Source organism: Escherichia sp. KTE31, from assembly GCF_000407925.1.
Classification (GTDB): Bacteria; Pseudomonadota; Gammaproteobacteria; order Enterobacterales; family Enterobacteriaceae; genus Escherichia; species Escherichia ruysiae.
Map to the genome: position 1 here is coordinate 443,646 of NZ_KE136725.1, position 57,671 is coordinate 501,316.

The 57,671-nt window shown below is 51.9% G+C and carries 54 protein-coding genes (2 of these 54 cut by a window edge); 13 read left to right on the forward strand and 41 right to left on the reverse strand.

Features of this window, described 5'->3' with window-relative positions; genetic code table 11:
* Nucleotides 1-2,341: the 5' portion of an alpha2-macroglobulin gene (gene yfhM, locus WES_RS05875; RefSeq protein ID WP_016158783.1), read on the reverse strand. 2,621 nt of this gene lie to the left of the window's left edge; 2,341 of the gene's 4,962 nt are visible here — the first part of the coding sequence; it begins with the start codon at nucleotides 2,339-2,341; its stop codon lies beyond the left edge, outside the window.
* Between the two features lie 205 nt (nucleotides 2,342-2,546).
* On the opposite strand from yfhM, the gene sseA reads away from it, so the two are divergent.
* Together sseA and timP are read left to right on the forward strand one after the other, a co-directional pair.
* Entirely contained in the window at nucleotides 2,547-3,392 is an 846-nt protein-coding gene (sseA, locus tag WES_RS05870) for a 3-mercaptopyruvate sulfurtransferase (protein ID WP_016158784.1), read from the forward strand.
* A gap of 601 nt (nucleotides 3,393-3,993) precedes the next feature.
* Complete coding sequence (gene timP / locus WES_RS24575) at nucleotides 3,994-4,119, forward strand: small toxic inner membrane protein TimP (protein WP_258286489.1); 126 nt, start codon at nucleotides 3,994-3,996, stop codon at nucleotides 4,117-4,119.
* A gap of 31 nt (nucleotides 4,120-4,150) precedes the next feature.
* Here timP and sseB read toward each other — a convergent pair whose 3' ends face one another.
* From sseB to trmJ, 11 genes are all read right to left on the reverse strand, one after another.
* Nucleotides 4,151-4,927 carry an enhanced serine sensitivity protein SseB gene (gene sseB / locus WES_RS05865; protein ID WP_016158785.1) on the reverse strand — a complete coding sequence of 259 codons (777 nt, stop codon included), beginning with the start codon at nucleotides 4,925-4,927 and terminating at the stop codon, nucleotides 4,151-4,153.
* A 142-nt stretch (nucleotides 4,928-5,069) separates the two neighbouring features.
* The gene (gene pepB, locus WES_RS05860) at nucleotides 5,070-6,353 is read right to left on the reverse strand and encodes an aminopeptidase PepB (RefSeq protein WP_016158786.1); all 1,284 of its coding nucleotides are present in this window, start codon (nucleotides 6,351-6,353) and stop codon (nucleotides 5,070-5,072) included.
* Between the two features lie 58 nt (nucleotides 6,354-6,411).
* Nucleotides 6,412-6,612: a Fe-S cluster assembly protein IscX gene (iscX, locus tag WES_RS05855; protein ID WP_000523616.1), complete on the reverse strand. Its 201-nt coding sequence runs from the start codon at nucleotides 6,610-6,612 to the stop codon at nucleotides 6,412-6,414.
* Nucleotides 6,613-6,623: 11 nt separating this feature from the next.
* Nucleotides 6,624-6,959: an ISC system 2Fe-2S type ferredoxin gene (fdx, locus tag WES_RS05850; protein WP_001124469.1), complete on the reverse strand. Its 336-nt coding sequence runs from the start codon at nucleotides 6,957-6,959 to the stop codon at nucleotides 6,624-6,626.
* A 1-nt stretch (nucleotide 6,960) separates the two neighbouring features.
* A complete protein-coding gene (hscA, locus tag WES_RS05845) occupies nucleotides 6,961-8,811 on the reverse strand; it encodes a Fe-S protein assembly chaperone HscA (protein ID WP_016158787.1) in 1,851 nt (616 codons plus the stop codon).
* 16 nt (nucleotides 8,812-8,827) lie between these two features.
* Nucleotides 8,828-9,343, reverse strand: coding sequence for a co-chaperone HscB (gene hscB, locus WES_RS05840; protein ID WP_000384413.1), 516 nt, complete (start codon nucleotides 9,341-9,343; stop codon nucleotides 8,828-8,830).
* A gap of 95 nt (nucleotides 9,344-9,438) precedes the next feature.
* Nucleotides 9,439-9,762, reverse strand: coding sequence for an iron-sulfur cluster assembly protein IscA (gene iscA / locus WES_RS05835; RefSeq protein WP_000028953.1), 324 nt, complete (start codon nucleotides 9,760-9,762; stop codon nucleotides 9,439-9,441).
* A gap of 16 nt (nucleotides 9,763-9,778) precedes the next feature.
* Complete coding sequence (iscU, locus tag WES_RS05830) at nucleotides 9,779-10,165, reverse strand: Fe-S cluster assembly scaffold IscU (RefSeq protein ID WP_000331707.1); 387 nt, start codon at nucleotides 10,163-10,165, stop codon at nucleotides 9,779-9,781.
* 27 nt (nucleotides 10,166-10,192) lie between these two features.
* Entirely contained in the window at nucleotides 10,193-11,407 is a 1,215-nt protein-coding gene (gene iscS, locus WES_RS05825; protein ID WP_001295373.1) for a cysteine desulfurase, read from the reverse strand.
* Between the two features lie 115 nt (nucleotides 11,408-11,522).
* On the reverse strand, nucleotides 11,523-12,011 hold the full coding sequence (iscR, locus tag WES_RS05820; protein ID WP_001241355.1) for a Fe-S cluster assembly transcriptional regulator IscR: 489 nt from the start codon (nucleotides 12,009-12,011) through the stop codon (nucleotides 11,523-11,525).
* Nucleotides 12,012-12,280: 269 nt separating this feature from the next.
* Nucleotides 12,281-13,021, reverse strand: a complete 741-nt coding sequence (gene trmJ / locus WES_RS05815) for a tRNA (cytosine(32)/uridine(32)-2'-O)-methyltransferase TrmJ (RefSeq protein WP_000940022.1) — start codon at nucleotides 13,019-13,021, stop codon at nucleotides 12,281-12,283.
* Nucleotides 13,022-13,139: 118 nt separating this feature from the next.
* Between trmJ and suhB the strand changes: the two genes are divergently transcribed.
* The 3 genes from suhB to csiE all read left to right on the forward strand — a co-directional run bounded on the left by suhB (nucleotide 13,140) and on the right by csiE (nucleotide 16,397).
* Nucleotides 13,140-13,943 (forward strand): inositol-1-monophosphatase, encoded by an 804-nt coding sequence (gene suhB / locus WES_RS05810; RefSeq protein ID WP_000553455.1) that lies wholly within the window; start codon nucleotides 13,140-13,142, stop codon nucleotides 13,941-13,943.
* Nucleotides 13,944-14,087: 144 nt separating this feature from the next.
* Nucleotides 14,088-14,948, forward strand: coding sequence for an alpha/beta hydrolase (locus WES_RS05805; protein ID WP_016158788.1), 861 nt, complete (start codon nucleotides 14,088-14,090; stop codon nucleotides 14,946-14,948).
* A 174-nt stretch (nucleotides 14,949-15,122) separates the two neighbouring features.
* Nucleotides 15,123-16,397: a stationary phase inducible protein CsiE gene (gene csiE, locus WES_RS05800; RefSeq protein WP_016158789.1), complete on the forward strand. Its 1,275-nt coding sequence runs from the start codon at nucleotides 15,123-15,125 to the stop codon at nucleotides 16,395-16,397.
* Here the strand turns inward: csiE and WES_RS05795 are convergent, their stop codons facing one another.
* Nucleotides 16,398-17,537 carry a 3-phenylpropionate MFS transporter gene (locus WES_RS05795; RefSeq protein WP_000244170.1) on the reverse strand — a complete coding sequence of 380 codons (1,140 nt, stop codon included), beginning with the start codon at nucleotides 17,535-17,537 and terminating at the stop codon, nucleotides 16,398-16,400.
* Nucleotides 17,538-17,793: 256 nt separating this feature from the next.
* Between WES_RS05795 and WES_RS05790 the strand changes: the two genes are divergently transcribed.
* Nucleotides 17,794-18,216 carry a DoxX family protein gene (locus tag WES_RS05790; protein ID WP_001094719.1) on the forward strand — a complete coding sequence of 141 codons (423 nt, stop codon included), beginning with the start codon at nucleotides 17,794-17,796 and terminating at the stop codon, nucleotides 18,214-18,216.
* 115 nt (nucleotides 18,217-18,331) lie between these two features.
* On the opposite strand, the gene WES_RS05785 is transcribed toward WES_RS05790, so the two are convergent.
* The 6 genes from WES_RS05785 to WES_RS05760 all read right to left on the reverse strand — a co-directional run bounded on the left by WES_RS05785 (nucleotide 18,332) and on the right by WES_RS05760 (nucleotide 27,261).
* On the reverse strand, nucleotides 18,332-19,204 hold the full coding sequence (locus WES_RS05785; protein WP_016158790.1) for an aldose 1-epimerase: 873 nt from the start codon (nucleotides 19,202-19,204) through the stop codon (nucleotides 18,332-18,334).
* An 11-nt stretch (nucleotides 19,205-19,215) separates the two neighbouring features.
* The gene (locus tag WES_RS05780; protein WP_024195147.1) at nucleotides 19,216-20,310 is read right to left on the reverse strand and encodes a zinc-dependent alcohol dehydrogenase family protein; all 1,095 of its coding nucleotides are present in this window, start codon (nucleotides 20,308-20,310) and stop codon (nucleotides 19,216-19,218) included.
* A 32-nt stretch (nucleotides 20,311-20,342) separates the two neighbouring features.
* Entirely contained in the window at nucleotides 20,343-21,341 is a 999-nt protein-coding gene (locus WES_RS05775; protein WP_001276673.1) for an ABC transporter permease, read from the reverse strand.
* A 24-nt stretch (nucleotides 21,342-21,365) separates the two neighbouring features.
* A complete protein-coding gene (locus tag WES_RS05770; protein WP_016158792.1) occupies nucleotides 21,366-22,877 on the reverse strand; it encodes a sugar ABC transporter ATP-binding protein in 1,512 nt (503 codons plus the stop codon).
* A gap of 22 nt (nucleotides 22,878-22,899) precedes the next feature.
* On the reverse strand, nucleotides 22,900-23,883 hold the full coding sequence (locus WES_RS05765; RefSeq protein ID WP_016158793.1) for a substrate-binding domain-containing protein: 984 nt from the start codon (nucleotides 23,881-23,883) through the stop codon (nucleotides 22,900-22,902).
* A 96-nt stretch (nucleotides 23,884-23,979) separates the two neighbouring features.
* Nucleotides 23,980-27,261 carry a tetratricopeptide repeat protein gene (locus WES_RS05760; RefSeq protein WP_016158794.1) on the reverse strand — a complete coding sequence of 1,094 codons (3,282 nt, stop codon included), beginning with the start codon at nucleotides 27,259-27,261 and terminating at the stop codon, nucleotides 23,980-23,982.
* Between the two features lie 117 nt (nucleotides 27,262-27,378).
* On the opposite strand from WES_RS05760, the gene WES_RS05755 reads away from it, so the two are divergent.
* On the forward strand, nucleotides 27,379-28,572 hold the full coding sequence (locus tag WES_RS05755) for an ROK family protein (protein WP_016158795.1): 1,194 nt from the start codon (nucleotides 27,379-27,381) through the stop codon (nucleotides 28,570-28,572).
* A 63-nt stretch (nucleotides 28,573-28,635) separates the two neighbouring features.
* Here WES_RS05755 and glyA read toward each other — a convergent pair whose 3' ends face one another.
* Nucleotides 28,636-29,889: a serine hydroxymethyltransferase gene (gene glyA / locus WES_RS05750; protein ID WP_016158796.1), complete on the reverse strand. Its 1,254-nt coding sequence runs from the start codon at nucleotides 29,887-29,889 to the stop codon at nucleotides 28,636-28,638.
* A 327-nt stretch (nucleotides 29,890-30,216) separates the two neighbouring features.
* On the opposite strand from glyA, the gene hmpA reads away from it, so the two are divergent.
* Nucleotides 30,217-31,407: an NO-inducible flavohemoprotein gene (hmpA, locus tag WES_RS05745; RefSeq protein WP_016158797.1), complete on the forward strand. Its 1,191-nt coding sequence runs from the start codon at nucleotides 30,217-30,219 to the stop codon at nucleotides 31,405-31,407.
* A 43-nt stretch (nucleotides 31,408-31,450) separates the two neighbouring features.
* On the opposite strand, the gene glnB is transcribed toward hmpA, so the two are convergent.
* The 5 genes from glnB to purL form a co-directional block, all read right to left on the reverse strand.
* A complete protein-coding gene (gene glnB, locus WES_RS05740) occupies nucleotides 31,451-31,789 on the reverse strand; it encodes a nitrogen regulatory protein P-II (RefSeq protein ID WP_000717694.1) in 339 nt (112 codons plus the stop codon).
* A gap of 60 nt (nucleotides 31,790-31,849) precedes the next feature.
* Nucleotides 31,850-33,184, reverse strand: coding sequence for a two-component system response regulator GlrR (gene glrR, locus WES_RS05735; RefSeq protein ID WP_000018523.1), 1,335 nt, complete (start codon nucleotides 33,182-33,184; stop codon nucleotides 31,850-31,852).
* The gene (gene qseG, locus WES_RS05730; RefSeq protein WP_016158798.1) at nucleotides 33,174-33,887 is read right to left on the reverse strand and encodes a two-component system QseEF-associated lipoprotein QseG; all 714 of its coding nucleotides are present in this window, start codon (nucleotides 33,885-33,887) and stop codon (nucleotides 33,174-33,176) included. Before qseG ends, glrR begins: the two co-directional genes overlap by 11 nt.
* Before the next feature lie 164 nt (nucleotides 33,888-34,051).
* Complete coding sequence (gene qseE, locus WES_RS05725; RefSeq protein ID WP_024195148.1) at nucleotides 34,052-35,479, reverse strand: two component system sensor histidine kinase QseE/GlrK; 1,428 nt, start codon at nucleotides 35,477-35,479, stop codon at nucleotides 34,052-34,054.
* 634 nt (nucleotides 35,480-36,113) lie between these two features.
* A complete protein-coding gene (purL, locus tag WES_RS05720; RefSeq protein ID WP_016158800.1) occupies nucleotides 36,114-40,001 on the reverse strand; it encodes a phosphoribosylformylglycinamidine synthase in 3,888 nt (1,295 codons plus the stop codon).
* Nucleotides 40,002-40,258: 257 nt separating this feature from the next.
* On the opposite strand from purL, the gene mltF reads away from it, so the two are divergent.
* Nucleotides 40,259-41,815: a membrane-bound lytic murein transglycosylase MltF gene (gene mltF / locus WES_RS05715; protein ID WP_016158801.1), complete on the forward strand. Its 1,557-nt coding sequence runs from the start codon at nucleotides 40,259-40,261 to the stop codon at nucleotides 41,813-41,815.
* Here the strand turns inward: mltF and tadA are convergent.
* Nucleotides 41,812-42,315 (reverse strand): tRNA adenosine(34) deaminase TadA, encoded by a 504-nt coding sequence (gene tadA, locus WES_RS05710; RefSeq protein WP_016158802.1) that lies wholly within the window; start codon nucleotides 42,313-42,315, stop codon nucleotides 41,812-41,814. The genes mltF and tadA overlap by 4 nt on opposite strands.
* A gap of 57 nt (nucleotides 42,316-42,372) precedes the next feature.
* A complete protein-coding gene (yfhb, locus tag WES_RS05705; RefSeq protein WP_000190662.1) occupies nucleotides 42,373-43,008 on the reverse strand; it encodes a phosphatidylglycerophosphatase C in 636 nt (211 codons plus the stop codon).
* A 208-nt stretch (nucleotides 43,009-43,216) separates the two neighbouring features.
* Between yfhb and WES_RS05700 the strand changes: the two genes are divergently transcribed.
* On the forward strand, nucleotides 43,217-44,065 hold the full coding sequence (locus WES_RS05700) for a MurR/RpiR family transcriptional regulator (RefSeq protein ID WP_016158803.1): 849 nt from the start codon (nucleotides 43,217-43,219) through the stop codon (nucleotides 44,063-44,065).
* A gap of 55 nt (nucleotides 44,066-44,120) precedes the next feature.
* Entirely contained in the window at nucleotides 44,121-44,381 is a 261-nt protein-coding gene (gene yfhL / locus WES_RS05695) for a 4Fe-4S dicluster ferredoxin YfhL (protein ID WP_001196294.1), read from the forward strand.
* 190 nt (nucleotides 44,382-44,571) lie between these two features.
* Here yfhL and shoB read toward each other — a convergent pair whose 3' ends face one another.
* The 13 genes from shoB to rseD form a co-directional block, all read right to left on the reverse strand.
* Complete coding sequence (gene shoB / locus WES_RS0121655; protein WP_000128779.1) at nucleotides 44,572-44,652, reverse strand: type I toxin-antitoxin system toxin ShoB; 81 nt, start codon at nucleotides 44,650-44,652, stop codon at nucleotides 44,572-44,574.
* A 439-nt stretch (nucleotides 44,653-45,091) separates the two neighbouring features.
* The gene (gene acpS, locus WES_RS05690; RefSeq protein ID WP_000986026.1) at nucleotides 45,092-45,472 is read right to left on the reverse strand and encodes a holo-ACP synthase; all 381 of its coding nucleotides are present in this window, start codon (nucleotides 45,470-45,472) and stop codon (nucleotides 45,092-45,094) included.
* On the reverse strand, nucleotides 45,472-46,203 hold the full coding sequence (pdxJ, locus tag WES_RS05685; RefSeq protein WP_002431672.1) for a pyridoxine 5'-phosphate synthase: 732 nt from the start codon (nucleotides 46,201-46,203) through the stop codon (nucleotides 45,472-45,474). The genes acpS and pdxJ overlap by 1 nt, the downstream gene beginning before the upstream one ends.
* 11 nt (nucleotides 46,204-46,214) lie before the next feature.
* Nucleotides 46,215-46,943, reverse strand: coding sequence for a DNA repair protein RecO (gene recO, locus WES_RS05680; RefSeq protein WP_024191157.1), 729 nt, complete (start codon nucleotides 46,941-46,943; stop codon nucleotides 46,215-46,217).
* A 131-nt stretch (nucleotides 46,944-47,074) separates the two neighbouring features.
* On the reverse strand, nucleotides 47,075-47,980 hold the full coding sequence (era, locus tag WES_RS05675) for a GTPase Era (protein WP_000020738.1): 906 nt from the start codon (nucleotides 47,978-47,980) through the stop codon (nucleotides 47,075-47,077).
* Nucleotides 47,977-48,657 carry a ribonuclease III gene (gene rnc / locus WES_RS05670; protein ID WP_001068343.1) on the reverse strand — a complete coding sequence of 227 codons (681 nt, stop codon included), beginning with the start codon at nucleotides 48,655-48,657 and terminating at the stop codon, nucleotides 47,977-47,979. Before rnc ends, era begins: the two co-directional genes overlap by 4 nt.
* Before the next feature lie 272 nt (nucleotides 48,658-48,929).
* Entirely contained in the window at nucleotides 48,930-49,904 is a 975-nt protein-coding gene (gene lepB, locus WES_RS05665) for a signal peptidase I (protein ID WP_000002551.1), read from the reverse strand.
* A gap of 15 nt (nucleotides 49,905-49,919) precedes the next feature.
* Nucleotides 49,920-51,719, reverse strand: coding sequence for a translation elongation factor 4 (gene lepA / locus WES_RS05660; protein ID WP_000790174.1), 1,800 nt, complete (start codon nucleotides 51,717-51,719; stop codon nucleotides 49,920-49,922).
* Nucleotides 51,720-51,916: 197 nt separating this feature from the next.
* Nucleotides 51,917-52,396: a SoxR-reducing system protein RseC gene (gene rseC, locus WES_RS05655; protein WP_000589061.1), complete on the reverse strand. Its 480-nt coding sequence runs from the start codon at nucleotides 52,394-52,396 to the stop codon at nucleotides 51,917-51,919.
* Entirely contained in the window at nucleotides 52,393-53,349 is a 957-nt protein-coding gene (gene rseB / locus WES_RS05650) for a sigma-E factor regulatory protein RseB (RefSeq protein WP_000812043.1), read from the reverse strand. The genes rseC and rseB overlap by 4 nt, the downstream gene beginning before the upstream one ends.
* On the reverse strand, nucleotides 53,349-53,999 hold the full coding sequence (gene rseA / locus WES_RS05645) for an anti-sigma-E factor RseA (protein WP_001168448.1): 651 nt from the start codon (nucleotides 53,997-53,999) through the stop codon (nucleotides 53,349-53,351). The genes rseB and rseA overlap by 1 nt, the downstream gene beginning before the upstream one ends.
* A 32-nt stretch (nucleotides 54,000-54,031) precedes the next feature.
* Nucleotides 54,032-54,607 carry an RNA polymerase sigma factor RpoE gene (rpoE, locus tag WES_RS05640; protein ID WP_001295364.1) on the reverse strand — a complete coding sequence of 192 codons (576 nt, stop codon included), beginning with the start codon at nucleotides 54,605-54,607 and terminating at the stop codon, nucleotides 54,032-54,034.
* On the reverse strand, nucleotides 54,604-54,759 hold the full coding sequence (gene rseD / locus WES_RS24130; protein ID WP_032147913.1) for a rpoE leader peptide RseD: 156 nt from the start codon (nucleotides 54,757-54,759) through the stop codon (nucleotides 54,604-54,606). Before rseD ends, rpoE begins: the two co-directional genes overlap by 4 nt.
* 255 nt (nucleotides 54,760-55,014) lie before the next feature.
* On the opposite strand from rseD, the gene nadB reads away from it, so the two are divergent.
* A complete protein-coding gene (nadB, locus tag WES_RS05635; protein WP_001020196.1) occupies nucleotides 55,015-56,637 on the forward strand; it encodes an L-aspartate oxidase in 1,623 nt (540 codons plus the stop codon).
* Here nadB and trmN read toward each other — a convergent pair.
* Nucleotides 56,622-57,359, reverse strand: a complete 738-nt coding sequence (trmN, locus tag WES_RS05630) for a tRNA(1)(Val) (adenine(37)-N(6))-methyltransferase TrmN (RefSeq protein ID WP_010349146.1) — start codon at nucleotides 57,357-57,359, stop codon at nucleotides 56,622-56,624. The two genes, nadB and trmN, sit on opposite strands and share 16 nt — an antisense overlap.
* Before the next feature lie 131 nt (nucleotides 57,360-57,490).
* Here trmN and srmB point away from each other — a divergent pair, with 131 nt between their 5' ends.
* On the forward strand, nucleotides 57,491-57,671 hold the start of the coding sequence (gene srmB / locus WES_RS05625) for an ATP-dependent RNA helicase SrmB (RefSeq protein WP_000219187.1). The gene runs 1,154 nt beyond the window's last position; 181 of the gene's 1,335 nt are visible here — the first part of the coding sequence; it begins with the start codon at nucleotides 57,491-57,493; its stop codon lies off the right edge, out of view.

The following is a 57,671-nucleotide window of genomic DNA, read 5'->3' on the forward strand; positions in this document are numbered from 1 at the left end:
TTGGCGCGGCAATGTGCAACTTAATGGTATCGCCAGGACGATAACTGGCTTTATCCAGTTTCATCGTGACGCGATCCGGACGTACCGCACCGCTACCGTCGCTGTTGTCCTGCCAGCTATAGCCAGCCCAGAAACGCACGCTACTGACCGCTTCATTCGGCGCTTTGACTTCCAGACGATAAGCGCCCCACTCTACCGGAAAACTTACCTTACCAGTTTCATCCGCCTGAAGATCCAGCGTTTGTTCATTTTCGATCAGATCTTTTTGATCAAACTGTGACTGCCAGCCTTCATCTTCTGACCAGTTCCAGTAGTAATCTCGACGTTCGCGAATCAGACGCACCTGCAAGCCCGAAACGGCTTTTTTCACGCCCTGCGCATCGCTATAAACGATGTCAAAAGCGGCGTTGCTGCCTTCATTAACAATGGGTTGTTTTACAGTCGTGTCAGTACGGTAATCGTAAACCGATTTCAAGGCGAACTGCGGGCGGATCCCAGGGAGCGCATCGGCAGGCCAGATAGCCTGTTCAGCACGGCGCGTCACCGGGCGACCGCCAGATTCCAGCAAACTGCCCTGGAGAATAACCTGCAATGGGGAATGCGTTTCCTTCCACTGGCTTTCTGTAGAAACCTCGCCGCGCCCTTTATCATCCAGCGTCAACTGAACTTCATCCAGCGTGCGGGAAAGGTTTTCGGCAGCTATATCGCCAAATTCGAAACCAGGTAATGCAGAAACCGCTTCACGCAGAGGGCGCAGGAAAAGCTGCCCCTGCAAAGTATTACCGTTAGCAGGCGCACCGTACAGGTAGTAACCCACCACGGAGAATTTCACCTCATCTTTCGGCGTTAACGGGATTTTCTCGCCGGTCAGGTTCAACGCCATGCGTTCTGGCATAAAATCTTCGACGTGGAAATCCCACATCCGATACTGGTTATCGCCAGTGTTAGCGCGAATATGCCACATGCCGGTTGCCGCACTGCTATCCAGTTGCCAGGTAAAGTGATAGAGGCCATTCTCCGGCTGACTAACGACACTACGCAGTACCTGCCCGTCAGGTTTAATCACGTCTAACTTGATGGGTTGATCGGGCAATGCTTTACCGTCTGCATCACGCAGTAAGCCGTTGAGGATTACGGTTTCACCCGGGCGATAAAGATCGCGCGGGCCAAACATAAAGAACTGTTTGCTATAACCCGGTGCACCAGCAATGTTAAATTCCGCTAAGTCCAGCGCCGGAAGTTTTAAATCGAGCAGCGTTGTCTGACCATCTTTACGTGCCAGCAGTAATGCCGCGTTTTTATCGTTTTCCAGCTGTACATGACCCTGTGCATCACTGGTCGCCTGAGTCAGAGTCTGCCCTTTCTCATTTAATAACGAGACTTCAATTCCTTGCTGAGCCGCACCGTTTTCCAGGCTTTGGGTAAAGATATCCAGACGATTGTGATAACGGTGAGCCGATACGCCGATATCACTTAATGTAAATAGAGTCGCGGGATTACTGTAATCGTAACGTCCGGCCTGATTCATCACAGCCAGATACACGCCTGCCTGCTGAAGCGGTTTGATATCACCCAGCGGCAGCAATAATTTTTCACGGGTATTACGCGCAGGATTGAGATCAAAACGTCCGGTGTAGACTAGATCTGCCATCTGCAGGAGTTTGTCTGACTGCCAGTTCGCCAGCGAATTGCGGTATTCCCATTGGCTAATGAATGCTGGCAGAGATTCGGGTTTAACACGGAAGAAGTTAACATCGACATTGTTAACGTTGAGCGCCATTACCGGCAGTCCTTCAACGACTTTTCCAGGCAGCAGCGAACCACGGCTGGCAAAACCGACGCTGGGTTGAATATCGCGGGTGGTGATCGTCTTTTCGTAATCTTTACTGAAGGTTGCGTTATTGAGCGCCTTCATTTCCTGCCCAATAGTCACGATCAAATCACGTTTAGGTTCGAGGTGGCGTAAACGCAGCTCTTTAAGATTATCTGACAGCTCCCAGGCACCATCCACTTTACCGCTCTTTTTATCGACGACATGAACAACACGCGAGAAATCCTGATCCGGGTCGAGGGGGATGGAGAAAGTCAGCACCAGCGTGGCTGCACCATCGAGTTGGACCTCAGAGAGATCAAGCAATGTCAGTGTCTTACCGGCACTCTGTTGTGCCAGCTTTTGCCTCTCCGGCGCAGAGAGTTTTGCTGAACTCGCGTTTTCTGAAGATGTACCTTTAGCAGCTTCAGAAGGGGTATCTTTTTTCACCGCTGTTGGCGCGTTATCGTTGTTGTCGCACCCTGCCAGCGCCAGCATTAACATGCAGGCGGCTATGCGTAACTTTTTCATTTATCATCCCTGCCACAATGGCCCGTTAGCAACGTCGAATAATTATTATGCGTGAGAATTAACGTTATGTAATTCAGTATCACGTCCACAGAATCTGAATTTTGGTGATAAATGTGGCTCAGGCAGCCAAATCAGCCTCTTTTGCTTGTCGCTTTTCACTAAACGTCCGACAATTTAGCCTACCCCGGCAAAAATGGAGATGCCTATGTCCACGACATGGTTTGTAGGAGCCGACTGGCTCGCCGAACATATTGATGATCCTGAAATTCAGATTATTGATGCCCGCATGGCACCGCCCGGACAGGAAGATCGTAACGTTGCCCAGGAGTATCTCAATGGGCATATCCCCGGCGCAGTATTTTTCGATATCGAAGCTCTTTCCGATCACACCTCCCCGCTTCCGCACATGCTGCCGCGCCCGGAAACGTTCGCCGTAGCGATGCGTGAACAGGGCGTTAATCAGGACAAACATCTGATTGTCTATGACGAAGGTAATCTTTTCTCAGCCCCGCGAGCATGGTGGATGCTGCGCACCTTTGGCGTAGAGAAAGTGTCGATTCTTGGCGGTGGACTGGCAGGCTGGCAGCGTGATGACCTACTGTTAGAAGAAGGCGAAGTGGAACTGCCAGAAGGAGAGTTTAACACCGCCTTTAACCCGGAAGCCGTGGTGAAAGTAACCGATGTATTGCTGGCAAGCCATGAAAAAACGGCACAAATTATTGATGCCCGTCCGGCTGCGCGTTTTAACGCTGAAATTGATGAACCTCGCCCTGGTTTACGTCGCGGGCATATTCCTGGTGCGCTGAATGTTCCGTGGACAGAACTGGTGCGTGAAGGTGAACTGAAAACGACAGATGAACTCGATGCGATATTTTTTGGTTACGGTATCAGCTATGACAAACCGATTATTGTCAGCTGTGGCTCTGGTGTAACGGCCGCCGTTGTGTTGCTGGCACTTGCTACGCTGGATGTGCCAAACGTGAAACTGTACGACGGCGCATGGAGTGAATGGGGCGCGCGAGCAGATTTACCGGTCGAACCAGTGAAATAAGCTTTTTACAGGCAACAAAAAACCGCCGAATTTGGCGGTTTTTTGTTGCTGGTCTGGTTCGCGGCCTTTCCAGCTGGTTGTATTACTGCAAGTGTATCTCGTCTACTCAATACTCGCTTTATGCATCAACGATGTCAAGTAGATAAAAAAGGATAGGTTTTGAATTCATTTGGCTTATTAGTCCGAATTCAGACAAATATAAACAAATCCCGCTCAATATTTAAAATACTAACCGGTAAAAGATATTACTTAAACGTGTAAATTCACTTTTCTTAAAAAACAAAAAACCGCCAAAATCAGGCGGTTATTTGTTGCCGGTTTGGTTCGCGGCCTTTCCAGCAGGTTGTATTACCGTAGTAATGCAAGCGCGTCTCAGCGAAGACAATACTCGCCAGTAACTCTCTTTTTGTCAAGCAAAAGAGAGTTACTATTGTTCTGTTAGTGTATTATCCACTGAGGCTCTTTCCGCCGTCTCGCAAGCGGGCGCTGGCTTAAGGAAAGGATGTTCCGCGACCGTTAGGGCAAGCGCGTCTCAGTGCTTGCTATCGCGGCAATATCGCCAGTGGTGCTGTCGTGATGCGGTCTTCGCATGGACCGCACAATGAAGATACGGTGCTTTTGTATCGTACTTATTGTTTCTGGTGCGCTGTTTTCCGAAGTAAATAATAACCGGAGTCTCTCTGATAATTATTTACTGGTGGCTAACATCCTTCAGAGCAGCAAGTAAGCCCGAATGCCGCCCTTTTGGGCGGCATATTTTAGATTATCCGATTCTGTTTAAAATCACGCAGGAATCCACCCCAGCGACGTTCATAGAATGGCGCAATATGTTCGGTAATAAAGTGGCTAATTCCTTTTTCCCCTTTTTTCACCTGGCAAATATCAATAGGTTCATCTCCAGGTAATGTATCGGTCGCTACACTTCCCGCCGCCTGAATAATTTCTTCGATATTACCATCGGCTTCAATGCCAATAAGCAAATTAGGCTGTGCCTCTTCGTTCTCTTTAATTGAACAAATAAAAGCGCGCTTCACCGGCTTAATAGTTTTAAATAAGGTAGTGAGTGAATCAATCATTTGTGCTGGCGGCTCTGCGACTTCCGATAATATCAGCGATTCACCGCCTTCCAGTACTTCCTGACTACTCAGTGGATTTCCTTCTTCACCAATCAGCAAACTGATTTCACGCGGCATAAACTCTTTACCGGTAGGCAGTTTGGCATTAAGGAAGAGCGTTTCGCCAAGGGTCATCTCAAACAATGTGCGAACGGGCATTACGACAAATGCCTGTTCGCCGTCAACCGCCTGTTGAAGTGCTTCTAACGAGGTGAAAAAAGGAATGACGCTGGTGCCGTCTTCTTTTTCCCAATGTTGTAAATCAAGCGCGCTATCTTCAACCACAGCCTCGCCCTGCGCCGCTGTACCTGGCACCCAGACGGTGGATTCCAGTAGAGTACGGAAAAAAGCCGGACGATGCGCCGGTTCGGTTGCTGCTTTTTCCAGCAGGTCTTCAAGTTTGTTTTTTGTTTCGGACATAAGAACCACAATTCATTCAACGTTCGGGGCGGAAGTGCCTGATGCGCTACGCTTATCAGGCCTACAAAGGAATCGCAATTTGTTGAATTTGCAATACTTTGTAGGCTGGATAAGGCGTTTACGCCGCATCCGGCATAAACGATTACGCCGTTAACAGATTAGCAATCGTGCGCACACCCAGCCCGGTCGCGCCCGCAGACCACTGTTCAACCGGCGCTTTACGGTAAGTCGCTGAGCAGTCTATATGCAGCCAGCCTTGCTGATAGTTCTCAACAAAGTGCGACAGGAAGCCCGCCGCCGTGCTCGCGCCTGCCGGATACGCCGCGCTTCCGGTATTGTTCAGTTCGGCAAAGTTAGACGGCAGCTGGCTGCGGTGGAACTCCGCCAGCGGCAGACGCCAGAATGGTTCGTTCTCTTGTGAGGCACTCGCCAGCAAACGACCGGCAAGCGCATCGTCAAAACTGAACAGCGCGTGATAATCATTACCCAGCGCAGTTTTCGCCGCCCCGGTGAGGGTCGCCGCATCAATGATCAGTTCCGGTTTCTGCGCACTGGCATCAATCAGACCATCGGCCAGCACCAGACGCCCTTCGGCATCGGTGTTCATCACTTCGACTTTTTTACCGTTGCGATAGGTGATGATATCGCCCAGCTTGAACGCGTTGCCGCTGATCAGGTTATCCGCACAGCAGAGGAAAAGCTTCACGCGCTTGTTCAGACCGCGAGTGATGGCAAATGCCAGCGCCCCAGTAACCGTTGCCGCACCGCCCATATCGGACTTCATCGAATCCATAAACGCAGTCTGTTTGATACTGTAGCCGCCGGAATCAAAAGTGATGCCTTTGCCTACCAGGCACGCGTACACCGGCGCTTCTTTATCGCCAGTTGGGTTGTAATCCAGCGACAACAATACCGGAGAACGTTCTGAACCGCGCCCGACGGTGTGCAGCCCCATATAGCCTTGTTCGCGTAGATCTTCGCCTTTGGTGATCCGGTAAGTCACACGATCGCCCGCGACGTTGCTGATCAGATCAACAGCACGCTGTGCCAGTTGCGATGGCCCCAGTTCTTCCGCCGGTGCGTTGATGGTGTCACGCACCCAGTCGATGATCATCAGGCGGTTATCCAGCTCCTGGCGTTGAGCATCGTCCAGATCCGGCCACTCCACTTTACGCGTGCCTTTCGGGGCTTTGTAACCTTGCCAGAATGCCCAGCAACGATCCGCATCCCAGCCTTCACCGCTTAACTGAACATGTTTGATGCCCAGACCGTCAATCTTGCGCGCCGCACGCTGGATCAGCCCCAGATCGTCCGCCCCGTTCAAATGCAGGGTAATGCCATCATTATTAATGCTGTAAGCCGCTTTTTCTCCCCAGCGCGCGTCGGCAGGCTGGGTCGAGAGGGTAATTTTCATCGCTTCTGTCATTTTAGTTATCCTTATTTGTTTAACAGCAAAACGGGCCACCCCCAGGCAGCCCGTTTATTCACTCAGCTTCGTCCAGCCAGACCAACAAAATCGCTTCGAGGATTTTCTCGTTAGATGCCTGCGGATCGTCGTCGAAATCTTCCAGATCGCAAATCCACTGATGCATATCGGTGAATCGAACCGTTTTCGGGTCGAGATCGGGATACGCATCGTACAGTGCTTCGCCAATTTCGCGGCTATCGGTCCACTTAAGTCCCATACTAACCTCTGTTAATGCTCACGCGCATGGTTGATAGTGTAACGCGGGATTTCGACCACTAAATCTTCGTCGGTGACGCGCGCCTGGCAGCTTAAACGGCTTTCCGGCTCCAGCCCCCAGGCTTTGTCCAGCATGTCGTCTTCTTGCTCAGAACTTTCCGGCAGCGAGTCAAAACCTTCACGCACGATGCAGTGGCAGGTGGTGCAAGCACATGATTTTTCACAGGCGTGTTCAATCTCGATACCGTTACGCAGAGCTGCGTCGAGAATGGTTTCACCGCTATTAGCTTCCAGAACAGCGCCATCAGGGCAGAGATCCTGATGAGGCAAAATAACAATCTTTGGCATATTAAACCTCGTCCACGGAATGGCCTTTCAGCGCACGACGAACCGACTGGTCCATGCGGCGAGCGGCGAAATCCTGGGTTTGTTTGTCTACGTTTTTAATCGCTTGTTCGATGGCATCAACGTCATCGCCCTGCGCCACTTCACTCAGATGAGCGGCAGCATCGTCAATGACCTGGCGCTCTGCGGCGCTTAACAGCGCGGCATCAGCAGCCAGCGCACCGTTCAGGCTTTCCAGTACGCGTGCCGCTTCGACTTTTTGTTCTGCCAGCATACGGGCTTTTACGTCCTGCTCGGCATAGCTCATTGAGTCTTTGATCATTGAGGCGATTTCGCTGTCAGTCAGACCATAAGACGGTTTGACCTGAATAGACGCCTCAACGCCGGTGGATTTTTCCATCGCCGTCACGCTCAAAAGACCGTCGGCATCGACCTGGAACGTTACGCGAATATGCGCGCCGCCAGCTGGTAACGCCGGGATACCACGCAGCGCAAAACGCGCCAGCGAACGGCAGTCCTGCACCAGTTCACGTTCACCCTGCATAACATGGATAGACATCGCTGTCTGGCCATCTTTGAAAGTGGTGAAATCCTGGGCACGAGCCACCGGAATCGTGGTATTACGCGGGATCACTTTCTCCACCAGGCCGCCCATGGTTTCGAGGCCCAGCGACAGCGGGATCACATCAAGCAGCAGCATTTCGCTGTCCGGCTTGTTACCCACCAGAATATCCGCCTGAATCGCCGCGCCAATAGCGACGACTTTATCCGGGTCGATGGAAGTCAGCGGTGGACGACCGAAAAATTCGCCTACCCGTTCACGCACCAGCGGCACGCGAGTAGAACCCCCCACCATCACCACTTCCAGTACTTCGTCAGCCTCAACACCCGCGTCTTTCAGCGCACGACGACAAGCCAGTAAGGTTCGTTTTACCAGTGGCGCGATCAGTTCATTGAATTGTTCACGGCTGATTTCGCCCTGCCAGCCCGCAACATTCACGGTCACAGAGTCCGCATCGCTCAGCGCGATTTTGGCTGCAATGGCGGCATCCAGCAGTTCACGCTGAACGCGGTTATCGCTACGATCAGGAATGCCCGCCTGCTCGCGAATGTAATCCGCCAGCAGATGGTCGAAATCATCGCCGCCGAGCGCGGAATCACCGCCGGTCGCCAGCACTTCAAACACGCCGCGACTTAAGCGCAGAATGGATATATCAAAAGTCCCGCCGCCAAGGTCATAAACGGCGATCACACCTTCCTGACCGGAATCCAACCCGTAGGCGATAGCCGCAGCGGTCGGTTCGTTAAGCAGGCGCAGGACGTGCAGGCCAGCCAGGCGCGCGGCATCTTTGGTGCCCTGACGCTGGGCATCGTCAAAGTACGCCGGAACGGTGATAACCACACCATCCAGCTCGCCTGCCAGGGCTTCAGTTGCCAGGGCCGCCAGTGCTTTGAGGATGTCCGCAGAAACACGCACCGGGTTCAGCAGCCCCGCCGCCGTTTCAATCATTGGCAGGCCGTTTTCGCTGGCCTGGAATTGATAAGGCAGATGCGGATAGCGTTGCTGGATATCAGCCAGCGAGCGCCCCATCAGGCGTTTAACAGAACTAATGGTGTTGGCGGTATCAAGCGCAGCGTTAGTACGCGCGTCATAACCCACCGAATGCCCTTGCTGTTGATAGTGAACAACAGACGGCAGCAGGTGACGGCCTTCATGGTCGGCTAACGTTTCGGCCTGACCGCTGCGTACTGTCGCCACCAGCGAGTTGGTTGTGCCCAGGTCGATACCGGCCGCCAGACGACGCTGATGCGGCGCAGCACTCAAACCAGGTTCACTAATTTGTAATAAGGCCATGTTTAGCTTCCAGAAATTAAAAATCGAGCAGTTTTTCTTCGAGTTGTTCGGCACTGCTTCGCAGTTTATCGAGAAAACGCAGCTTACGCACGGTATCCGCCGCCGCGTCCCACGTCTCGTTGTCTAACTGTTCAACCATCAACTGGTGACGGGTATCAAACATCTTTTTAACGCGTTTGATAAAGCTTTCCAGCCGCGCTTCGTCTTTCGCCTGTTCGATCTCGTCCAGTTCTTCGCGCAGTTCCAGCTGTTCCATCAGGAACGCGGTGTCGCGCACAGTATGCTGCTCGCTGGCGAGATCAAAACCGTGCAAAGAAAGCAAATATTCCGCGCGCATTAACGGATGACGCAGCGTTTGCCAGGCCTGGTTAATGGTTGCGGATTGCTGTACGGCGGCGAGTTGTTCCGCCTGGCTTCCGCTGGCGAATTTATCAGGATGATACTGACGTTGTAGATCCTGAAAACGCAGGCTCAGTGCCTGGGTATCGAGTTGATAACGGGCAGGCAAGCCAAAGAGGGTGAAGTAATCCATAACATTCTCAGGGCTGCGATCCGCCGCGATGGCGGCGAATCAGGTAAAACAAACCCCACGCGCAGGCGACCACGGTGGGGTTATCGGTATGCGCATCAGACGTGGAAGCTTTCGCCGCAACCACATTCATCTTTGACGTTCGGGTTGGTGAATTTAAACCCTTCGTTCAGGCCTTCTTTTACGAAGTCCAGTTGCGTACCGTCCAGAAATTGCAGGCTTTTTCCATCGACCACGACTTTCACGCCCTTGTCTTCAAACACGATGTCTTCCGGCGTCGGTTCGTCAACAAATTCCAGTACATAAGCCATACCTGAACACCCGGAGGTTCTCACGCCCAGACGCAGGCCAAACCCTTTACCACGGTTAGCCAGAAAGGTATTTACTCGCGCTGCTGCACTGTCGCTCAGTGTAATCGACATAACCAAACCTCAACTCTTATTTTGCTTCACGTTTGCTTTTATAGTCCGCAATGGCGGCTTTGATCGCGTCTTCTGCCAGAATAGAACAGTGAATTTTCACCGGCGGCAGTTCAAGTTCTTCAGCAATATCGGTGTTTTTGATCGCCTGTGCTTCGTCCAGAGATTTCCCTTTCACCCATTCGGTCACCAGGGAGCTGGAAGCGATAGCGGAACCGCAGCCGTAAGTTTTAAAACGCGCGTCTTCAATGATACCTTCATCGTTGACTTTAATCTGCAACTTCATCACGTCGCCACAGGCCGGTGCACCCACCATGCCGCTGCCCACGTTCTCGTCGTTGTTGTCGAAGGAACCCACGTTACGCGGATTCTCGTAATGGTCGATAACTTTTTCGCTGTAAGCCATTATAAATTCTCCTGATTCCGATACCGATTAATGATGAGCCCATTCGATGCTGTTCAGATCCACGCCCTGCTTGTACATTTCCCACAGCGGAGAAAGGTCACGCAGACGACCGATGGATTTACGAACTAACTCGATGGTGTAGTCGATCTCTTCTTCAGTAGTAAAACGACCTAAAGAGAAACGGATAGAGCTATGTGCCAGCTCGTCGTTCAGCCCCAGCGCGCGCAGCACATAGGACGGTTCGAGGCTTGCCGACGTACAGGCGGAACCTGAAGAAACCGCGAGGTCTTTCAGCGCCATAATCAGCGACTCACCTTCAACGTAGTTAAAGCTGACGTTGAGAATGTTCGGCGCACCATGTTCCAGGTCACCGTTCAGGTAAACTTCTTCGATATCTTTGATGCCGTTCCACAGACGGTTACGCAGACCGCGCAGACGTTCCATCTCGGTCGCCATCTCTTCTTTTGCGATGCGATAGGCTTCGCCCATACCGACGATCTGGTGAACAGGCAGAGTACCGGAACGCATACCGCGCTCGTGACCGCCGCCGTGCATTTGAGCTTCAATGCGTACGCGCGGTTTACGACGCACATACAGCGCACCGATACCTTTCGGGCCATAGATTTTGTGACCGGAGAAAGACATCAGGTCAACTTTCAACTGGCTCAGGTCGATAGGCAGTTTGCCCACGCTCTGGGTTGCATCAACGTGATAGATAATGCCACGAGCACGGCACATTTCGCCGATAGCCGCGATATCCTGTACCACGCCGATTTCGTTATTTACGTGCATGATAGAAACGAGGATGGTGTCGTCACGCATCGCTGCTTCAAGTTCTTTCAGGTCGATAATGCCGTTACGCTGCGGTGCCAGGTAAGTGACTTCAAAACCTTCGCGCTCCAGCTGACGACAGGTGTCCAGTACCGCTTTGTGTTCGGTTTTGCTGGTGATGATGTGCTTGCCTTTTTTCTGATAAAAGTTGGCTGCACCTTTGATTGCCAGGTTGTCAGATTCGGTTGCACCAGAGGTAAAGACGATTTCACGCGGGTCAGCACCGACCAGATCGGCAATCTGATTACGGGCGATATCTACGGCTTCTTCAGCCTGCCAGCCGAAACGGTGAGAACGGGAGGCCGGGTTACCAAAGGTTCCGTCCATCGTCATAAACTGCATCATTTTCTCGGCAACACGCGGGTCCACCGGCGTGGTTGCGGAGTAGTCGAGATAAATCGGTAATTTCATTGCTCTATAAACTCCGTACATCACTCAATGCAAGGAATCAGGCTACCGGCTGGATGTACGACCGTGTTTACGGAGCGCGATACGCCCCGGCCTGATTCTGAATACTTTTTATCTTTTATGCGCGCAACTTAACGTCGATCGCGTCTTGTGTGCGACTGCGTGGCGCGTCGTGAGTATGCTGACGACCAGACACATCCAGCACTTCCTGGTTATTAACCAGTTCGCCTAAAGTAATGTTGTTGAGAAAACCGGTGAGACGGTCGCTCAAATCACGCCACAGCGCGTGGGTCAGGCATTTATCGCCGCCCTGGCAGCCGCCTTTACCCTGACAACGGGTGGCATCTACAGATTCGTCAACGGCGCTAATCACTTCGCCAACGGCGATGCTGCTGGCATCTTTGCCCAACAGATAACCACCACCAGGTCCACGTACGCTGGAAACCAGACCATTTTTACGCAGACGGGAAAACAGTTGTTCCAGATAGGAAAGGGAAATTCCCTGACGTTCGGAAATATCAGCCAACGGTACCGGGCCTGCTTCGGAGTTGAGCGCAACGTCCAGCATTGCGGTCACGGCATAGCGCCCTTTAGATGTCAGTCTCATGTCTTACTTCACCTCAAACTCGCCCCTGCCCGGGGGTTTTTATTGTAAAAGTGGGGGTATTGCATAGCAGGGTCAAGTCTGACATTCCCGAGTAATTTGGTCAACTATTTACTTGACTGATTTAGTCAGGTATTTAACCTTCAGTGCCATTTTTTATCGTGGCGTTTGTATCTGTTATCGGATGCGGCGTGAACGCCTTATCCGACCTGGGGTTCTGTACACTTCCAGGCCTGATAAGACGCGATAAGCGTCGCATCAGGCAACGACTCTTATTCAGCCTTGTTACCTTTATTCTGCTGCTCAATGGAAGCCAGAATCCCGCGCAGGATATTCAACTCCTGGCTTTCCGGGCGCGCACGGGTAAACAGACGGCGCAATTTATTCATCACCTGCCCCGGATGGTTTTCACGAATAAAGCCGGTTGCCAGCAGCGTTTGCTCCAGATGACCGTAAAAACGCTCAAGATCATCGACCAGCGGATACGGCGTCTCTTCATACTCAACCTGCTCGCCGTTTTCCTGAGTCGCCAGCCAGGCCATGCGCACTTCATACGCAATAACCTGAACCGCCATCGCCAGGTTCAGCGAGCTGTATTCCGGGTTAGCGGCAATCGCGACATGATAATGGCATTTCTGCAACTCTTCATTGGTCAAGCCGACGCGCTCGCGACCAAAAACCAGCGCCACCGGGGTATTTGCCGCTTCAGCGACGCTTTTCAGTCCGCATTCGCGCGGGTCGAGCATCGGCCACGGCAGCGTGCGGGAGCGTGCGCTGGTGCCAACCACCAGGCTACAACCGGCTAACGCTTCGTCGAGCGTATCGACGATGTGAGCATTACCAATCACATCGCTGGCTCCCGCCGCCAGCGCGATGGCCTGAGAGTCAGGTTTCACCAGTGGATTAACCAACCACAGATTGGTTAATCCCATTGTTTTCATGGCACGGGCAACAGAACCCATATTGCCGGTGTGTGACGTCTCCACCAGCACAATTCGAATATTTTGCAGCATTGTCTTTCTTCGTCTAAAGATTATTCGCGCATCTTATCATAAAACGAAGACAGATGCCGATCTCGCTGCTATACTCTGCGCCGTTTTCCCGTTCTTTAACATCCAGTGAGAGAGACCGATGCATCCGATGCTGAACATCGCCGTGCGCGCAGCGCGCAAGGCGGGTAATTTAATTGCCAAAAACTATGAAACCCCGGACGCTGTAGAAGCGAGCCAGAAAGGCAGCAACGATTTCGTGACCAACGTAGATAAAGCTGCCGAAGCGGTGATTATCGACACGATTCGTAAATCTTACCCGCAGCACACCATCATCACCGAAGAAAGCGGTGAACTTGAAGGTACTGATCAGGATGTTCAATGGGTTATCGATCCACTGGATGGCACTACCAACTTTATCAAACGTCTGCCGCACTTCGCGGTATCTATCGCTGTTCGTATCAAAGGCCGCACCGAAGTTGCTGTGGTTTACGATCCTATGCGTAACGAACTGTTCACCGCGACTCGCGGTCAGGGCGCACAGTTAAACGGCTATCGTCTGCGCGGCAGCACCGCTCGCGATCTCGACGGTACTATTCTGGCGACCGGTTTCCCTTTCAAAGCGAAACAGTACGCAACCACCTACATCAATATCGTTGGCAAACTGTTTAGCGAATGCGCTGACTTCCGTCGTACCGGTTCTGCGGCGCTGGATCTGGCTTACGTAGCCGCTGGTCGCGTTGACGGTTTCTTCGAAATTGGTCTGCGCCCGTGGGACTTCGCCGCAGGCGAACTGCTGGTTCGTGAAGCAGGCGGTATCGTCAGCGATTTCACCGGTGGTCATAACTACATGCTGACCGGTAACATCGTTGCCGGTAACCCACGCGTAGTAAAAGCCATGCTGTCAAATATGCGTGACGAGTTAAGCGACGCTCTGAAGCGTTAATGACTCTGGCGGGTGATATCACTCACCCGCCCTCGCCTTTCAGGCGCTATTCCGAAATACTTCCTCACCGCTTTACTTTCTTTCGCCGCTCTCCCACCATCTTTCCCCGATTAATGGATTATAAAGAAGTCGCAAGGAAAGGTTATGGCACTGCCAGTGAACAAACGCGTTCTCAAAATTCTGTTTATCCTCTTTGTTGTTGCCTTCTGTATTTATTTAGTACCGCGCGTTGCCATCAACTTCTTCTATTACCCTGACGACAAAATTTACGGTCCCGAACCCTGGTCTGCAGAATCCGTCGAATTTACGGCTAAGGACGGTACTCGTCTGCAAGGCTGGTTTATCCCCTCTGCGACGGGTTCCGCTGACAACGCCATCGCAACCATCATTCATGCTCACGGCAATGCCGGAAACATGTCCGCCCACTGGCCGCTGGTCAGTTGGTTACCCGAGCGCAATTTCAATGTTTTTATGTTTGACTATCGCGGGTTTGGTAAATCAAAAGGCACGCCGTCCCAGGCTGGATTACTGGACGATACGCTAAGCGCCATCAGCGTGGTGCGCCATCGCAGTGATGTAAACCCACAACGGCTGGTGCTGTTCGGGCAGAGTATTGGAGGGGCGAATATTCTTGATGTTATTGGTCAGGGAGGTAGTGAGGGCATACGTGCGGTGATCCTCGACTCCACATTTGCCTCTTATGCGACCATCGCCAACCAGATGATCCCTGGCAGTGGCTACTTACTTGATGAGAGTTATAGCGGCGAAAATTACATCGCCAGCGTCAGCCCGATCCCGCTTTTACTGATTCACGGTAAAGCCGATCACGTTATCCCGTGGCAGCACAGTGAAAAGTTATATGCTCTGGCGAAAGAGCCAAAACGCCTGATTCTGATCCCTGACGGCGAACACATTGATGCCTTTTCCGATCGTCATGGTGATGTTTATCGTGAGCAGATGGTGGATTTTATCCTCAGTGCGTTGAATCCCGGGAATTCCCCCTAAGAATAAAACAGCAATAAATCACATTAAGACATGGTATTAAACTGGTCATATCCGTTTATATCGATAAAAATTCTGTGATGTCTGCCAGCATTTCTGATAATTAGCATTCCATTCCCCATTTCCCTAAGCAAACTTTAGCTATTCTTATCAATTATGCTTATGGGAGATCTACAGATGATGTCTACACTTGCTCCACCATCTGTCCTTTCTGCTCCCCAGCGCCGCTGCCAGATCTTGCTGACACTATTTCAGCCGGGGTTGACCGCCACCACGGCCACTCTCAGCGAGCTTAATGGTGTGGATGATAATATTGCGGTTCGCGATATCAGCGAAACAGGACGGGAAATCCTCCGCTATCACCAGCTCACGCTCACTACTGGTTATGACGGTAGCTACCGGGTTGAAGGTACAGTACTTAACCAACGTTTATGTTTATTTCACTGGCTACGACGCGGTTTTCGTTTATGTCCATCATTCATCACCAGCCGTTTCACCCCAGCCTTAAAGGAAGAACTGAAGCGCCGTGGGATTGCTCGCAACTTTTACGACGATACCAACCTGCAAGCTTTAGTTAATCTCTGTGCACGACGGTTGCAAAAATGCTTTGAAGCACGTGATGTTCATTTTCTGTGCCTGTATCTGCAATATTGCCTGCTACAACATCATGCCGGGATCTCGCCACAATTTAACCCACTGCAACGTCGATGGGCTGAGTCCTGTCTTGAGTTTCAGGTAGCACAGGAAATCGGTCGCCACTGGCAACGGCGGGCACGCCAGCCTGTACCACCAGATGAGCCTTTGTTTATGGCGTTGCTCTTTTCCATGTTGCAAGTTCCCAATCCGCTGCAAGATGCTCATCAGCGCGATCGGCAATTACGCCAGGCCATTGTTCGTTTGGTACAACGTTTTCGTGAGCAGGGAAATGTTCGTTTCTATGATGAACAGGGGTTATGCGATCAGCTTTATACTCATCTCGCTCAGGCATTACGCCGCAGTTTGTTTACCATCGGTATTGATAACACCTTGCCAGAAGAGTTCAGCCGACTTTACCCACGCCTGGTTCGTACAACTCGCGCGGCGCTGGCCGGGTTTGAAAGTGAATACAATGTCCGTTTTTCCGATGAGGAAAGTGGCCTGGTGGCGGTGATTTTCGGCGCATGGCTGATGCAATCAAATGAAATTAACGAAAAAAAGATTATTTTGCTGACGGGCAATGACAGTGAAAGAGAAGCGAATATTGAGCAGCAATTGCGCGAACTTACACTATTGCCACTCAATATTAAGCATATATCGGTGAAGACATTTTTACGAAATGGCGCCCCGAGAAACACGGTGCTGATTATTACACCTTATACCATCCCTTTACCGCTCTTTTCGCCGCCGCTGATTCATACGAATCAGATCCTGACCGTACACCAACAGGAGCAGATCCGTAAAATGCTGGAATAGTCAGCATGAGGGAACCACTTTCGGGCGCAAAAACATTGCCGGAAGCGCCACCAGCGCCATCACCCAAAACACGCCATGTCCGAGATATTGATACAGGAAACCGGCGAAGACGGTCATGATAGCGATACTGCCGCCCATCGCGACGGCAGAATAAACCGCCTGTAAACGGATAACCTCGCTTCCCTGACGAGCAGCAATGTAGCGCATGGCGGCCAGGTGGCACACAGTAAAGGTGCCGCAATGCAGAATTTGCACCACTATCAACCACGCTAGCTCAGTGGTTGCCCCCATAATGCCCCAACGTACTACCCCGCAAATCGCCGAGATCAACAACATATCGCGGGCGCTACAGCGACGAAAAAGTTTGTTACTCAGCGCAAAGATAATGACTTCCGCCACTACACCAAGCGACCATAAATAGCCCACCGCCGAAGCCGAGTAACCCGCAGCCTGCCAGTATATGGCGCTAAACCCGTAATATGCCGCGTGCGCCCCCTGCAATAGACAAACGCAGGCCAGAAAGCGCCAGTTCTGGCGAACCAGCGCCAGCCAGGCCGGCCACCCCGTGCTCTCCTGCTGGCGGCTCTCCCCTTGCGGTTGAATGGTCGGGCGAATCAGAAAACCAAGTAGCATGGATGCCACGCCCAACGTCAACAGCGCGAGGATCACCCGATAATCAAACACGCTGACCAGTTTGCCCGTCAGCGCCGAACCAATGACAAACGCCACTGAGCCCCAAAGTCGCACTTTGCCGTAATCAAGCGGGAACTGCTTTTGCCAGGTATTCGCCAGCGCGTCAGTTAACGGCACCAGCGGTGAGAAAAAGAGGTTAAAACCAACCATCACAAGCATCAGCCATGCCACATGCGCGCCAGCCCAGAAGGCGATGGCGAACAGCAGTGTCAACAACGCCAGTACACGAAGTGCAGAAATCAGGCGAGAAGGATCGCTGACGCGGGGCGCAATTATCAAACTGCCGAGAAAACGGGCAACCAGCCCTGCCCCCAACAACAGGCCGATAGTTTCTGGCGTTAAGCCAATCCCCTTAAGCCAGACGCTCCAGAAAGGTAGAAAAATACCGTAGCTAAAAAAGTATGTGAAATAACCGAGCGCCAGCCAGCGCGTGGATTGCAAAACCATGAGTCCCTCCCGTCAGGAGGCGTTAGTCTGAAGTTAATCGAATGTTGTTGCAAGTTGAAAAATAAGAAAATCAGGGCCACTTCCAGTACACCATTCTGGAAAAAATTATCGTTAATACCACTAACAAAATATCACCTACAGAAAATGTGCTGGATGTTGACCTGGATAATTACCAAATTTCTCATCTGCTGAGGCGTGGCGAGGTGCGAGTGTGTGTATTACGTTTAAATCACATTATCTTGCAAAGGGATTGGTTATGAACACACTACGTTATTTTGATTTTGGCGCAGCCCGCCCCGTGTTGTTATTAATTGCTCGTATTGCCGTCATCTTAATTTTCATTATTTTTGGTTTTCCCAAAATGATGGGCTTTGACGGTACGGTACAATATATGGCCTCGCTGGGTGCGCCGATGCCGATGCTGGCAGCCATTATTGCGGTAGTTATGGAAGTCCCCGCCGCGATATTAATCGTGCTTGGCTTTTTCACCCGTCCGCTGGCGGTGCTGTTTATTTTCTACACTCTGGGTACTGCGGTGATTGGTCACCATTACTGGGATATGTCCGGGGATGCAGTCGGGCCAAATATGATTAATTTCTGGAAGAATGTCAGTATTGCTGGCGCATTCCTGCTGCTGGCAATTACCGGGCCGGGGGCGATTTCTCTCGATCGACGTTAGGAAAGACGCCGGATGCGGCGAATACAAGGCCTGATAAGACGCGATAAGCGTCGCATCAGGCATGGTGCACCGATTGCTACAAAATTGAAATTACCCGCATCCGGCATTCTATAAATTACAGCAACTCAACCCGCAACGACATCTCTGAGGTTGTTGACTCCCCCGGCGCAAGTGCAACGAGGTCACCACCTTCCAGGCGATGATGGTCATCCGGCGCATGGCTCATCGGTTCCAGACAGAAGAAATCAAACGCATATCCTTTATCAAATGCGGGGTCGGAGACAAAGATGAAATAGCATGGCGCAGGCGGCATCGTTTCCATAGTGATGGCATAACCCTCCTGCGGCTGCTCAATGCGTGCCTGACCATTCCAGCCGGCAAAACCATTATTCACCCACTGGCGCGGCAACGGCGCGAGCTGGTTAAAATCCAGTTCCTGCGGTAGCTGCTCGCAAAACTCACCCGCCAGCCACTGCTCCCGTTCCAGCCAATAACCGCTCGCCTGTGCCTGAATCCGCGTTTGCGGCGACAACGGAAAATAAGGATGCCAGCCCGTACCAAACGGCAAAGATTCTGCCCCTTGATTGGTGACGGAGAGCGTGACCGTCAGCGTATCCGCCGTCAAATGAAACGCCTGACTTGCCCGATAGTGATAAACACCACTGCGATGTTCATACACCAGGCACAAGCTATCATCACTGCGCGTTACACATTGCCACTCGCCCAGCCAGCCATCGCCGTGCAGATAATGCGCATCCCATTCAACATTCGGTTGCAGTTGATACTCACGCCCCTGCCAGACAAAACGATTGCCGCTCACCCGGTTTGCAAACGGCACCAGCGGAAAACAGGAGGCATCGGTTGCCACACCGCTTTTTTTACCGGGACGTAGCAGTGGCGTCGTATCGCGCCAGAAACCTTCTATGACACCTCCCTGGTCAGAAACGTCCAGCTTTAGCGCCCCGTGAGATAAGGTATAGATGGTCATTCGCTAACTCCTTAATCCGGGAAGTTAATCACGACTTTGCCGCATTTGCCGCTTGCCATCAGCTCATAAGCATCACCGGCCTGTTCCAGTGAGAAGCGGTGGGTAATGGCGTTACGCGGCCACAGTTTCCAGTCGGTCAAATCGTGGGCGCATTTTTCCATATGGAATAAACTGGTCACCCAGGAACCAATAATCCGCCGTTGATGATGCATCAGATCGGCGCTGACCTCGAACTCCACTTTTCCGGTTTCTCCGATGTAAACCACGCGCCCCCAGTCGGCGGTGGATTGCAAGGCCAGCAAGCGCCCTGCGGCATTACCGGAACAATCGAGCGCAACATCTGCGCCGCCGTGGGTGAGTTCGGCGATAATCTGCGGCAAACCTTCGGTGGTTGCTAAATAACCGTGATCCATCACGCCTAACTGTTTCGCCATCGCCAGACGTTCCGGCAGCATATCAACGCCGATGATCCGTTTTGCACCGCGACCTTTCGCCAGCATCATCGCCATCATGCCGACCGGCCCCAGACCAACCACCAGCACGTTATCGCTGCCTGAGACTTCGCCGCGCAAAATCCCTTCATACGCAGTGCCAACGCCGCAACTGATAAACGCACCATCTTCGTAGCTCAGCGCATCCGGCAGGAGGATCAGATCTTTTTCTTCCGCCAGCAAGTATTCGGCATGACCGCCGTCACGCTGCCAGCCGTAAGCCGCTTTTCCTTCGCCAGTACAAGAGATAGGAAAACCGCGACGGCAGTTCGGGCAAAAACCACAGCCAGAAATGTGATACACCAGCACGCGGTCGCCCTCTTTAAAATGGCGGCAACCCTGCCCCATCGCTACAATCTGCCCGCACGGTTCATGACCGTTGATAAATCCCTGGTATAACGGTTTATCGGGCGCCGCCGCCGTGGCGCGGTGTTGATGATAGATATAGTGGACATCGCTTCCGCAAATCCCGGAGGATTTCATTTTGATCAATACCTGGTTAATCCCCGGCGTCGGCATCGCAACTTCCCGCAGATCAACGGTCGAATTTCCTGGTAAATAAGCTGCCAGCATCGTTTTCATAAGTCCCTCATTAACAATACGATTAATTTTCATCCCTGCCGCACCCGCGCCAGGGGCGTTAAGGTTTAGCGTTTCGCTTTAGTGCTTCGCTGGGTCAGCAAGATATTCGCCAGGACCGCCACCACGATGATGACGCCGCGCACCACCTGCTGGAAAAAGGAGTTAATCCCGAGCAACACCAGACCGTTACCGATTAGCGTAATCACCAGTACGCCAAGCAACGTACCGAACAGCGAGCCACGACCGCCGGAAAGCGCCGTACCGCCGACCACGACCGCAGCAATGACATCAAACTCCAGCCCGTTTGCGGCACCTGCGTTACCGGAACCGAGGCGAGCCGCCAGCAAAATCCCGGTGACTGCTGCTAATACTCCCGAAAGAGTAAAGATAAGAATGCGCACCCGACGAACGTTAATACCGCACAACTGCGCTGCCGTGGCATTACCGCCAACAGCAAACACCGAACGCCCAAAAGCGGTTTTGCGGCTGATAAACACAAACAGCGCAAACAACACCATCATGATCAGCGCGGATACCGGCACGCCGAGAAATTGCCCGCCCAGCCAGTCCAGCACCTCGTTTTCATCAATGGGCACTGGCAGGGCGTTCGTCATAAACAAGCCCATCCCGCGCAGGGCGCTCCACAACCCCAGAGTGGCAACGAAACTTGGTACGTTAAACACGCCACGTAGCACCCCGGCGAGCGTTCCCATCAGCGCCCCTAATAGCAACACCAGCAGACACGCCACCGCCAGCGGAACCTCAAATTGCAGCAAAAATGCCAGGCACACCGAGACAAAAGCCACCATTGGCCCAACGCTGACATCAATTTCACCGGAGATAATAATCAGCGTCATCGCCCAGGCGGCGATCCCAATGGTGGCGGCATCGCGCAGCACGTTCATCTGGTTATTCAATGAGATAAAGCCAGGCGCGTTCAGAGAGAAGACCAGATAAAGAATGGCGATCACCACCAGCAAACCGATCTCATTAATATGGCGACTGACAAATTGTTTGAGCGAGACGCTCTTGCCCTGCGGCAATGGTAATGACGAAGCAGACATCTTCAGGTTCCTCGGTAAAATTCATCAGTGCACAGACAGAATGGCGGACATCAGCTCATCCACATTGACCGGCGAGTGAAACTCCTGCGAGAACGTACCGTGCTGTAATAACAGGATGCGGTCGCACACCAGCGGCAACTCCTCCACTTCACTGGAGATAAACACCACGCTTTTTCCTTCGGCAGCCAGCTCGCGGACAATACGGTAAATCTGCTGCTTAGCTTCGATATCGACGCCGCGCGTTGGCTCGTCGAGCAACAAAATCTGGCTGGCGGCATAAACCCAACGACCGATCACCACTTTTTGCTGATTGCCGCCAGAAAGCGTGCCAATAGGCGTTTCGCTACTGGCGGCCTTGACCGTCATCCGCTGCATCACCTCTTCGGTCAGGCGGCGGATGGTGGACCATTGCAGCACGCCGTTGGCGCTGATTTTTTGCCGATTGGTCAGCACTGTATTTTCGTCAACGCCCAGCCAGGGAATGATCCCCGCTTCTTTGCGATTTTCTGGGGTATAGCCAATCCCGAGTTTCAGCATGTCGCCGTAATCGGGGCGGGCGATTTTCTCGCCGTTGATAACAATCTCACCCTGCTCATACGCTTCCAGCCCAACAATCGCTTTCAGCAATTCACTACGCCCTGCCCCCAGCAGGCCAGCAATACCAAGCACTTCGCCACGACGCAGGGAAAAACTGATCTCCGTAAGTTTGGGTCTGTGGCGTAACGCGCGGACTTCCAGTACGGCCTGCTCTGCAATGTCCTGAGCGACAACCGGCGCAATATCAACGTGATCGCGCCCGAGCATCAGCGACACAATATGACGCGTGGAGGTATTTTCGAGCATCACATCACCCGCCACCTGACCATCGCGCATGACGGTGGCGCAGGAAGCGATACGGCGGATTTCTTCCATCCGGTGGCTGACATAAATCACCGCCACGCCCAGTGCCGACATCTTTTTCACGGCGCTGATCACCAGTTCAACTTCCGCACTGGCAAGCGAACTGGTGGGTTCATCAAGAATGACCACGCGCGGCTCGCCCTTCATCACCCGCGCAATTTCCACCAGTTGCTTTTGCGCCGGACTTAGCGTTGAAACAAGTTGTTCAGGGCTAACATCAACACCCAGCGCCTGTAAGCAACGTTGGGCATCCTGCACCATTTGCGGGTAATCAATCATGCCGTTGCGACGGGGCCATTGACCGAGGCAGAGGTTTTCCGCCACCGTCAGCCCTTCCACCAGACTTAATTCCTGATAAACCGCACGAACCCCCAGTTCAGCGGCACGGCGAGTCAGCGTAGCTTCGTCACCTTCCAGTCGCGTCTCGCCAATCCAGATATCACCGCTGTCCGGACGTTCGCTGCCGGTAAGCATTCGAATGAGGGTCGATTTGCCCGCACCGTTTTTACCTAACAGCGCGCGAACTTCGCCTTTATTGAGCGTGAAGTTAACGTTATCCAACGCAACGACGCCGGGGTAACGCTTATTTCCTGCCACCACTTTTGCTACCGGGACTGCCTCTGTTGCCGTGAACATAGGAACCTCTGCGAATCAGCTATTAGGGCAGACCATCAACGTGCGTTGCCAGCCACTGTTTACCGTCTTCCGTTTTGGTATAGAGATCGATAGGCACCTGAATCACTTTGTCACTGTCGGCTTGTTTATTGATAACCTTCAATGTTTGCGCAAAAACAGCATTGCCCATTTTCTTACCGGAAATATCCACCACCGCTTTCAGCACCTGGTTGTTTTCCAGTTCCTGAGCAATTTCAGTCGTCATATCCGAACCGAAAACAGCAATTTTTCCGGCCTGATTTTGATTGCGTACCGCTTTTACCGCGCCGAGTGTCGCACCGCCAGATTCCCCCATAATGGCGTTGAGATCCGGCGTGGAGATAATCAGTTTTTCACCAACGGAAATCGCTTTATCTAAAACAGTCCCTTCCTGATTAGCGACAATTTGCGCACCGGGAACGCGAGCTTTTAATATTTCTTCAAATCCTTTTCGACGCTGCACACAAACTTCAAAGGCTTCGCAATTGATAACGGCAATTTTCGGTTGAGCAATTTTGTTGGCAATAAAATAATCGGCAGCAGCGTTACCCAGTTTTTTACCAAATTCCAGCGGATCGCCGACCAGATACGCCGAGACATATTTATCGACGCCCTTCTGATTAATACAGGTGTTGTAGCAAATCACCGGAATACCCGCTTCACTGGCGCGACGAACGGTGCGGCTGCTGCCATTTTCAGAAACAGCAGATAAAATAATGGCATCGACATTACGCGCCACGAGCGTATCAACAAAAGTACTTTCTTTCGAAATATCGCCCTGCGCGTTAGTTTCTATTAACTGAACCTGTACTGAGGAATCTTTTGCCGCATCCTGAACACCCTGACGCACACCGGCATAATATCCCTGAGTATCAAGATATATTGCGCCAATGGCCATTTCTTTTTCCGCAGCCCTGGCAAATAGTGCGCTACCTAATAGCGTAGCCATTAATAATAGATTACGGGTTATTCTGCTTTTTTTAGGCATAGTGCCTCCTGTAGGGTTTTTATTAACAACGGCTTATTCTAATTATTTAGTGATGAGCGGCAGTGCGTGCCGCTCAAAGATTACAGTTAATAGGGTTTAGTGAACGTAGTTAAAAATAAAAGGCATCACGGTGGTGAATAATGCTGCTTTCGGCCAGGCCGGATTAATCGCCGTCAATTCAGCGCGAGCAGATTCATATTGCGCAATCTCCCCTAATCCCGCTGCCGCCAGCATCGCCACCATCAGGCATTTTTCTTTATGCTGCTGTTGTAAATCGCCATACAGCGACAACAAGTCGGGTTGCGAGACGGCAAAGAAATCCGCTTCGATACTGGTTTTCGCCATCTCTTGTGCCCACTGTTTCATTTCAGTGAACAGTTGTTGTGCGGTTTGTTGTTCGCCCAGCAATCGCAGCGCCATCCCTTGCCAGAAGAGATAATCAACTGGCTGATCGTTGTAATAACTGTGGATGTTGATGGTGCGATCGCCGGTCGCCGCCAGGCGTAAACAACGCGTCGCCTCAGCTTCATCACCCTGCGCTTTGGCGCATACTGCCTGCCAGAACCAGATGTCATTATCAGTCTGCCCCGGTAAACGGCCTTCGCTCAAATTCTCCGGGTAATGCAGCGCGGCATGAAGCAGTTCGCTGGCCTGCTGCGGCTGTCTGGCATCAAGATGGTGCCAGGCACGTAACAACTGATTGAGGATAAACTGGCTGGTGACCTTCCCTTCTCCGCCTTCCCACGGGTGGAATTTGCGCGTGGCGAGAATATCTGCCGCTTTGTTTGCCTGACCGGTGAGATGCCACAAATTGAGCAGTTCTGCGGTCATGTCGTCGCGTTTCAGGGCAATTGCCAGATTATTTTCCAGACGCGCCAGTCGTTTCTCCGGTGCAGCCCCGGTTAACTTATCCAGCAAATCCCGTTCGAAAAGCAGACGAGCATCCTGCGGCGCAAGTTGATAAGCATTATCAAGATAACGGGCAGCCAGTTCATAATCATGCTGTTTATTCCACGCATGGATCGCCAACCCGCGCCAGCCGTCGGCAAACTCCGGCGTCATCTCTACGCAACGTTGCCATAACGCTATCGCTTTGCCATAACTGCGCTTGTTGTAATGGAAACAGGCCAGTAAATGACGGGCGAACCAGCACTCTTCAATACTCTCCAGTGCCGCGACTTCTTCCAGCGTATTCGGGAAACGAACAAACTGCGGGAACACGTCAATGGCTTTCGCAATCAATTCGCCGCGCTCAGCTTTCGGCAACAAACTGGCTTGCAGATAAAGCGGCAGCGTTCGCTGGCAGTCCAGTGCGTTCAGCATCTCTGCCGCCAGGGCGGGCATTCCCCAGTTAATCAGTTGCCCGGCGGTCATCAGGGCGTTAACGTCACGCCCCTGACACAGACCACGCCACTGCGTGAGGGCAGACTCGGTACGACCATCGAACCAGTTCAGCCACCACAGGGTGGCGTTCAGCGGGTAATCGCGCAGCAGTTTCTCGCGCTGCAAACGCGCGTTGTCCTGACGACCGCTTAACACCAGCAGCAGATTATGCAGGCACAGCACTTGCTGATTGGTTGGGCAGGCGCGCAGACTTTGTTGGCAAAAATCCAGACCAGCGTCGAAGTTATCATTACGCGCCGCCAGCCGTGCCAGACCGTAATAGCCCCCCGCTTTACTGTTGCCGCTCCAGACCGCTCGCCAGAAATCCTCTTCAGCTTGTTGATATTGCCCCTGACGTTCGTAAGCACTGGCGCGAATCAAACTGGCCTGTCCGCACTGCGGGTTTTTGTTCAGCGCATGTGCGCGTTTCAGCGCCTGACTGGCATACGCCACCGCTTGCGGGAAATCTGCGCGGTTATATTCCAGCATCGCCAGCGCCAGGTTACAGCGATAATCCAGCGGGTCCAGCGCCACGCCGCGCAGGTAGTAATCGAACGGTGAACGACTAGCGTGATGATATTGCTCCAGATGCTGACCGATAAACCAGGCTTCATCTGTACTGGTAATGTCTTGCGCTGCCAGTGGCGCTTTGGCGACGTCCGGCAGCGGCAACTCTTGCGGCTGATGTTCCTGATAACTCAGAACAATATTGCCGTCAGCATCGGAAAGTTCGATGGTCAATCTGTCCGGCTCAATACCGTGCAACACGCCCTGGATGGCGGTCGCTGGCGTCAGGGCCACGGCATCGTTAAGTAACGCTTCGCGCTTGCCGATTTCGCGGATCGCCAGACGGTATCTGTTCAACGGGGAGATGGCATACAGCCCCCACTCAATCCCCCGCTCGCTACGCTGTAATTTAATCACCGCATCGCGGGAGGCGTTTTGCACCATGCCCAGAGAATGGTAAGGCAGGAAATACTGCTCGAAACGCTTCTCTTCGTAAGCATCAAGCCAGGTAAAATCGGGTTGGTTATCAGCAAAAATGCCGGTCATCAGCTCGATATACGGACCGTTATTGTCGGTCAGGCTCTTATCCCACGCCTGGCCAAACTCACTGTGTCCCCAGCTCCACTGTTTTTTACCCGGCGCAATGTGGTGGTTGGCAACGTGTAATAAACCGCCATCTTCATCGTGACACCACGCGCCAACAAAATCGTACTGCGATTTTTCGGCCATATATGAGGTTGGAACAGGCACATTTTTATAGCGAGAAATGTCCACTCCGGCGGAGTAGTCCACTTTGTAATAGGTGCCGGTGGCGATGGGGAAAGCGGAAACTGCGCGTTTGCCGTGATCAAACACCGCAGTTACATCGGGCGGAAAAACGCTCTGATGCCCTTCACCCCCTTTCACTGCCGGGTTGGCCCACCATAAAAAATGACGCGGCGTGGCGTTGCCGTTATAGACGCGGCTGGCGATTTCCAGTGCCGCCCGGTCAGGACGCAGGGTGAAACCAGTCATCACCTGTAAACCGTGCATCGGCTCCGTCTCACCAACCCACACGGTCTGTGCACCGTCTTCATGGGCTTCGAGGGTGAAATCAACGGGCATAAAGGTGGTCGGGCGATGGTGTTGCGGCCAGTTAAACTCAATCCCGCCGGAGATCCACGGCCCCAGCAGCCCGACCAGCGCCGGTTTAATGACTTCATTGTGATAGACAAAATCTCGCTGTTTCACTTTATCCCACGCGCGATGCACACGACCGCCCAGCTCCGGCAGGATCATCACTTTGATGTAGTCGTTTTCCAGCCACACCGCCTGCCAGGATTTCAGGGTTTTCTGCTCGCTCAGCGTATCGGTCACGCCGTAGGGATAAACCGCGCCGGACGATCCCTGATAAACGCGATTTTCCAGGAACATAGGATGTATATCCTGCGGCCCGGTTTCATAGGTCGGGATCTCAACGCGCTCTTGCCACACTTTTACTGGAGTCATGGTGCCCTCAATATTAACAAGACATACTGAATTAAAAGATTTGTGGCAGTGTATTGAACAATCTGGCAATGTTTTCGCGGAATAATCACGCAATTAACTAAACAAGGTTTAGTGAAGATGAGAGCCTGCATAAACAATCAACAGATCCGCCACCATAACAAATGCGTGATTCTGGAACTGCTGTACCGGCAAAAGCGCGCCAATAAATCAACGCTGGCCCGGCTGGCGCAAATTTCGATTCCGGCGGTAAGTAATATTTTGCAGGAGCTGGAAAGCGAAAAACGGGTGGTGAATATCGACGATGAAAGCCAGACGCGCGGGCATAGCAGCGGCACATGGCTGATTGCGCCGGAGGGCGACTGGACGCTGTGCCTGAACGTTACGCCCACCAGCATTGAGTGTCAGGTCGCTAATGCCTGTCTAAGTCCGAAAGGCGAATTTGAGTATTTTCAGATTGAAGCACCGACACCGCAGGCGCTGCTGTCCGAAATCGAAAAATGCTGGCATCGCCATCGTAAATTGTGGCCGAACCGTACCATCAACCTGGCGCTGGCAATCCACGGTCAGGTTGATCCGGTGACCGGCGTGTCGCAAACCATGCCGCAAGCGCCGTGGACAACGCCAGTTGAGGTGAAGTATCTGCTGGAAGAGAAGCTCGGCATTCGGGTGATGGTCGATAATGACTGCGTGATGCTGGCGCTGGCGGAGAAATGGCAAAATAATTCGCAGGAACGGGATTTCTGCGTGATCAACGTTGATTACGGTATTGGCTCGTCGTTCGTGATTAACGAGCAAATTTATCGCGGCAGTTTGTATGGTAGCGGACAGATTGGTCACACCATCGTTAATCCGGATGGCGTCGCCTGCGACTGCGGACGTTACGGCTGCCTGGAAACCGTCGCCTCGTTAAGCGCATTAAAAAAGCAGGCGCGGGTATGGCTAAAATCACAACCTGGCAATACTCAGCTTGATCCTGAAAAACTGACTACCGCGCAATTAATCGCTGCATGGCAGAGTGGAGAACCGTGGATCACCAGTTGGGTTGACCGCAGTGCCAACGCCATTGGTTTGAGTCTGTATAACTTCCTCAACATCCTTAATATTAATCAGATTTGGTTGTATGGTCGCAGTTGCGCCTTTGGCGAGAACTGGCTTAATACCATAATTCGCCAGACGGGATTTAACCCGTTCGACCGCGACGAAGGACCGAGCGTAAAAGCGACGCAAATTGGCTTTGGGCAATTAAGCCGCTCACAACAGGTGCTGGGGATAGGCTATTTGTATGTTGAAGCACAGTTACGCCAGATTTGATGGCGCGATAAGGTAAAAAGGCTTCCCGGAGGAAGCCTTTTTTCAACAGATTAACCGTTTCGCTTATGCGTAAACCGGGTAGCGTGCGCAGATGTCGAGAACTTTACCTTTGATGCGCTCGATAACCGCTTCATCATTGATGCTGTCCAGCACGTCACACATCCAGCCAGCCAGTTCTTTCGCTTCAGCTTCTTTGAAGCCACGACGGGTAATCGCCGGAGTACCCACGCGAATACCGGAGGTCACAAACGGGCTCTTCGGATCGTTCGGTACGCTGTTTTTGTTCACAGTGATATTGGCACGACCCAGAGCGGCGTCTGCTTCTTTACCGGTCAGGTTTTTATCTACCAGATCAACCAGGAACAGGTGGTTATCAGTACCGCCGGAAACCACTTTGTAACCACGCTCCAGGAACACTTCTACCATCGCTTTGGCGTTTTTCGCGACCTGCTGCTGGTAAATTTTAAACTCTGGCTCCATCGCTTCTTTCAGCGCAACCGCTTTACCGGCGATTACGTGCATCAACGGACCGCCCTGACCACCAGGGAAAACGGCAGAGTTCAGTTTTTTGTACAGTTCTTCGCTACCGCCTTTCGCCAGGATCAGGCCGCCGCGCGGACCCGCCAGGGTTTTGTGAGTGGTGGTAGTGACAACGTGAGCATGAGGAACCGGGTTCGGGTAGACGCCAGCGGCAACCAGACCCGCAACGTGCGCCATATCAACGAACAGGTAAGCACCGATGCTGTCAGCGATTTCACGCATTTTCGCCCAGTCAACCACACCGGAATAAGCAGAGAAGCCACCGATAATCATTTTCGGCTTGTGTTCTTTGGCTTGTTTTTCCAGATCTGCGTAGTCGATATGACCGGTAGCATCAATACCGTAAGGAACGATGTTGTACAGTTTACCGGAGAAGTTAACCGGAGAACCGTGAGTCAGGTGACCGCCATGAGCCAGGTTCATACCCAGAACGGTATCACCTGGTTCCAGCAGCGCGGTGTAGACCGCAAAGTTAGCCTGAGAGCCGGAGTGCGGCTGGACGTTAGCGTAGTCAGCGCCGAACAGTTCTTTCGCGCGATCGATCGCCAGTTGTTCGACGATATCAACATACTTGCAACCGCCGTAGTAGCGTTTGCCCGGATAACCTTCAGCATATTTATTGGTCAGCTGAGAACCCTGCGCCTGCATTACGCGCGGGCTGGTGTAGTTTTCGGAGGCGATCAGTTCGATGTGCTCTTCCTGACGTACTTTTTCCTGCTCCATAGCCTGCCACAGTTCGGCATCATAATCGGCAATGTTCATTTCACGCTTTAACATCCGCATCTCCTGACTCAGCTAACAATAAAATTTTTGGCCTTTATAGGCGGTCCTGATGGACAACGGCGAACAGTATAACCGAATCATTCTGCGATAACAGGTCTTGACAAAGGAATTTACGCAAACGATTACCTTCAAGCTGTGCAAGGCTTTGGAGAATAAAGAGCTTGCAACCGGAAACGGATTTCTTTTCAGGTTTGTGATGCAAATTTTTCACTTCATCACATTCTTAATGAAAAACACCAAAGAACCATTTACATTGCAGGGCTATTTTTTATAAGATGCATTTGAGATACATCAATTAAGATGCAAAAAAAGGAAGACCATATGCTTGACGCTCAAACCATCGCTACAGTAAAAGCCACCATCCCTTTACTGGTGGAAACGGGGCCAAAGTTAACCGCCCATTTCTACGACCGTATGTTTACTCATAACCCAGAACTCAAAGAAATTTTTAACATGAGTAACCAGCGTAATGGCGATCAACGTGAAGCCCTGTTTAACGCCATTGCCGCCTACGCCAGTAATATTGAAAACCTGCCTGCGCTGCTGCCAGCCGTAGAAAAAATCGCTCAGAAGCACACCAGTTTCCAGATCAAACCGGAGCAGTACAACATCGTTGGCGAACACCTGTTGGCGACGCTGGACGAAATGTTCAGCCCGGGTCAGGAAGTGCTGGACGCGTGGGGGAAAGCCTATGGCGTGCTGGCAAATGTATTTATCAATCGCGAGGCAGAAATCTATAACGAAAACGCCAGCAAAGCCGGTGGCTGGGAGGGTACTCGCGATTTCCGCATTGTGGCTAAAACGCCGTGCAGTGCGCTTATCACCAGCTTCGAACTGGAACCAGTCGACGGTGGCGCAGTGGCAGAATACCGTCCGGGGCAATATCTCGGTGTCTGGCTGAAACCGGAAGGTTTCCCGCATCAGGAAATTCGTCAGTACTCTTTGACCCGTAAACCTGATGGCAAAGGCTATCGTATTGCGGTGAAACGCGAAGACGGCGGACAGGTTTCTAACTGGCTGCACAATCACGCCAATGTTGGCGATGTCGTGAAGCTGGTGGCTCCGGCGGGTGATTTCTTTATGGATGTGACAAATGACACACCGGTAACCTTAATCTCTGCCGGTGTCGGTCAGACGCCAATGCTGGCTATGCTCGATACGCTGGCAAAAGCAGGCCATAGCGCCCAGGTGAACTGGTTCCATGCAGCAGAAAATGGCGATGTTCACGCCTTTGCTGATGAAGTTAAGGAACTGGGACAATCACTGCCGCGCTTTACCGCACACACCTGGTATCGTCAGCCGAGCGAGGCCGATCGCGCGAAAGGTCAGTTTGATAGCGAAGGTCTGATGGATTTAAGCAAACTGGAAGGTGCGTTCAGCGATCCGGCCATGCAGTTCTATCTCTGCGGTCCGGTGGGCTTCATGCAGTTTGCCGCGAAACAGTTAGTGGATCTGGGCGTGAAGCAGGAAAACATTCATTACGAATGCTTTGGCCCGCATAAGGTGCTGTGATTTGATATTGCCGGATGGAAACATCCGGCAACCCTGACGCGGTTTAAATTGCCGCGTCGTCCTCTTCACCGGTACGGATACGAATGACCCGTGCCACGTCAAAGACGAAGATTTTACCGTCACCGATTTTGCCGGTTTGCGCCGTGCGAATAATGGTATCGACACAGGTATCGACAATGTCGTCCGGTACGACAATCTCAATTTTCACCTTCGGCAGAAAATCCACCATATACTCCGCGCCGCGATACAGCTCGGTATGGCCTTTCTGGCGGCCAAAACCTTTCACCTCGGTGACCGTCATGCCGGTAATGCCGACTTCAGCCAGTGCTTCGCGGACATCGTCCAGCTTGAAGGGTTTAATAATCGCATCAATCTTTTTCATGCTATTCCTTGAAAAGGTCGCCTGTCTTCTGATCTGCTAAACGTAACACATTACGCCAATTCATTCCTTGAAATCGTTTGCATCCAGCTCGTGTCGGGAAAGCAGTTTATAAAATTCTGTCCGGTTGCGCCCCGCCATTCTCGCCGCATGGGTGACGTTACCTTTAGTGATTTGCAGAAGCTTGCGCAAGTAATTGAGTTCAAACTGATTACGCGCCTCAACAAAGGTTGGCAACGCGGTGTTTTCGCCCTCCAGCGCCTGCTCCACCAGCGCATCACTAATTACCGGGGATGAGGTCAGCGCCACGCACTGTTCAATCACGTTGACCAACTGGCGAACATTACCTGGCCAGGTGGCGGTCATCAGGCGTTTCATTGCATCGGTGGAGAACGCGCGAACAAAGGGTTTATGTCGCTCTGCTGCCTGGCGCAACAAGTGATTTGCCAGCAGTGGAATATCTTCCGTGCGCTCCGCCAGTGCCGGAATTTTCAGGCTGACAACGTTGAGGCGGTAATAAAGATCTTCGCGAAACTCCCCGCGCGCCATCGCTTTTGGCAGGTCGCGGTGAGTGGCAGAGATAATCCGCACGTCGATATCAATATCGCGGTTGCTGCCCAGCGGGCGCACTTTACGCTCCTGCAACACGCGCAGCAGTTTGACCTGCAACGGTGCGGGCATATCGCCAATCTCATCGAGAAATAGCGTACCGCCTTCCGCCGCCTGGAATAAACCTTCGCGATTGCTGACAGCGCCAGTAAACGCACCTCGCGCATGACCAAACAGTTCTGACTCCAGCAACTGCTCGGGCAATGCGCCACAGTTAATAGCAATAAATGGTTTGCTGTTGCGCGGGCTTGCGTTGTGGATAGCCTGGGCGAAAATCTCTTTCCCGGTGCCGCTCTGGCCGTTAATCAGCACGCTAACATCTGATTGCGCCACCAGTCGCGCCTGTTCTAGCAAACGCAACATCAGTGGACTGCGGGTAACAATCGCCTCACTCCAGCGTTCGTCTGTGGCTGGCGCGGATTGCTCCAGCGCATCGTCAATTGCCTGATACAACGCGTCTTTATCAACAGGTTTGGTGAGGAAACTGAACACGCCCTGCTGTGTCGCGGCAACGGCATCAGGAATGGAACCATGCGCGGTAAGAATGATTACTGGCATACCCGGCTGCACTTTCTGGATTTCAGCAAACAGCTGCATACCGTCCATTTCATCCATTCGCAGGTCGCTGATGACTAAATCTACTTTTTCGCGATTCAGTACCCGTAATCCTTCTGCACCACTTTCTGCCGTGACCACGCTGTAGCCTTCGCTGGTCAAACGCAGGCCAAGTAATTTCAGCAATCCAGGATCATCATCCACCAATAATAAATGCGCAGGTTTATGGCTCATCAGGGGTGACCTCACTGGTAGATGATGCGGGCGTTTCGCTCTCGTGTGGCGCGTCCGGGACGAAATTTCCAGCCGGTTTGCGGGTCGAGAGCTGACGTTCAATATCGGTCAGATTTTCCAGCTTGCGGGTGGTGAGTTCCAGTTGTTGCTGTAGAACGTGATGCTGCTGGCGCAAGGTATCCAGTTCGCTGTCGCTGGACTGCTGGAGTTTACTGTAGCGTTGGCGCTCTTGTGCCAGTTGCAATTGTAACGCCTGATCGTCGCGCCAGAGTTGATACAGCGGGCGAACCTGCGCCGGGATCTCAGTACTTAACGCGTCTATGCGCGCGACCATCTGGCGACGCTCATACGGCGTAATTTTAGCGTCGGCGAGCAAAATCCCCTGTTTAAAGGTATTTTGCCAGCTACCATCGCCATACTTACGGGCTTGCTGGCGCGACTGCGCTGGCATTAAACGGTTGGCACAATCCATCGCCCGTAGCCAGTAAAGCGGATTAGTTTCGGTTGATTTACCTTGTAGCGCCCAGATGTCGCTACATTCGGTAGAAAGATAATCAGCCAGTTGATAAACCGGAATTTTTTCTTGTGCTGACGTATCTATGGCTGGCTTATCGTGACTCTGCACACAACCCAGCAACGCCAGACAAGGCAACCCTGCCAGCCACAGCCGTCGGGGCAATAATCGTTGAAAAATGTGTCGCATATTCACCAGACTTAGAGCCTATCCCAGTGGGCGTAATTGTTGCAGGCAGTTTGGACACGGACAACGCGGAGAAACCGGAGCGTACACATAGTACGTGATGATTTCGAGCACTGCCCGGAGCCAAACTGGCAAATAAAATAGCCTGATGGGATAGGCTCTTAACATTATTTCGTGTTTTTCGACGACGGTAATTCAATGCGGAAACAAACGTCTTGCCCGCTTTCGTCGACCAGATACAGTTCCCCCTGCATACGGCGAATACAATCCCTGGCAATGCTTAATCCCAGACCACTGCCCTTCACCGCCCCTTTTCGCTGGTGGCTTCCCTGAAAAAAGGGTTCGAAGATCATGGCGCGTTCTTCTTGCGGAATGGGCGTGCCTGTATTGATGACATCAATATAAACCCGCGCGCCATGTAAACTGCTGCAAAGGCAAATGTTACCGGATTCAGCCCCGTAGTGCACCGCATTGGAGTAAAGATTATCCAGCACGCTCATCAGCAGCATTGGCTCCGCCAGGCAAGCTGTTGCTTTGAGATCGACGTCGGTATGCATCATTTTAGCCCGTGCGGGCAGGCTATGAGCAGAAACTACTGTCTCCACCAGCGGTGCCAGCTCTACGTCCTCCAGTTCCACCGCGCCGTCCGCCTGTTTACGGTTGTAATCAAGCAGTTGTTCGATCAGTTTTTGCAAATTGCGGCTACTGCTATCAAGAATGCTCACCACCTCTTTTTGCTCTGGCGTAAGCGGCCCGACAACCTGGTCAGCCAGTAATTCCGTGCCTTCGCGCATACTCGCCAGCGGCGTTTTTAATTCATGAGATAAATGACGTAAGAACTGGTGCCGCTGGGATTCCAGCCATGACAGGCGCTCGCTTAACCAAAGAATACGCTGCCCAACCGAACGTAACTCACTCGGGCCACTGAACGAAACGCTATTGCCCAGAGAACGCCCTTCCCCCAGACGGTTGATCATCCGTTCAATATTTTTCACCGGACCGATAATCATCCGCGTGAAAAGCAGCACCATCACCAGGCTCACCAGAAATAGCACCAGCGACTGCCAGCCAAAATATTGCCCACGTTCGGCGATTTCGCGTTGTAACTGCTGCCCGCGAGAGAACACCACAGTGCGAGTGGCTTGAACCATTTCGGTATTGGCATTGGCGAAGGCTTCCAGACGTGCGGCGGCAGCGGTATCGGGACCGCTGTTGTTACACTGAAGCTGAGCCAGATTGTTCAAATCCTGACGCAATGCCTGATAGAGTTTATCGTCCGGCAACACGCCTGCGTGGGCATCAAGCATTTCGCTGTAACGCTTGCGCTGGCTTTGATACACCTTCGCCAAAGTGGGATCATCCAGCACACAATACTGACGGTAGCTACGCTCCATCTCCAGCGCCGCGTTGGTCATCGCTTCACTGCGCCGGGCATCGATAAGCGTCGTGCGATTGACCAGCGCCGCCTGATCGCTAAGTGCATTCAGGCTTTGCCAGGCTTGCCATGCCAGCACCAGCAAAGGGAGCAAAATAAGCAAGAATGCCAGCATTACCAATTGTCGTAATGAGCGGGGAAAAACGAGCCAGCGTTTCAAGGTGTTACTCTCGTCAGACGCGAATAGACTGATGCTAACCGAGGGGACGTTCAGATACAACAAAGCCGGGAATTACCCGGCTTTGTTGTGGAATAAGGCGGTGCCTAACTCGACGTTTCGCCCGATGGTTGATATAGCTAAGCTGATATCAGAAGTTGGACGGCAGGCACCTTGTTGTGCGTCATTCTAATTTTATGTAGCACGTCCCGAAGGGGCTGACATAAGTCGGTGAATGAGCCACTGCTTATTATTATGCAGTAACTGTGCCAATAAATAAAATAGTTTGATAACGTACTGATAAATGTAGCTTTGATGGATTAATGGCTACTCCACTGTTTGGCTATAAATCAGCCACTGTGTCGTTTAAAAGAGACATCCAAAGATGAAATTGTTTGTTTTAAATTAAATCAACAAGTTAAGTGTCACCTATAAGCGACACGGTAAATCACACATTGTCGTGATTTACAGACACAAAAAAGCTCCCGGTGTTGGGAGCTTATAATTGTTGGCTAAGTGGTTGTGTGTAACGCCACATCCGGCCTACAAAATATTGCAAATTCAATACATTGCAGGAAACATCCGAGCCAACCAGACAAGCATAGCGCATCAGGCGATGCGCATATTGCCCGATATCTTAACCCAGCTGCTTACGCGCATTGCGGAAAATACGCATCCATGGCCCATCCTCGCCCCAGTTTTCCGGATGCCAGGAGTTGCTGACAGTACGGAAAACACGCTCCGGGTGCGGCATCATAATGGTGACACGACCGCTTTCAGTCGTGACCGCCGTAATACCGTTCGGGGAACCGTTCGGGTTAGCCGGGTAAGTTTCGGTGACTTTGCCGAAGTTATCGACATAACGCAGCGCCACCAGCCCTTTGCTTTCCAATGCTGCCAGATGAGCCGCATCGCGCACTTCCACACGCCCTTCACCGTGAGAAACGGCAATCGGCATCTGTGAGCCCACCATCCCCTGCAACAGCAGCGACGGGCTTTGGGTCACTTCTACCAGGCTGAAACGCGCTTCAAAGCGATCGGAGGTGTTACGCACAAAACGTGGCCACAACTCACTACCCGGGATCAGTTCGCGCAGGTTAGACATCATCTGGCAACCGTTACATACCCCCAGAGCCAGCGTTTGCGGACGATGGAAGAAGGTTGCAAACTCATCGCGTACACGGTCATTGAACAGAATAGACTTCGCCCACCCTTCACCGGCGCCCAGCACGTCACCGTAGGAGAAACCGCCGCACGCTACCAGGGCGTGGAAATCCTCCAGGCCAGTGCGTCCAGCCAGCAGGTCGCTCATATGCACGTCGATAGCATCGAAGCCTGCACGGTGGAACGCTGCCGCCATTTCCACATGCGAGTTCACGCCCTGCTCACGCAGTACGGCAACTTTCGGGCGCGCGCCAGTAGCAATAAACGGTGCCGCCACATCCTCGTTGATATCGAACGACAATTTCACATTCAGACCCGGATCGGCGTCGTTTGATTTCGCCTGGTGCTCCTGATCGGCACACTCCGGGTTGTCACGCAGGCGCTGCATCTGCCAGGTAGTTTCTGCCCACCAGACACGCAACGTGGTGCGGCTTTCGCTGAATACCGCCTGTCCGTTGGCAGTAATCACAAAACGGTCACCGGAAACCGCCTGACCGACATAATGGACGCAATCAGCAAGGCCGTGCTGTGCCAGTACGGACTCGACCGCTTCACGGTCAGCGGCACGAACCTGAATCACCGCACCCAGTTCTTCGTTAAACAACGCCGCCAGGCGATCGTCACCCAGAGAGGCGATATCCGCATCAATGCCACAATGACCAGCAAAGGCCATTTCCGCCAGCGTTACCAACAGACCGCCATCAGAGCGGTCGTGATACGCCAGCAGCTTACGCTGTGCAACCAGCGCCTGAATCGCGTCATAGAAGCCTTTCAGTTGCGCGACATCGCGTACATCTGCCGGTTTGTCGCCAAGCTGACGATAAACCTGCGCCAGCGCCGTTGCGCCCAGCGCGTTATTGCCTTTGCCCAAATCAATCAGCAGCAGTGCGTTATCTTCGGTAGAAAGCTGTGGCGTGATGGTGTGACGTACATCTTCCACGCGGGCAAATGCAGAAATCACCAGCGACAGCGGCGACGTCATTTCGCGCTCTTCGTTACCTTCCTGCCAGCGGGTTTTCATCGACATAGAATCTTTACCCACCGGGATCGTCAGGCCGAGCGCCGGACAAAGCTCTTCACCCACCGCTTTTACTGCTTCATACAGACCCGCATCTTCGCCAGGATGACCTGCTGCCGCCATCCAGTTGGCGGAAAGTTTAATGCGTTTGATATCGCCAATCTGTGTTGCGGCAATGTTAGTTAACGCTTCACCAACTGCCAGACGGGCAGAGGCGGCAAAATCCAGCAGCGCAACCGGCGCACGTTCGCCAATCGCCATCGCTTCACCGTAGTAGCTGTCGAGGCTGGCGGTAGTGACCGCGCAGTTAGCGACCGGCACCTGCCACGGCCCCACCATCTGATCGCGCGCTACCATGCCAGTTACGCTGCGGTCACCGATGGTCACCAGGAAGGTTTTCTCTGCCACGGTCGGCAGATGCAGCACGCGTTTCACCGCGTCAGCAATGGTGATCCCTTCACGGGCCAGCGCATCGCCCTTCGCTTTCAGCGTTTGTACATCGCGGGTCATCTTCGGCGTTTTGCCAAGCAGCACGTCCAGCGGCAGATCGATTGGCTGATTATCAAAATGACGATCGTGCAGAGAAAGATGCAGTTCTTCGGTCGCTTCACCAATCACCGCGTATGGCGCACGTTCACGTTTACACAGTTCGTCAAACAGCGGTAACTGATCGGCAGCAACCGCCAGTACATAACGTTCCTGGGATTCGTTACACCAGATTTCCAGCGGGCTCATGCCCGGTTCATCGCTCAGGATATCGCGCAGTTCAAATTTACCGCCGCGTCCGCCGTCGCTCACCAGCTCCGGCATGGCGTTAGAAAGGCCGCCCGCGCCGACGTCGTGGATAAACAGAATCGGGTTGGCATCCCCCAACTGCCAGCAGCGGTCGATCACTTCCTGGCAACGACGTTCCATCTCCGGGTTGTCGCGCTGCACAGAGGCGAAATCGAGGTCGGCATCAGACTGACCGGAAGCCATAGAAGACGCCGCGCCGCCGCCAAGACCGATGTTCATTGCCGGGCCGCCGAGAACGACCAGCTTCGCGCCAACGTTGATCTCGCCTTTTTGTACGTGATCGGCGCGGATGTTGCCGATCCCGCCCGCCAGCATGATCGGTTTGTGATAACCGCGCAGCTCTTCGCCATTGTGGCTGTTCACTTTTTCTTCATAAGTACGGAAGTAGCCGTTCAGTGCCGGACGACCAAATTCGTTGTTAAACGCCGCGCCGCCAAGCGGGCCTTCGGTCATGATGTCCAGCGCGGTAACAATGCGCTCAGGCTTACCGAAATCTTCTTCCCACGGCTGTTCGAAGCCTGGAATACGCAGGTTGGATACGGAGAAACCGACCAGACCGGCTTTCGGCTTCGCGCCGCGTCCGGTTGCGCCTTCATCACGGATTTCGCCGCCGGAACCGGTCGCCGCGCCCGGCCACGGAGAAATCGCCGTCGGGTGGTTGTGGGTTTCTACTTTCATCAGGATATGCGCAGGTTCCTGATGATAGTCGTAGCGACCTGTTTCGTGGTCAGCAAAGTAGCGGCCCACTTCAGAACCTTCCATCACGGCGGCGTTATCTTTATAAGCAGAAAGAACGTGATCCGGCGTGGTTTCGAAGGTGTTTTTGATCATCTTGAACAGCGATTTCGGTTGCTGTTCACCGTCGATAATCCAGTCGGCGTTAAAAATCTTATGACGGCAGTGCTCAGAGTTCGCCTGGGCGAACATATAAAGCTCTATGTCGTTCGGGTTACGACCAAGCTTCGTGAAAGCATCCTGCAGATAGTCAATTTCATCTTCCGCCAGTGCCAGACCAAGGCGCAGGTTAGCGTCAATCAGCGCCTGACGCCCCTGCCCCAACAAATCAACGCTGGTAACCGGAGTCGGTTGATGATGAGCAAACAGCTGCTCTGCATCATCTAAAGCGAAAAAGACCGTTTCCATCATGCGGTCGTGCAGTTCAGCGGTAACCTGCTGCCATTGTTCATTAGTCAGCGTACCGGCTTCTACATAGTAAGCAACGCCGCGCTCAAGGCGGTTTACCTGTTGCAGCCCGCAGTTATGGGCGATATCGGTCGCTTTCGAAGACCAGGGAGAGATGGTGCCAGGACGCGGGGTCACCAGCAGTAGTTTGCCTTGCGGGGCGTGGCTGGCGAGTGCCGGGCCATATTTCAGCAGGCGTTCAAGCTGTGCGTGCTCATCATCGTTTAACGGCGCATTGAGGTCAGCAAAATGGACATACTCGGCGTAAATGTTGTGAACCGGGAGCCTGGCAGCCTGAAAACGTGCCAGCAGTTTGTTGATTCGGAATGCCGACAATGCAGGCGAACCACGCAGAATTTCCATCATAAGTCTCTCGTCTTCTAAGCTTTCGGTGTACCCAAGGGGGGGAAACGGGCGTCATTATAAAGAATCTGATGCGCTGACGAAACCGTTTGCGTGGAAATAAAATCACCATCATGAATTAGCAACGCGTGCCGCCAATCTCTGTAATAAGTTGCCAACTGGCGCAAGTTTACGCAAAATGCCGCTCATTTATGATTAAACCTTTCTTTAGCATTACAATCTTTCAGGCTGGGACGCGCACGACACAGAGAATTAACTAATTGAAAAAATTAAAGATTAATTATCTGTTCATCGGCATTCTGGCACTGCTTCTCGCGGTCGCTCTTTGGCCATCCATTCCCTGGTTTGGTAAAGCCGACAATCGTATCGCCGCCATACAAGCGCGGGGAGAGTTGCGTGTGAGCACTATTCATACTCCCCTGACATATAACGAAATCAACGGTAAACCTTTTGGCCTGGATTACGAACTGGCAAAACAGTTTGCCGATTACCTCGGCGTAAAACTGAAAGTCACCGTACGGCAGAACATCAGCCAGTTGTTTGACGATCTCGATAACGAAGATGCCGATCTGCTGGCAGCGGGACTGGTCTATAACAGCGAAAGGGTTAAAAATTATCAGCCTGGTCCAACCTATTATTCCGTTTCACAACAACTGGTCTATAAAGTGGGTCAGTATCGACCACGGACGCTGGGCAATCTGACGGCAGAACAGTTGTCCGTCGCTCCAGGGCATGTTGTCATTAACGATCTGCAAAAACTGAAAGAGACTAAGTTCCCGGAATTAAGCTGGAGAGTGGACGACAGAAAAGGATCTGTGGAGTTAATGGAAGATGTTATCGAAGGTAAGCTCGATTACACCATTGCCGATTCTGTCGCTATCAGCCTGTTTCAGCGCGTTCACCCGGAACTTGCTGTGGCACTGGATATCACCGATGAACAACCGGTGACCTGGTTTAGTCAATTAGATAACGATAATACGCTTTCTGCGGCTCTGCTCGATTTCTTCAATGAAATGAATGAAGACGGCACACTGGCGCGTATTGAAGAGAAATATCTCGGACATGGCGATGATTTTGATTACGTTGATACACGCACATTTTTACGCGCCGTTGATGCGGTACTGCCGCAGTTAAAGCCTCTGTTTGAGAAATACGCCGAAGAAATTGACTGGCGTTTGCTGGCCGCTATTGCTTATCAGGAATCGCACTGGGATGCGCAGGCCACTTCGCCGACCGGTGTACGCGGCATGATGATGTTAACCAAAAATACCGCGCAAAGCCTGGGCATTACCGACCGCACTGATGCCGAACAAAGCATCAGCGGTGGCGCGCGTTACTTGCAGAATATGATGAGTAAAGTGCCAGAGAGCGTGCCAGAAAATGAGCGGATCTGGTTTGCGCTCGCCGCCTATAATATGGGCTATGCACATATGCTGGACGCCCGCGCCCTGACAGCAAAAACCAAAGGCAATCCTGACAGTTGGGCCGATGTCAAACAGCGTCTGCCTTTACTTAGCCAGAAACCCTATTACAGCAAGCTGACTTACGGCTATGCGCGTGGGCATGAAGCCTATGCTTATGTCGAAAATATTCGTAAGTATCAGATTAGCCTGGTGGGTTATCTGCAAGAGAAAGAGAAGCAGGCTACAGAAGCGGCGATGCAGCTGGCCCAGGATTATCCGGCGGTATCACCCGCTGAATTGGGTAAGGGAAAATTTCCCTTTCTCTCGTTTCTTTCGCAGTCGTCATCTAATTATCTGACGCACTCCCCTTCTCTACTGTTTTCCAGGAAAGGGAGTGAAGAAAAGCAAAATTAATCTGTAGCGGGTTGCGCTTTTTTCTGCGCTTTGATTTCCTGGCGGCGCATTCGGAAAAAATCGCTGAGTAGCGCCGCGCACTCATCCGCCAGTATTCCTTCCGTAATTTCCACTCGATGATTCATACCGGGATGGTGCAGCACATCCATTAATGATCCGGCTGCGCCAGTTTTCGCATCACGCGCGCCAAAGACTACGCGACCAATACGGCTGTGGATCATCGCTCCGGCACACATCACGCATGGCTCCAGCGTGACATACAACGTGGCGTCGATCAGGCGATAATTCTGCATCACCAGCCCTCCTTGCCGCAGCGCCATGATTTCTGCATGTGCAGTAGGATCATGACGTCCTATCGGACGATTCCATCCTTCGCCGATTACGCGATTGTTATGCACTAATACCGCGCCGACCGGCACTTCTCGCTCGTCCCAGGCACGTTTCGCCAGCGTCAGCGCATGACGCATCCAGTATTCGTGGCTAAATTCGACTTCAGACAAAAAGAAAACTCCGGTTATAAAAGCGCGGCGCATTATACACGGACGCTATGCTTTACTCTATTCCAGTTGCTGGAGTTCACCGCGAGGCGTTACCCGCCAGCGATGCTGACAAAAATAGAGTAGCGGATTGTCCTGATTACTGTCGCTATAGCCACTGTACAGCCGCAGCGGTGTGCCGATTTTGCGTTCCAGTTGCGCGACCTTTTCATGGCCAAGACAGCGCATAGTCAGCACCCAGCCGCCATAACCGCGCTGGATCTGACTGGCGATAAGATTAACGCGTGGCAGCCACGGCGTATCGAAATAAACCGCTTCGACCAAAGCCTGAGGGGAACCGGTAATCAACCAAATGTCAGCATCGGAGCTTAGCAAATAGCTGGTCAGGCGTTCCTGCACTAGCGGGAACGCCGTAACATTGTCGCGAAACCAATGCACGAAATCGGCTTGTAACGCCTGTAAACGTGCTTCGCTATGACCAAAGGTACAGCCCCATAGCAGCAGACTCATCGGCCAACGTGCCGCTCGCCCCTTGATTAATAATGCAATGACAATGACCGGCAACAGCGGCAGAACAAGTAACGCATTCAGCGGCTGTCGGCGCAGTAAGTAGCGCAGAAAACTGCCGAACATATCCTGTTGATGCAATGTTCCATCTAAGTCAAAAAACACCACACGGCGCTCGTGAGTTGCCAAACCATACCCCTCTGGACTGATACATCCTGATTAATTTTCACTACCAGATAGCCTAACAGATAGATCATCACTTTTCCGGCAACAATCTATCGCATAATGGTTGACTGGAATTTTTAATTCATGGCAATTAACTTTGATGGAATATAATATTCTCTCGCTTGTGTCTCATATTGCCTGTTGTCGCCATTAATTCATCGCGAGGAAAGATATGAACGGCTTACTTCGTATCCGTCAGCGTTACCAGGGGCTTGCCCAGAGTGATAAAAAGCTGGCGGACTATCTCCTGCTACAACCGGACACTGCCCGCCACCTTAGTTCCCAACAACTGGCCAACGAAGCCGGAGTCAGTCAGTCCAGCGTAGTGAAGTTCGCGCAAAAACTTGGCTATAAAGGTTTTCCGGCACTTAAATTGGCGTTAAGCGAAGCTCTGGCAAGCCAACCGGAATCGCCCTCCGTACCCATTCATAACCAAATTCGCGATGATGATCCGTTACGGCTGGTTGGCGAAAAGCTGATTAAAGAAAACACGGCTGCCATGTACGCAACACTGAACGTCAATAGCGAGGAGAAGCTACATGAATGCGTGTCGATGCTTCGTTCTGCGCGACGGGTTATTCTGACTGGTATCGGCGCTTCCGGTCTGGTGGCGCAGAATTTTGCCTGGAAGCTGATGAAGATAGGTTTTAATGCTGCCGCTGAGCGTGATATGCACGCGTTGCTTGCTACAGTGCAAGCTTCGTCACCGGACGATTTGTTATTAGCCATCTCATACACAGGTGTACGGCGCGAGTTAAACCTGGCAGCAGATGAAATGCTGCGAGTGGGTGGAAAAGTGCTGGCAATCACCGGTTTCACCCCCAATGCCCTGCAACAGCGCGCTTCTCATTGCCTGTATACCATTGCCGAAGAACAAGCGACAAACAGTGCTTCGATCTCCGCATGTCATGCTCAGGGAATGTTAACGGATTTGCTGTTCATTGCGCTGATCCAGCAGGATCTGGAACTGGCACCAGAACGTATTCGTCATAGTGAGGCGCTGGTGAAAAAACTGGTTTGAGTAAAGAATGCGCGTATAATGCCCGCCCGGTTTGTGTTGTTTTGAGAGTTTCCTTATGGCGCTGTTAATCACTAAAAAATGCATCAATTGTGATATGTGTGAACCCGAATGCCCGAATGAGGCGATTTCGATGGGTGAACATATCTACGAGATTAACAGCGACAAGTGTACCGAATGTGTAGGTCATTACGAGACGCCAACCTGCCAGAAAGTGTGCCCGATCCCCAATACTATTGTGAAAGATCCGGCGCATGTTGAAACAGAAGAACAGTTGTGGGACAAGTTTGTGCTGATGCATCATGCGGATAAGATTTAGTATTTTTCCTCTGGAGCAGGATATTGCTTATTCACTCGTGTAAAAACGAAATTATTATATTTATTTTTATGATGTCATTAATAAAAACATTCATTAAATGAATTTCGATAATATCTGCGCAGACACTTAATTATTATTAAAGGCGCGTCTGGCTGGTTAAGCCGACGCGCCTTAAGTACGTTTCCTGATGTTACAAGAACAGAAGGATCAGCTGTAAAACAGCAATGACGACTTTAATAACCCGTTTAATAAGGTATCGACAATCAGTCATTCGTTTTTCCTTAAACAAGGAATGCAGCCGTTCAGATTAGCCCTTACATCTCCCCAAAACTGAACGTGCGAGTTATTGGAATCGAGTGCTGCACTCCACACCAGAGCTTTGACGACACCACTCGTTTCAATGGGGGAATTCAGTGGTATGGTGTAGAACACAGCAAAATCTCCAATAACGACGCCGATTCTAATGTACTTATGAAAAAGCGGTCACGTTAATCTTCTCATCAATATTAAATTCTTCGTCCCGGCTCGAATATTTTATGTCAGAGATTGCAAGTTGCTTGTACAGGTCAGATAAATTGATCCATAATCATTTTCGTTGGAATCGTGTGCTGCAAAATTTTAAAGTTGTAAAGTAAAACCCCCGTTCCTTACCAGTTCGGGGGTTTTACTTTTTAAAAGAACGGTATTATTTAGGTGTTCGAGAAAGAGTTTTAACTTTCAATTATTACCGTGGCGCAAGCATAGTGGCGTTCATCTGCCAGCGTCACATGCATATGTGCGACACCCAGCTTTTCTGCCAATTTTAACGCCTCGCCCCACAACCGCAGCCGTGGCTTGCCGAGTTCATCGTTGAACACTTCAAACTGATTAAATGCCAGGCCATTGCGGATCCCAGTACCAAACGCTTTTGCCGCCGCTTCTTTCACGGCAAAACGCTTCGCCAGAAAACGCACCGGCTGATGGTGCGTTTTCCAGATCTCCCATTCATTATCGCTTAATACGCGTCGTGCCAGCCGATCACCGGATCGGGCGATCACCGCTTCAATACGGGCGATCTCCACGATATCCGTGCCTAAACCTAATATTGCCATTAGCCACGCGCTTCCAGCATCAGACGCTTCATTTCTGCCACCGCATCTTTCAGTCCGGTCATCACCGCACGACCGATAATGGCATGTCCGATATTCAGTTCGTGCATCTCAGGGATGGCAGCAATGGCTTTCACGTTGTGATAGGTCAGGCCGTGACCGGCATTAACTTTCAGACCGAGGCTTGCGGCAAAGGCCGCAGCTTTGGCAATACGCGCCAGCTCTTGCGCCTGTTCGGCATCAGTTTTGGCATCGGCATAACAACCGGTGTGGATCTCGATAAACGGTGCGCCAACCTCAGCGGCAGCTTTAATTTGTTCTTCATCGGCGTCAATAAACAGAGAAACCTGAATCCCGGCATCTGCCAGACGTTTGCAAGCATCGCGCATTTTGTCACGCTGACCTGCAACGTCCAGGCCGCCTTCAGTTGTCACTTCCTGACGCTTTTCCGGTACCAGGCAGCAAAAATGCGGCTTCGTCTCAACGGCAATCGCCAGCATCTCTTCGGTCACCGCCATTTCCAGATTCATGCGGGTATCCAGCGTCTGACGCAGGATTCGCACATCGCGGTCGGTAATGTGGCGACGATCTTCGCGCAAATGCACGGTAATGCCATCAGCACCCGCCTGCTCGGCAATAAACGCCGCCTGTACCGGGTCTGGATAAGCAGTACCACGCGCATTACGCAGCGTTGCGATATGGTCAATGTTGACGCCTAACAGTAATTCAGCCATGACAATCCTCATCAGTCATTATGTGTTTTCACCGTTCGCTTAGGCATAAACTGCCGGAACAGTTCCCTGCTTTTTAAAGGTTTACCGCCAAGATAAGGCTTAAGCGCCATGCGGGTAAAGCGTTTCGCTGCTCGCAATGTGTCGGCGTCAGGAAATTCCCGCGCGTGTAACGCTTTCAACTGCCTCCCGGTGAAAGTTTTATTGTCGATAACTACACTGGCGATAAATCCTTTTTCTTCGCGATAACGATACGTCATGGTGTCATCTACCGGCTCACCGCTACCTGCGCAATGGGTAAAGTTGACCCCATAACCCAGATGCCCGAGCAGCGCCAGCTCAAAGCGGCGCAGCGCCGGTTCTGGCGTACCAGTGGCACCTGCCAGAGACTGAATGCAGTGCAAGTAATCGAAAAAGAGTTCCGAGAAGCGCGTCTCGTATTCCAGAACGCGGGAGAGAAGTTCGTTGATGTACAGACCGCTGTAAAGCGTAACACCACTTAATGGCAGCGCCAGCGAGACAGCTTCGGCACTGCGCAGCGTTTTGACTTCACCGCGACCGCCGAAGCGTAGTAAAAGAGGCGTGAAAGGCTGCAATGCACCTTTCAGGGTAGAACGTTTTGAACGTGCGCCTTTGGCAACCAGACGCACGCGTCCCGATTCCTCCGTAAAGACGTCCAGCATCAGGCTGGTTTCGCTCCACGGGCGACTATGCAGGACAAATGCGCGCTGCCAGCCCTCCATCATACTCGTCGCCTTTCAAGTTGCAGGTGCCCTGGCTGCAACTGTTCCCCCTGGTCACTTACTTTAGCAAGTGACCAGGGATTCACGGTCTTGCCGCCTTCCTGCACCTCGAAAGTCATAGAGTATGCTAATTAGAGATCGTCAACGTAACCGAGACTACGCAGCGCACGTTCGTCGTCGGCCCAGCCGGATTTCACTTTCACCCACAGCTCAAGGTGGACAGGCGCTTCGAACATTTCCTGCATGTCTTTACGCGCTTCAATCCCGATGGTTTTGATCTTGGCCCCTTTGTTGCCAATCACCATCTTCTTCTGCCCTTCGCGCTCAACGAGAATCAAGCCGTTGATGTCATAGCCGCCGCGTTCATTGGTGACAAAACGTTCGATTTCCACGGTCACGGAGTACGGCAGTTCTGCACCGAGGAAACGCATCAGCTTTTCACGGATGATTTCAGAGGCCATAAATCGCTGCGAGCGATCGGTAATGTAATCTTCCGGGAAGTGATGGGTCGCTTCCGGCAGATGCTTACGCACGATTGCCGCAATAGTGTCAACATTCAGCCCGGTTTCGGCAGAGATCGGCACAATATCGAGGAAATTCATCTGGCTTGCCAGGAACTGCAGATGCGGCAGCAGATCGGCTTTTTCCTGCACGTTGTCCACTTTGTTCACCGCGAGGATCACCGGCGCTTTGCCATCACGCAGCTTGTTGAGCACCATTTCATCGTCCGGCGTCCAGCGGGTGCCTTCAACGACAAAAATCACCAGCTCAACGTCGCCAATGGAGCTGCTCGCCGCTTTGTTCATCAGGCGGTTAATGGCGCGTTTTTCTTCCATATGCAGACCCGGGGTATCGACGTAGATCGCCTGATACGCGCCTTCAGTATGGATACCCACAATGCGGTGACGGGTTGTCTGCGCTTTGCGGGAAGTGATGGAGATTTTCTGCCCCAACAGTTTGTTCAGCAGTGTGGATTTGCCAACGTTCGGACGTCCGACGATGGCAATAAATCCGCAGTAACTTTTATCGATGCTCATTCCAGCTCCAGTTTTTTCAACGCCTGTTCGGCGGCAGCCTGTTCAGCCTTACGACGGCTTGAACCTGTGCCAACCACCGGTTCGCTCAGGCCGCTAACCTGGCAGTGGATAGTAAATTCCTGATCGTGCGCTTCGCCACGTACCTGAACTACCAGATAAGTTGGCAGAGGCAGATGGCGCCCCTGCAAATATTCTTGCAAGCGCGTTTTCGGATCTTTTTGTTTATCGCCTGGGCTAATTTCGTCCAGACGGGTTTGATACCAGTTAAGGATTAATTTCTCGACGGTCTGAATATCGCTGTCGAGGAATACGCCGCCAATTAATGCTTCGACGGTGTCAGCAAGAATCGACTCGCGACGAAATCCACCGCTTTTAAGTTCACCCGGCCCTAAACGTAAGCACTCACCTAACTCAAATTCACGCGCCAGTTCTGCCAGCGTATTGCCACGGACCAGCGTGGCGCGCATCCGGCTCATATCCCCTTCATCCACACGAGGGAAACGGTGATACAGCGCATTGGCGATAACGTAGCTCAAAATAGAGTCGCCTAAAAATTCTAAACGCTCGTTATGTTTGCTGCTGGCACTACGATGGGTTAATGCCTGCTGCAACAGCTCCTGATGATTAAAAGTGTAGCCCAGCTTCCGTTGAAGCCGATTAATTACGATGGGGTTCATGCGATACCAATAAATAAATGCGTCAACAATTCAGCACACGAAACAGACCTGATATGCAGGGTTCTGCTAACAGCTTTGCAGCAGTTTCAGTTGACCTGTATATGGGGACCAACGCTGTTTCGTGTGCCGTGGCGACCTGGAGGTGCCAACCTTAAACTTCGGGGGAATATTCTATACACAACGACGGGGGATGTCGTTAGCCACGGGAGATTTATCTCATAAATAATTCACGTTGTCGCCATAACGGCGACAACGTGAACGGATAACAGCAATTAGTGAATGCCACCAATGCGACTTAAGCGCACGCCTGTCGGCCATTCACCTTCTTGCTTATCGAAACTCATCCAGATAGCCGTTGCCCGACCGACCAGATTCGCTTCCGGCACAAAGCCCCAGTAACGGCTGTCCGCGCTGTTATCGCGATTATCACCCATCATGAAGTATTGCCCTGGCGGAACAATCCAGGTTGCCAGTTGTTGTCCTGGTTGCTGGTAATACATCCCCACCTGATCCTGCGCAATCGGCACGGTCAGGATACGATGCGTTACATCGCCCAGTGTCTCTTTACGTTCAGAAAGACGAATACCATTTTCTTTAGTTTCGTTTTTCGGCACCTCAAAGAATCCGCTGGTTGCTTCCCCGCCGTTACGACGTGAGAAGGTCTGTACGAAATCGCTCGGCTCCACGTTGGAATAGGTGACCGGCAACGCGTTTTCACACGCCTGACCGGAACTGCATCCCGGTTGAATAGTCACTTCTTTCGCGACCGGATCGTAAGTGACTTTATCGCCCGGTAATCCCACCGCACGCTTGATGTAATCAAGCTTTGGATCTTCCGGGTATTTAAAGACCACAATATCGCCACGTTTCGGATGACCGGTTTCGATCAGCGTTTTCTGGTAGATAGGGTCTTTAATGCCGTAAGCAAACTTCTCTACCAGAATAAAGTCACCGATTAACAGAGTCGGCATCATCGAACCTGACGGGATCTGGAACGGTTCATAAATAAACGAACGCACAATCAATACGATAGCCAGCACCGGAAATACAGAAGCGCCGGTTTCCAGCCAACCAGGCTTCGGCACAACTTTTTTCAGCGTTGCTTTATCCAGTGAGTCCCCGGCAGCCGCTTGCGCTGCTGCCTGACGTTCCCGCCGTTTAGGTGCGAAAAAGAATTTATCCACGCACCACAAAATGCCCGTCACCAGTGTGGCAATCACCAGAATCAGGGCAAACATATTCGCCATGCCAACTCCTAATGGTTATTTGTTGTCTTTGCCGACGTGCAGAATGGCGAGGAACGCTTCCTGCGGCAGTTCGACGTTACCGATCTGCTTCATGCGTTTCTTACCTTCTTTCTGCTTCTGCAGCAGCTTTTTCTTACGGCTGATATCGCCGCCATAACATTTGGCCAGTACGTTTTTACGCAGCTGTTTCACGGTAGAACGCGCAATGATGTGCGTTCCAATCGCAGCCTGAATGGCGATATCAAACTGCTGGCGGGGGATCAGATCTTTCATCTTCTCCACCAGCTCGCGACCACGGTTTTGCGAATTATCACGGTGGGTGATCAACGCCAGCGCATCAACACGTTCACCGTTGATTAAAACGTCAACACGCACCATGTCGGACGCCTGGAAGCGTTTGAAGTTGTAATCCAAAGACGCATAACCACGCGAGGTAGATTTCAGGCGATCGAAGAAGTCGAGTACCACTTCAGCCATCGGGATCTCATACGTCAGTGCCACCTGGTTCCCGTGATAAACCATGTTGGTCTGTACGCCGCGTTTTTCTACGCACAACGTAATGACGTTACCAAGATACGCCTGCGGCAGCAGCATGTGACACTCTGCAATCGGCTCGCGCAGTTCGTAGATGTTATTTACCGCAGGCAGCTTAGACGGGCTATCGACGTAGATAACTTCTTTCCCCGTAGTTTCTACTTCATACACTACTGTCGGAGCGGTAGTAATCAGGTCAAGATCGTACTCGCGTTCCAGACGTTCCTGAATAATCTCCATGTGCAGCAGGCCGAGGAAGCCGCAGCGGAAACCAAAGCCCAGCGCCGTGGAGCTTTCCGGCTCGTAGAACAAAGAGGCATCGTTGAGACTCAATTTACCCAGCGCATCGCGGAAGGCTTCATAGTCGTCGGAACTTACCGGGAACAGACCGGCGTAAACCTGCGGTTTAACTTTCTTAAATCCTGGCAGCGCCTTTTCTGCCGGATTACGCGCCAGCGTTAAGGTGTCACCGACTGGTGCGCCGTGGATATCTTTAATCGCACATACCAACCAGCCTACTTCGCCACATTTCAGCTCTGTACGGTCAACTTGCTTCGGCGTGAAAATACCCAGACGGTCGGCGTTATAAGTCTGCCCGGTACTCATGACTTTCACTTTGTCGCCCTTACGCAGGGTGCCGTTTTTAATACGGATAAGTGAAACAACGCCCAGGTAGTTGTCGAACCAGGAGTCGATAATCAGAGCCTGCAACGGGCCTTCCGGATCGCCTTCCGGCGGTGGGATGTCGCGCACCAGACGTTCAAGAACGTCCTGCACACCAACGCCGGTTTTCGCCGAGCAACGCACTGCGTCGGTGGCGTCGATTCCAACGATATCTTCAATTTCTTCCGCCACGCGTTCAGGATCGGCTGCCGGCAGGTCAATCTTGTTCAGTACCGGCACTACCTCGAGATCCATTTCCATTGCGGTGTAGCAGTTTGCCAGGGTTTGCGCTTCTACGCCCTGCCCGGCGTCAACCACCAGCAATGCGCCTTCACAAGCGGCCAGCGAACGCGATACTTCATAAGAGAAGTCCACATGACCTGGGGTGTCGATAAAGTTAAGTTGATAGGTTTCGCCATCGGACGCTTTATAGTCCAGCGTCACGCTCTGCGCTTTGATAGTTATGCCACGCTCACGCTCAAGATCCATGGAATCGAGAACCTGTGCCTCCATTTCACGGTCAGACAGGCCACCGCAGATCTGGATAATACGGTCAGACAGCGTCGATTTACCGTGGTCAATGTGAGCTATGATCGAAAAGTTACGTATATTCTTCATAAAGTATGATTATTGTGCCTTAATGCCCGGTTAACCAGGCTTTTAGAAGTCGCTGTTCTGAGCTTAACGTCTGTATTAATAGAAACGCCGCATTCTACACTACAACATTGAGGCGAGGAAATGTTCATACCGTATGGATTGTGGTATCTGGAAACGTCCTCGCATTTGTTATGCAAAATACAACAAAGCCAGTGAAATCACTGGCTCGCGTCTTCCGAAGATGTTTCAAATCGCACAAGGCCAGGTGGCAATGCCACGCTTAAGATGACAGGTTGCCATTCTGCCCGGGCAGCAAACTTACGTGAGTGTCCACGCGCAATGAGGAATCCGCCAACGCCGCCGAGAATCGCACCGCATAATGCTGCAATATCTGAAGCAAAGAGTAGCTGAAATAACGAAGCGATGAGGAATAATCCCACTAGCGGCGACATATAAACCAGTAATGCGGAGCTGAGCAGGCTGCCTTCGGCGATTCCTAATTCCACTTTTTGCCCCGGCACTAACGGTTCATCACAGGGTACGACGATGGTATGTGTGGTTTGCGGGCCAAGTTTATTCAACACGCGGCTACCGCAACCAGCACGGGAAGCGCAGCTGCTGCATGAGGCTTTGACATCACAACTGACCAGCGCCTGCCCGTTTTTCCAGGAGACGACAGTGGCCCACTCTTTAATCATTGCCCTGCCCCAAACTTAATATTCTCGGCAATGCGCTTCGCCGTTTGCGGTGGCAGTTCACCAACAATGGTGATTTCGGCGTTATCACGTACGCTGGTACTAACGGTTCTGCGTCCGGTGCGCAACATCTGGTCGGTGCTCGATGGCGTAGCACGGTTAACGTTTACCGAAAAGCTGAATAATCCGTCGGAATAGAGACGTGATTCGATAGGCATGTTGTCCATCGTCGGTAGCGGACGCCGACTGCTGGAAACTTCGCTAAACCCCTGTGGCAACCAGGTTGGAGCCCAGTTAAATTTGGCTTTTTCCCCCACTGGTACAGAAAGCAGCGGTGGCAAGTTCGCCTTCGCCAGCGTCTGCATACTGCTGCTGATATCCTGATTGACGTTGAAAGCAATCACACGGAATTGTTCCAGCGTTTCACCATCGCGATCAAGGAGATCTACCCGCATCGGTAATTTCGATTCGGTGTCCATCCATACGATGTAGCTGTAGCGTGTGCCATCACGGGCGACTACGCGGATTACCTCACATAAGCGGTCAGCAATACGCGTGCGCCCCACGGAGATAAAGTCGTAGTAAGGAGAAAGGCGTTTGAAATCGGTATAGATGAGTGATGGCAGAGAATCAACAATGTAATCGCCATTAAGTGTGAACGGTTCAAGGCCCGGTTCAAAATAGCTGATTTCATTGCCGCGCTGTACCACTTCCCGACGCGGCCCATCCATTTGCAACAACTGTGCAAGAGGACGGTTATCGAGGCGTGCATGTCGATAACGCAGGGACTCAACACCTTGTTTATTGATGCTGATGAATGACAGCTCGTAATTCAGTGACTGACTAGCCAGGTTCATCTGCTGTAATAACGCCCCGGACGCAGGGGTGGCCGAGGCGTTAGCAGAGAATAACAGGCTACCTGTCACTAATGACATGGCAAACCAAAGTTGCTTCATTACTGCGATTGCGTTCCTAAAGTTTGAATTCCTGGCACCTGTACAGCGGCTTGCTGTGTTTGTGCCTGCTCAAACTGAAGCTGTTCGGAGTGAAGTCGACGTTGCAGTTCGTAATCCTGTAACATGGCATTAATGCGACGACGCTGCTCCTGTACCTGCTGCTGTTGACCATTATTCGCGGTCGCTTCAGAAGGCACTCCCAGACTTACCGGACTGGCTTTACCCATCATCGGCAGAGTATTAAATACCGGAGTTTCGGGCTGCTGGGACGTTTCAGATTGTCCATTATAGTGCTGGACGCCAACGATAACTGCAAGCGATACGCACGCTGCTACGCCCATTTGGGTAAGCTGTGCCGCCCATGGACGTACTTTCTGCCAAAATGGCATTTTCTGCCATTGATGCGGTGCAGGCTGAGCCTCTGGGATCAATGTCGTCGGTTGACGTACTGGCTCTTCTTCAATGGCAGCCATCACGCGGGAAGAGATATCGAAATGAAGCACCTCGGGAGTATCACCCCGCATAGAGTCACGGATTAAGTGATAGTTTTCCCAGGTTTTCTGCATTTCCGGGTTGTGAGCCAGTTCGTTAAGCAGCTCACTATCCAGCGTTTCGCCATCCATTAAAGCGGAAAGTTGTTCTTTCTGCATGCCTAATACCCTTATCCAGTATCCCGCTATCGTCAACGCCTGATAAGCGGTTGAACTTTATTATCAATAGCTTCCCTCGCTCGGAAGATACGTGAACGCACCGTACCCACCGGACAATCCATGATAGCGGCTATCTCTTCATAGCTCAGGCCATCCAGCTCCCGCAAGGTTATTGCCATGCGTAAATCTTCCGGGAGGGACTCAATAGTTCGGAAAACTATCTGTCTCAGTTCTTCTGACAACATTAAGTTCTCAGGGTTCGAAATTTCTTTTAGCGCGCCGCCACTTTCGAAGTTTTCAGCTTCAATGGCATCCACATCACTGGAAGGTGGACGACGCCCCTGAGCAACCAGGTAATTTTTTGCCGTATTAACAGCAATCCGATACAGCCATGTATAAAAAGCACTATCTCCCCGGAACGAATCCAGCGCACGATAGGCTTTAATAAAAGCTTCTTGTACCACATCGGGAACATCACCCGACGGCACATAGCGGGAAACCAGACTCGCCACCTTATGCTGATAGCGCACTACCAGTAAGTTAAAGGCTTTCTGATCTCCCTTCTGGACCCGCTCAACCAGGACCTGGTCCGTTAACTGCTCGCTCATCCGAGGTAAAATCTCCCCAAACCAAATTTCCACGCGCTATCGAAACGCCACTCCATTAGCTGCAATTTGAGCAAGCAAAGGGTTAGAGTGTCTCGTTTTTGTAAAGTTCCGTAACGCATCTGTTTTTGTTTGTCATGCTGTAGACGGATCATTATCTATCATTATAAGTCTACAGAATCTGAATAACGCATTATCTGTGTAGAAATGCCCATTTAACTGCCTGAAGAGTAACCCAACGGCCTTTTTATTTCACCACCTAATCCTCCGCCAACGATCAACTTCTCTTTTTCCCGTCTCCCTGAATCAACATGTTTAGCCCATGCAACAAACATCAAAATAACAGGTGTTTAATTGTACAACATGATGCTATGCTGGCCGAACGGTGTTTAGTAAATTAAACAATCAAAATGAATATTTTCCCTGAACATTCTTGTGATGTGTTGATTATTGGTAGCGGTGCCGCCGGGCTTTCACTGGCGCTACGTCTGGCGGATAAGCATCAAGTCATCGTTCTAAGTAAAGGTCCAGTTACAGAAGGCTCGACGTTTTACGCCCAGGGCGGAATTGCCGCCGTGTTTGATGAAACTGACAGCATCGATTCACATGTGGAAGATACCTTAATTGCTGGTGCCGGAATTTGCGATCGCCATGCTGTTGAATTTGTTGCCAGCAATGCGCGTTCCTGCGTGCAATGGTTGATCGACCAGGGGGTGTTGTTTGATACCCACGTTCAGCCAAATGGCGAAGAGAGCTACCATCTGACTCGTGAAGGTGGACATAGTCACCGTCGTATTCTTCATGCCGCCGACGCTACTGGTAAAGAAGTAGAAACCACACTAGTGAGCAAGGCGCAGAACCATCCGAATATTCGCGTGCTGGAACGCAGCAACGCCGTCGATCTGATTATTTCTGACAAAATTGGTCTGCCGGGTACGCGACGGGTTGTTGGCGCATGGGTGTGGAATCGCAATAAAGAAGCGGTAGAAACCTGCCACGCAAAAGCGGTAGTGCTGGCAACCGGAGGCGCATCGAAAGTTTATCAGTATACCACCAATCCGGATATTTCCTCTGGCGATGGTATTGCCATGGCCTGGCGCGCGGGTTGCCGGGTTGCTAATCTTGAATTTAATCAGTTCCACCCTACCGCACTGTATCATCCACAGGCTCGAAATTTCCTGTTAACGGAAGCCTTACGTGGCGAAGGCGCTTATTTGAAACGCCCGGACGGTACACGATTTATGCCCGATTTTGATGAGCGCGGCGAACTGGCCCCGCGCGATATTGTCGCCCGCGCCATTGACCATGAAATGAAACGCCTCGGCGCGGATTGTATGTTCCTCGACATCAGCCATAAGCCCGCCGATTTTATTCGTCAGCATTTCCCAATGATTTATGAAAAATTATTGGGGCTGGGCATTGATCTCACGAAAGAGCCTGTGCCAATAGTGCCCGCTGCGCACTACACCTGCGGTGGCGTGATGGTAGATGATTATGGGCGTACCGACGTTGATGGCCTGTATGCCATTGGTGAAGTCAGCTATACAGGATTACATGGCGCTAACCGAATGGCCTCTAACTCATTGCTGGAGTGTCTGGTCTACGGCTGGTCGGCAGCGGAAGATATTGCAAAGCGTATGCCTTATGTGCGCGGCGTCAGTACGTTACCGCCGTGGGATGAAAGCCGCGTTGAGAATCCTGATGAACTGGTGGTGATTCAACATAACTGGCATGAGTTACGCCTGTTTATGTGGGATTACGTGGGCATTGTACGCACAACAAAGCGCCTGGAGCGCGCCCTGCGGCGGATCAATATGCTGCAGCAGGAGATAGATGAATATTATGCTCACTTCCGTGTGTCGAATAATTTGCTGGAGCTGCGTAATCTGGTGCAGGTTGCCGAGTTGATTGTTCGCTGCGCGATAATGCGCAAAGAGAGTCGGGGCTTGCATTACACGCTGGATTACCCGGAGCTACTCACGCATTCCGGTCCATCGATTCTCACCCCCGGCAATCATTACATAAACAGATAAAAAGCCTGGGTCAGCGCCGTATACGCTTCGGAATAGTTCTGGTCTGGCCCACGAATCACTAAGCGATCGCTAAAACACTCCCCCGCCTGTGGGGAGAATGCCAGCAGCACCCGATGCGGCAGTCGCGCTTCGTTTTCCGCCACATCCGTCCGTAAACGTAAATGCCAGCCCATATTTAACGCCAGTTCAGTAAAACCATTACCGATCTGTTCTGGCAGCACCACGCAGAAAAATCCCTCTTCGGTAATGCATTCTGCCGCGCAAGTGAGCAACGTCTGGTGATCAAGCGTAGTGGTATAGCGCGCCTGCTCCCGCTGTGGTGTTGCGCACTCTACTCCCTGCTGATAATACGGCGGGTTACTGATGATTAAATCAAAGCGCGTTGTCTGCTGGGTAAGCCACTGCTGAATATCCCCCGTATGGACGTTAATCCGCTCTGCCCACGGGGACTGCGCGATATTTTTCTGCGCCTGGGCAGCCGCTTCGTTTTCAATTTCAACCGCATCGATTATCACGCCATCATCGGTGCGCTGCGCCAGCATCAAAGCCAATAACCCGCTACCGCTACCGATATCAAGGCAGCGTTTTACCCCAGCCACAGGAGCCCATGCGCCCAGCAAAATTCCATCCGTTCCCACTTTCATTGCACAGCGATCGTGTGCGACAAAAAACTGTTTAAAAGTAAATCCATTACGACGAAGCACGGATGTAGACTGTGACATGAAAATAAAACCTTGCTGGAAAAACGGCGATAGCACCGGGTAAGAACAATACCTGAGAAGCGATATCCATACAAACAGATGAAGATTGCAGCCGTAACGTCTATAATCAGCGCCCCACACAGAGGTAGAACATGACTGTAACGACTTTTTCCGAACTTGAACTCGACGAAAGCCTGCTGGAAGCTCTCCAGGATAAAGGTTTCACTCGCCCGACCGCCATTCAGGCTGCCGCCATTCCGCCTGCGCTCGATGGCCGTGATGTACTCGGTTCTGCGCCGACAGGCACCGGTAAAACGGCGGCGTATCTGCTGC

Bases quoted from the DNA above. Each gene is read 5' to 3' on its own strand.
- sseA (WP_016158784.1), top strand. From the start codon at position 2,547: ATGTCCACGACATGGTTTGTAGGAGCCGACTGGCTCGCCGAACATATT.
- timP (WP_258286489.1), top strand. From the start codon at position 3,994: ATGAAGATACGGTGCTTTTGTATCGTACTTATTGTTTCTGGTGCGCTG.
- sseB (WP_016158785.1), bottom strand. From the start codon at position 4,927: ATGTCCGAAACAAAAAACAAACTTGAAGACCTGCTGGAAAAAGCAGCA.
- pepB (WP_016158786.1), bottom strand. From the start codon at position 6,353: ATGACAGAAGCGATGAAAATTACCCTCTCGACCCAGCCTGCCGACGCG.
- iscX (WP_000523616.1), bottom strand. From the start codon at position 6,612: ATGGGACTTAAGTGGACCGATAGCCGCGAAATTGGCGAAGCACTGTAC.
- fdx (WP_001124469.1), bottom strand. From the start codon at position 6,959: ATGCCAAAGATTGTTATTTTGCCTCATCAGGATCTCTGCCCTGATGGC.
- hscA (WP_016158787.1), bottom strand. From the start codon at position 8,811: ATGGCCTTATTACAAATTAGTGAACCTGGTTTGAGTGCTGCGCCGCAT.
- hscB (WP_000384413.1), bottom strand. From the start codon at position 9,343: ATGGATTACTTCACCCTCTTTGGCTTGCCTGCCCGTTATCAACTCGAT.
- iscA (WP_000028953.1), bottom strand. From the start codon at position 9,762: ATGTCGATTACACTGAGCGACAGTGCAGCAGCGCGAGTAAATACCTTT.
- iscU (WP_000331707.1), bottom strand. From the start codon at position 10,165: ATGGCTTACAGCGAAAAAGTTATCGACCATTACGAGAATCCGCGTAAC.
- iscS (WP_001295373.1), bottom strand. From the start codon at position 11,407: ATGAAATTACCGATTTATCTCGACTACTCCGCAACCACGCCGGTGGAC.
- iscR (WP_001241355.1), bottom strand. From the start codon at position 12,011: ATGAGACTGACATCTAAAGGGCGCTATGCCGTGACCGCAATGCTGGAC.
- trmJ (WP_000940022.1), bottom strand. From the start codon at position 13,021: ATGCTGCAAAATATTCGAATTGTGCTGGTGGAGACGTCACACACCGGC.
- suhB (WP_000553455.1), top strand. From the start codon at position 13,140: ATGCATCCGATGCTGAACATCGCCGTGCGCGCAGCGCGCAAGGCGGGT.
- WES_RS05805 (WP_016158788.1), top strand. From the start codon at position 14,088: ATGGCACTGCCAGTGAACAAACGCGTTCTCAAAATTCTGTTTATCCTC.
- csiE (WP_016158789.1), top strand. From the start codon at position 15,123: ATGATGTCTACACTTGCTCCACCATCTGTCCTTTCTGCTCCCCAGCGC.
- WES_RS05795 (WP_000244170.1), bottom strand. From the start codon at position 17,537: ATGGTTTTGCAATCCACGCGCTGGCTGGCGCTCGGTTATTTCACATAC.
- WES_RS05790 (WP_001094719.1), top strand. From the start codon at position 17,794: ATGAACACACTACGTTATTTTGATTTTGGCGCAGCCCGCCCCGTGTTG.
- WES_RS05785 (WP_016158790.1), bottom strand. From the start codon at position 19,204: ATGACCATCTATACCTTATCTCACGGGGCGCTAAAGCTGGACGTTTCT.
- WES_RS05780 (WP_024195147.1), bottom strand. From the start codon at position 20,310: ATGAAAATTAATCGTATTGTTAATGAGGGACTTATGAAAACGATGCTG.
- WES_RS05775 (WP_001276673.1), bottom strand. From the start codon at position 21,341: ATGTCTGCTTCGTCATTACCATTGCCGCAGGGCAAGAGCGTCTCGCTC.
- WES_RS05770 (WP_016158792.1), bottom strand. From the start codon at position 22,877: ATGTTCACGGCAACAGAGGCAGTCCCGGTAGCAAAAGTGGTGGCAGGA.
- WES_RS05765 (WP_016158793.1), bottom strand. From the start codon at position 23,883: ATGCCTAAAAAAAGCAGAATAACCCGTAATCTATTATTAATGGCTACG.
- WES_RS05760 (WP_016158794.1), bottom strand. From the start codon at position 27,261: ATGACTCCAGTAAAAGTGTGGCAAGAGCGCGTTGAGATCCCGACCTAT.
- WES_RS05755 (WP_016158795.1), top strand. From the start codon at position 27,379: ATGAGAGCCTGCATAAACAATCAACAGATCCGCCACCATAACAAATGC.
- glyA (WP_016158796.1), bottom strand. From the start codon at position 29,889: ATGTTAAAGCGTGAAATGAACATTGCCGATTATGATGCCGAACTGTGG.
- hmpA (WP_016158797.1), top strand. From the start codon at position 30,217: ATGCTTGACGCTCAAACCATCGCTACAGTAAAAGCCACCATCCCTTTA.
- glnB (WP_000717694.1), bottom strand. From the start codon at position 31,789: ATGAAAAAGATTGATGCGATTATTAAACCCTTCAAGCTGGACGATGTC.
- glrR (WP_000018523.1), bottom strand. From the start codon at position 33,184: ATGAGCCATAAACCTGCGCATTTATTATTGGTGGATGATGATCCTGGA.
- qseG (WP_016158798.1), bottom strand. From the start codon at position 33,887: ATGCGACACATTTTTCAACGATTATTGCCCCGACGGCTGTGGCTGGCA.
- purL (WP_016158800.1), bottom strand. From the start codon at position 40,001: ATGATGGAAATTCTGCGTGGTTCGCCTGCATTGTCGGCATTCCGAATC.
- WES_RS05700 (WP_016158803.1), top strand. From the start codon at position 43,217: ATGAACGGCTTACTTCGTATCCGTCAGCGTTACCAGGGGCTTGCCCAG.
- yfhL (WP_001196294.1), top strand. From the start codon at position 44,121: ATGGCGCTGTTAATCACTAAAAAATGCATCAATTGTGATATGTGTGAA.
- shoB (WP_000128779.1), bottom strand. From the start codon at position 44,652: ATGACTGATTGTCGATACCTTATTAAACGGGTTATTAAAGTCGTCATT.
- acpS (WP_000986026.1), bottom strand. From the start codon at position 45,472: ATGGCAATATTAGGTTTAGGCACGGATATCGTGGAGATCGCCCGTATT.
- pdxJ (WP_002431672.1), bottom strand. From the start codon at position 46,203: ATGGCTGAATTACTGTTAGGCGTCAACATTGACCATATCGCAACGCTG.
- recO (WP_024191157.1), bottom strand. From the start codon at position 46,943: ATGGAGGGCTGGCAGCGCGCATTTGTCCTGCATAGTCGCCCGTGGAGC.
- era (WP_000020738.1), bottom strand. From the start codon at position 47,980: ATGAGCATCGATAAAAGTTACTGCGGATTTATTGCCATCGTCGGACGT.
- rnc (WP_001068343.1), bottom strand. From the start codon at position 48,657: ATGAACCCCATCGTAATTAATCGGCTTCAACGGAAGCTGGGCTACACT.
- lepB (WP_000002551.1), bottom strand. From the start codon at position 49,904: ATGGCGAATATGTTTGCCCTGATTCTGGTGATTGCCACACTGGTGACG.
- lepA (WP_000790174.1), bottom strand. From the start codon at position 51,719: ATGAAGAATATACGTAACTTTTCGATCATAGCTCACATTGACCACGGT.
- rseC (WP_000589061.1), bottom strand. From the start codon at position 52,396: ATGATTAAAGAGTGGGCCACTGTCGTCTCCTGGAAAAACGGGCAGGCG.
- rseB (WP_000812043.1), bottom strand. From the start codon at position 53,349: ATGAAGCAACTTTGGTTTGCCATGTCATTAGTGACAGGTAGCCTGTTA.
- rseA (WP_001168448.1), bottom strand. From the start codon at position 53,999: ATGCAGAAAGAACAACTTTCCGCTTTAATGGATGGCGAAACGCTGGAT.
- rpoE (WP_001295364.1), bottom strand. From the start codon at position 54,607: ATGAGCGAGCAGTTAACGGACCAGGTCCTGGTTGAGCGGGTCCAGAAG.
- rseD (WP_032147913.1), bottom strand. From the start codon at position 54,759: ATGATCCGTCTACAGCATGACAAACAAAAACAGATGCGTTACGGAACT.
- nadB (WP_001020196.1), top strand. From the start codon at position 55,015: ATGAATATTTTCCCTGAACATTCTTGTGATGTGTTGATTATTGGTAGC.
- trmN (WP_010349146.1), bottom strand. From the start codon at position 57,359: ATGTCACAGTCTACATCCGTGCTTCGTCGTAATGGATTTACTTTTAAA.